The 57671-nt window shown below is 66.4% G+C and carries 54 protein-coding genes; 46 read left to right on the top strand and 8 right to left on the bottom strand.

The window, feature by feature from the left end; translation table 11 throughout:
• Positions 1 to 42: 42 nt before the first annotated feature.
• The 33 genes from hrcA (at position 43) to ybaK (ending at position 31808) form a co-directional block, all read left to right on the top strand.
• The gene (gene hrcA, locus HMPREF3167_RS03830) at positions 43 to 1059 is read left to right on the top strand and encodes a heat-inducible transcriptional repressor HrcA (protein ID WP_201783163.1); all 1017 of its coding nucleotides are present in this window, start codon (positions 43 to 45) and stop codon (positions 1057 to 1059) included.
• A gap of 12 nt (positions 1060 to 1071) precedes the next feature.
• The gene (dnaJ, locus tag HMPREF3167_RS03825) at positions 1072 to 2184 is read left to right on the top strand and encodes a molecular chaperone DnaJ (RefSeq protein WP_062613805.1); all 1113 of its coding nucleotides are present in this window, start codon (positions 1072 to 1074) and stop codon (positions 2182 to 2184) included.
• The gene (locus HMPREF3167_RS03820; protein ID WP_070445588.1) at positions 2181 to 2900 is read left to right on the top strand and encodes a 16S rRNA (uracil(1498)-N(3))-methyltransferase; all 720 of its coding nucleotides are present in this window, start codon (positions 2181 to 2183) and stop codon (positions 2898 to 2900) included. Before dnaJ ends, HMPREF3167_RS03820 begins: the two co-directional genes overlap by 4 nt.
• A gap of 10 nt (positions 2901 to 2910) precedes the next feature.
• Complete coding sequence (locus tag HMPREF3167_RS03815) at positions 2911 to 3864, top strand: PhoH family protein (RefSeq protein ID WP_083200608.1); 954 nt, start codon at positions 2911 to 2913, stop codon at positions 3862 to 3864.
• Between the two features lie 5 nt (positions 3865 to 3869).
• A complete protein-coding gene (ybeY, locus tag HMPREF3167_RS03810) occupies positions 3870 to 4382 on the top strand; it encodes an rRNA maturation RNase YbeY (protein WP_062613808.1) in 513 nt (170 codons plus the stop codon).
• Positions 4375 to 5628 carry a hemolysin family protein gene (locus HMPREF3167_RS03805; RefSeq protein ID WP_068538983.1) on the top strand — a complete coding sequence of 418 codons (1254 nt, stop codon included), beginning with the start codon at positions 4375 to 4377 and terminating at the stop codon, positions 5626 to 5628. Before ybeY ends, HMPREF3167_RS03805 begins: the two co-directional genes overlap by 8 nt.
• Positions 5615 to 6526 carry a GTPase Era gene (gene era / locus HMPREF3167_RS03800; RefSeq protein WP_236698681.1) on the top strand — a complete coding sequence of 304 codons (912 nt, stop codon included), beginning with the start codon at positions 5615 to 5617 and terminating at the stop codon, positions 6524 to 6526. The genes HMPREF3167_RS03805 and era overlap by 14 nt, the downstream gene beginning before the upstream one ends.
• Entirely contained in the window at positions 6523 to 8013 is a 1491-nt protein-coding gene (locus HMPREF3167_RS03795) for an alpha/beta hydrolase family protein (protein ID WP_148132382.1), read from the top strand. Before era ends, HMPREF3167_RS03795 begins: the two co-directional genes overlap by 4 nt.
• An 82-nt stretch (positions 8014 to 8095) precedes the next feature.
• Positions 8096 to 8815, top strand: coding sequence for a PP2C family protein-serine/threonine phosphatase (locus HMPREF3167_RS03790; RefSeq protein ID WP_062613811.1), 720 nt, complete (start codon positions 8096 to 8098; stop codon positions 8813 to 8815).
• A 158-nt stretch (positions 8816 to 8973) separates the two neighbouring features.
• On the top strand, positions 8974 to 10743 hold the full coding sequence (gene leuA / locus HMPREF3167_RS03785; protein WP_062613812.1) for a 2-isopropylmalate synthase: 1770 nt from the start codon (positions 8974 to 8976) through the stop codon (positions 10741 to 10743).
• 31 nt (positions 10744 to 10774) lie between these two features.
• On the top strand, positions 10775 to 11515 hold the full coding sequence (gene recO / locus HMPREF3167_RS03780; RefSeq protein ID WP_062613813.1) for a DNA repair protein RecO: 741 nt from the start codon (positions 10775 to 10777) through the stop codon (positions 11513 to 11515).
• The gene (gene uppS, locus HMPREF3167_RS03775; RefSeq protein WP_082661195.1) at positions 11508 to 12227 is read left to right on the top strand and encodes a polyprenyl diphosphate synthase; all 720 of its coding nucleotides are present in this window, start codon (positions 11508 to 11510) and stop codon (positions 12225 to 12227) included. The genes recO and uppS overlap by 8 nt, the downstream gene beginning before the upstream one ends.
• Positions 12228 to 12299: 72 nt before the next feature.
• A complete protein-coding gene (gene hisD, locus HMPREF3167_RS03770; RefSeq protein WP_062613858.1) occupies positions 12300 to 13625 on the top strand; it encodes a histidinol dehydrogenase in 1326 nt (441 codons plus the stop codon).
• Positions 13622 to 14719 (top strand): histidinol-phosphate transaminase, encoded by a 1098-nt coding sequence (locus HMPREF3167_RS03765; protein ID WP_062613815.1) that lies wholly within the window; start codon positions 13622 to 13624, stop codon positions 14717 to 14719. Before hisD ends, HMPREF3167_RS03765 begins: the two co-directional genes overlap by 4 nt.
• A complete protein-coding gene (hisB, locus tag HMPREF3167_RS03760; protein ID WP_070445585.1) occupies positions 14716 to 15315 on the top strand; it encodes an imidazoleglycerol-phosphate dehydratase HisB in 600 nt (199 codons plus the stop codon). The genes HMPREF3167_RS03765 and hisB overlap by 4 nt, the downstream gene beginning before the upstream one ends.
• Positions 15312 to 15866: a hypothetical protein gene (locus HMPREF3167_RS03755; protein ID WP_070445584.1), complete on the top strand. Its 555-nt coding sequence runs from the start codon at positions 15312 to 15314 to the stop codon at positions 15864 to 15866. Before hisB ends, HMPREF3167_RS03755 begins: the two co-directional genes overlap by 4 nt.
• The gene (gene hisH, locus HMPREF3167_RS03750; RefSeq protein ID WP_062613818.1) at positions 15863 to 16495 is read left to right on the top strand and encodes an imidazole glycerol phosphate synthase subunit HisH; all 633 of its coding nucleotides are present in this window, start codon (positions 15863 to 15865) and stop codon (positions 16493 to 16495) included. Before HMPREF3167_RS03755 ends, hisH begins: the two co-directional genes overlap by 4 nt.
• Positions 16488 to 17219: a bifunctional 1-(5-phosphoribosyl)-5-((5-phosphoribosylamino)methylideneamino)imidazole-4-carboxamide isomerase/phosphoribosylanthranilate isomerase PriA gene (gene priA, locus HMPREF3167_RS03745; RefSeq protein ID WP_062613819.1), complete on the top strand. Its 732-nt coding sequence runs from the start codon at positions 16488 to 16490 to the stop codon at positions 17217 to 17219. Before hisH ends, priA begins: the two co-directional genes overlap by 8 nt.
• Positions 17220 to 17945, top strand: coding sequence for an SseB family protein (locus HMPREF3167_RS03740; RefSeq protein ID WP_062613820.1), 726 nt, complete (start codon positions 17220 to 17222; stop codon positions 17943 to 17945).
• 193 nt (positions 17946 to 18138) lie between these two features.
• Positions 18139 to 18801, top strand: a complete 663-nt coding sequence (gene infC, locus HMPREF3167_RS03735) for a translation initiation factor IF-3 (protein WP_201783164.1) — start codon at positions 18139 to 18141, stop codon at positions 18799 to 18801.
• Between the two features lie 19 nt (positions 18802 to 18820).
• Entirely contained in the window at positions 18821 to 19015 is a 195-nt protein-coding gene (gene rpmI, locus HMPREF3167_RS03730; RefSeq protein WP_062613821.1) for a 50S ribosomal protein L35, read from the top strand.
• Between the two features lie 9 nt (positions 19016 to 19024).
• Entirely contained in the window at positions 19025 to 19408 is a 384-nt protein-coding gene (gene rplT / locus HMPREF3167_RS03725) for a 50S ribosomal protein L20 (RefSeq protein WP_062613822.1), read from the top strand.
• An 85-nt stretch (positions 19409 to 19493) separates the two neighbouring features.
• Positions 19494 to 20045 carry a dTDP-4-dehydrorhamnose 3,5-epimerase family protein gene (locus HMPREF3167_RS03720; protein WP_201783165.1) on the top strand — a complete coding sequence of 184 codons (552 nt, stop codon included), beginning with the start codon at positions 19494 to 19496 and terminating at the stop codon, positions 20043 to 20045.
• The gene (locus HMPREF3167_RS03715; RefSeq protein ID WP_068538987.1) at positions 20046 to 20897 is read left to right on the top strand and encodes a TrmH family RNA methyltransferase; all 852 of its coding nucleotides are present in this window, start codon (positions 20046 to 20048) and stop codon (positions 20895 to 20897) included.
• Positions 20898 to 21033: 136 nt separating this feature from the next.
• Positions 21034 to 21621 carry a 2-oxoacid:acceptor oxidoreductase family protein gene (locus HMPREF3167_RS03710; RefSeq protein ID WP_062613824.1) on the top strand — a complete coding sequence of 196 codons (588 nt, stop codon included), beginning with the start codon at positions 21034 to 21036 and terminating at the stop codon, positions 21619 to 21621.
• A complete protein-coding gene (locus HMPREF3167_RS03705; protein ID WP_070445583.1) occupies positions 21605 to 22873 on the top strand; it encodes a transketolase C-terminal domain-containing protein in 1269 nt (422 codons plus the stop codon). The genes HMPREF3167_RS03710 and HMPREF3167_RS03705 overlap by 17 nt, the downstream gene beginning before the upstream one ends.
• On the top strand, positions 22860 to 23942 hold the full coding sequence (locus HMPREF3167_RS03700; RefSeq protein ID WP_062613826.1) for a thiamine pyrophosphate-dependent enzyme: 1083 nt from the start codon (positions 22860 to 22862) through the stop codon (positions 23940 to 23942). The genes HMPREF3167_RS03705 and HMPREF3167_RS03700 overlap by 14 nt, the downstream gene beginning before the upstream one ends.
• Positions 23939 to 25597 carry an NAD(P)-binding protein gene (locus HMPREF3167_RS03695; protein ID WP_070445582.1) on the top strand — a complete coding sequence of 553 codons (1659 nt, stop codon included), beginning with the start codon at positions 23939 to 23941 and terminating at the stop codon, positions 25595 to 25597. The genes HMPREF3167_RS03700 and HMPREF3167_RS03695 overlap by 4 nt, the downstream gene beginning before the upstream one ends.
• On the top strand, positions 25597 to 26685 hold the full coding sequence (locus tag HMPREF3167_RS03690; protein ID WP_218837031.1) for an NADH:flavin oxidoreductase/NADH oxidase: 1089 nt from the start codon (positions 25597 to 25599) through the stop codon (positions 26683 to 26685). The genes HMPREF3167_RS03695 and HMPREF3167_RS03690 overlap by 1 nt, the downstream gene beginning before the upstream one ends.
• On the top strand, positions 26646 to 27482 hold the full coding sequence (locus tag HMPREF3167_RS03685; RefSeq protein ID WP_070445581.1) for an SGNH/GDSL hydrolase family protein: 837 nt from the start codon (positions 26646 to 26648) through the stop codon (positions 27480 to 27482). The genes HMPREF3167_RS03690 and HMPREF3167_RS03685 overlap by 40 nt, the downstream gene beginning before the upstream one ends.
• Before the next feature lie 113 nt (positions 27483 to 27595).
• Positions 27596 to 28684, top strand: coding sequence for a phenylalanine--tRNA ligase subunit alpha (pheS, locus tag HMPREF3167_RS03680; RefSeq protein WP_062613830.1), 1089 nt, complete (start codon positions 27596 to 27598; stop codon positions 28682 to 28684).
• The gene (gene pheT, locus HMPREF3167_RS03675; RefSeq protein ID WP_070445580.1) at positions 28684 to 31260 is read left to right on the top strand and encodes a phenylalanine--tRNA ligase subunit beta; all 2577 of its coding nucleotides are present in this window, start codon (positions 28684 to 28686) and stop codon (positions 31258 to 31260) included. Before pheS ends, pheT begins: the two co-directional genes overlap by 1 nt.
• Positions 31261 to 31322: 62 nt before the next feature.
• Positions 31323 to 31808, top strand: a complete 486-nt coding sequence (gene ybaK, locus HMPREF3167_RS03670; RefSeq protein WP_070445578.1) for a Cys-tRNA(Pro) deacylase — start codon at positions 31323 to 31325, stop codon at positions 31806 to 31808.
• Here ybaK and HMPREF3167_RS03665 read toward each other — a convergent pair whose 3' ends face one another.
• Both HMPREF3167_RS03665 and HMPREF3167_RS03660 read right to left on the bottom strand, forming a co-directional pair.
• Entirely contained in the window at positions 31809 to 32870 is a 1062-nt protein-coding gene (locus tag HMPREF3167_RS03665) for an NAD(P)H-dependent glycerol-3-phosphate dehydrogenase (protein ID WP_062613833.1), read from the bottom strand. It abuts the gene before it with no gap.
• A complete protein-coding gene (locus tag HMPREF3167_RS03660; protein ID WP_083200609.1) occupies positions 32871 to 33827 on the bottom strand; it encodes a sugar-binding transcriptional regulator in 957 nt (318 codons plus the stop codon). It abuts the gene before it with no gap.
• 134 nt (positions 33828 to 33961) lie between these two features.
• Here HMPREF3167_RS03660 and argC point away from each other — a divergent pair, with 134 nt between their 5' ends.
• From argC to HMPREF3167_RS03625, 7 genes are all read left to right on the top strand, one after another.
• The gene (gene argC / locus HMPREF3167_RS03655) at positions 33962 to 35005 is read left to right on the top strand and encodes an N-acetyl-gamma-glutamyl-phosphate reductase (RefSeq protein WP_070445576.1); all 1044 of its coding nucleotides are present in this window, start codon (positions 33962 to 33964) and stop codon (positions 35003 to 35005) included.
• The gene (gene argJ, locus HMPREF3167_RS03650; protein ID WP_070445573.1) at positions 35002 to 36189 is read left to right on the top strand and encodes a bifunctional glutamate N-acetyltransferase/amino-acid acetyltransferase ArgJ; all 1188 of its coding nucleotides are present in this window, start codon (positions 35002 to 35004) and stop codon (positions 36187 to 36189) included. The genes argC and argJ overlap by 4 nt, the downstream gene beginning before the upstream one ends.
• Positions 36186 to 37115 carry an acetylglutamate kinase gene (argB, locus tag HMPREF3167_RS03645; protein ID WP_201783166.1) on the top strand — a complete coding sequence of 310 codons (930 nt, stop codon included), beginning with the start codon at positions 36186 to 36188 and terminating at the stop codon, positions 37113 to 37115. The genes argJ and argB overlap by 4 nt, the downstream gene beginning before the upstream one ends.
• Entirely contained in the window at positions 37112 to 38251 is a 1140-nt protein-coding gene (locus HMPREF3167_RS03640) for an acetylornithine transaminase (protein WP_068538998.1), read from the top strand. Before argB ends, HMPREF3167_RS03640 begins: the two co-directional genes overlap by 4 nt.
• Positions 38248 to 38745, top strand: a complete 498-nt coding sequence (locus HMPREF3167_RS09920; protein WP_308802793.1) for an arginine repressor — start codon at positions 38248 to 38250, stop codon at positions 38743 to 38745. The genes HMPREF3167_RS03640 and HMPREF3167_RS09920 overlap by 4 nt, the downstream gene beginning before the upstream one ends.
• 11 nt (positions 38746 to 38756) lie before the next feature.
• Positions 38757 to 39992: an argininosuccinate synthase gene (locus tag HMPREF3167_RS03630; protein ID WP_068539000.1), complete on the top strand. Its 1236-nt coding sequence runs from the start codon at positions 38757 to 38759 to the stop codon at positions 39990 to 39992.
• A gap of 327 nt (positions 39993 to 40319) precedes the next feature.
• Positions 40320 to 45392, top strand: coding sequence for a S8 family serine peptidase (locus HMPREF3167_RS03625; RefSeq protein ID WP_070445569.1), 5073 nt, complete (start codon positions 40320 to 40322; stop codon positions 45390 to 45392).
• A gap of 163 nt (positions 45393 to 45555) precedes the next feature.
• Here HMPREF3167_RS03625 and HMPREF3167_RS03620 read toward each other — a convergent pair whose 3' ends face one another.
• From HMPREF3167_RS03620 to galE, 3 genes are all read right to left on the bottom strand, one after another.
• Positions 45556 to 46800 (bottom strand): MFS transporter, encoded by a 1245-nt coding sequence (locus HMPREF3167_RS03620; protein ID WP_070445566.1) that lies wholly within the window; start codon positions 46798 to 46800, stop codon positions 45556 to 45558.
• Positions 46793 to 47794, bottom strand: a complete 1002-nt coding sequence (argF, locus tag HMPREF3167_RS03615; protein ID WP_068539003.1) for an ornithine carbamoyltransferase — start codon at positions 47792 to 47794, stop codon at positions 46793 to 46795. Before argF ends, HMPREF3167_RS03620 begins: the two co-directional genes overlap by 8 nt.
• 71 nt (positions 47795 to 47865) lie before the next feature.
• Positions 47866 to 48909, bottom strand: a complete 1044-nt coding sequence (galE, locus tag HMPREF3167_RS03610; RefSeq protein WP_062613843.1) for a UDP-glucose 4-epimerase GalE — start codon at positions 48907 to 48909, stop codon at positions 47866 to 47868.
• Between the two features lie 87 nt (positions 48910 to 48996).
• On the opposite strand from galE, the gene argH reads away from it, so the two are divergent.
• Positions 48997 to 50418, top strand: coding sequence for an argininosuccinate lyase (gene argH / locus HMPREF3167_RS03605; protein ID WP_246825734.1), 1422 nt, complete (start codon positions 48997 to 48999; stop codon positions 50416 to 50418).
• 61 nt (positions 50419 to 50479) lie between these two features.
• Here argH and HMPREF3167_RS03600 read toward each other — a convergent pair whose 3' ends face one another.
• The 3 genes from HMPREF3167_RS03600 to HMPREF3167_RS03590 are packed head-to-tail and all read right to left on the bottom strand — an operon-like array spanning position 50480 to position 52345.
• Positions 50480 to 50704 (bottom strand): helix-turn-helix transcriptional regulator, encoded by a 225-nt coding sequence (locus HMPREF3167_RS03600; protein ID WP_068539005.1) that lies wholly within the window; start codon positions 50702 to 50704, stop codon positions 50480 to 50482.
• Positions 50704 to 51489, bottom strand: a complete 786-nt coding sequence (locus HMPREF3167_RS03595; protein ID WP_068539006.1) for an ABC transporter permease — start codon at positions 51487 to 51489, stop codon at positions 50704 to 50706. The genes HMPREF3167_RS03600 and HMPREF3167_RS03595 overlap by 1 nt, the downstream gene beginning before the upstream one ends.
• A gap of 34 nt (positions 51490 to 51523) precedes the next feature.
• Positions 51524 to 52345 (bottom strand): ABC transporter ATP-binding protein, encoded by an 822-nt coding sequence (locus HMPREF3167_RS03590; protein WP_070445556.1) that lies wholly within the window; start codon positions 52343 to 52345, stop codon positions 51524 to 51526.
• Positions 52346 to 52538: 193 nt separating this feature from the next.
• Here HMPREF3167_RS03590 and tyrS point away from each other — a divergent pair, with 193 nt between their 5' ends.
• The 5 genes from tyrS to HMPREF3167_RS03565 all read left to right on the top strand — a co-directional run bounded on the left by tyrS (position 52539) and on the right by HMPREF3167_RS03565 (position 57424).
• Complete coding sequence (gene tyrS / locus HMPREF3167_RS03585) at positions 52539 to 53798, top strand: tyrosine--tRNA ligase (protein WP_068539008.1); 1260 nt, start codon at positions 52539 to 52541, stop codon at positions 53796 to 53798.
• Positions 53799 to 53940: 142 nt separating this feature from the next.
• Positions 53941 to 54870 (top strand): metal ABC transporter substrate-binding protein, encoded by a 930-nt coding sequence (locus HMPREF3167_RS03580; protein WP_068539009.1) that lies wholly within the window; start codon positions 53941 to 53943, stop codon positions 54868 to 54870.
• A gap of 33 nt (positions 54871 to 54903) precedes the next feature.
• Positions 54904 to 55626, top strand: coding sequence for a metal ABC transporter ATP-binding protein (locus HMPREF3167_RS09805; protein WP_062613850.1), 723 nt, complete (start codon positions 54904 to 54906; stop codon positions 55624 to 55626).
• A complete protein-coding gene (locus tag HMPREF3167_RS09800) occupies positions 55623 to 56513 on the top strand; it encodes a metal ABC transporter permease (RefSeq protein WP_070445553.1) in 891 nt (296 codons plus the stop codon). Before HMPREF3167_RS09805 ends, HMPREF3167_RS09800 begins: the two co-directional genes overlap by 4 nt.
• Positions 56510 to 57424, top strand: a complete 915-nt coding sequence (locus HMPREF3167_RS03565; protein WP_068539011.1) for a metal ABC transporter permease — start codon at positions 56510 to 56512, stop codon at positions 57422 to 57424. Before HMPREF3167_RS09800 ends, HMPREF3167_RS03565 begins: the two co-directional genes overlap by 4 nt.
• Positions 57425 to 57671 lie beyond the last annotated feature (247 nt).

Genomic DNA, 57671 nt, shown 5'->3' with positions numbered 1-57671 from the left:
AATTGGCACTCGAGTTATGCGAGTGCTATGTGGGGAGGCGTGATGGCAACGGATCGGCAGGCCAAGGTGCTCAACGCCATCGTGCAAGATTACGTGCGTACGGGCGAGCCAGTGGGCTCGCGCGCCGTGGTCGAGCGCCACCACCTCGGCGTCTCGCCGGCAACCGTCCGTAGCGACATGGTGTCGCTTGAGGAGGCTGGCCTCATCCACCAACCCCACACCTCCGCAGGGCGCGTGCCCACTGACGCCGGCTACCGCCAGTTCGTGGACCAGATCGCCTCGCTCAAGCCGCTCTCGCGCGCCGAGCGCACCGCGATCAAGCGCATGCTGTTCGAGGCGGTGGACCTAGACGAGGTCATCACACGCGCCGCGGCCCTCCTGTCCTCCCTCACGAACCAGGTGGCGATGGTGCAATACCCCTCGCTTCGCCGCACGGCCCTGCGCCACATCGAGCTGGTGCCGCTCACCGACACCCGCGCGCTGGTCGTCATCATCACCAACGCTGGCCGCGTGGAGCAGCGCATGGTCTCCTTCCCCTCGGCGCTCACGGAGGAGGACCTGGTGGCGCTGCGGCGGGTGCTCAACACCGAACTCGAGGAGCTCCAGCTGGCCGGCCTGCCCGACGCGCTCGGCCGGGTGGAAGACGGCCTGCCAGAGGAACTCAAGCCGGCCGCCCGCCTCGTCGTGCAGGTGGTGGAAGAAACGCTACGCAACGAAGCCGAGGAACGGGTCGTCGTCGCCGGCACCGCCAACCTCACCCGCTACACGATTGACTTCGACAACTCGGTCTTCCCCATCCTCGACGCGATCGAGGAGCAGGTGGTACTGCTGCGCATCCTCGCCCACCAGGAGGACGGGCTGCACGTGGGGATCGGCCGGGAGAACTCGAGTGATGCCCTGAGCGAAACCTCTGTGGTGTCCACCAACTATGTGGGCGCGGACCAGCAAACACTGGCCCGGCTTGGCATCATTGGACCGACGCGCATGGACTACACGGCGAATATGTCCTCGGTCTATGCGGTGGCGAAGTATCTATCCGACATCTTGGCAGCGAATTAACAAAGGGAAACTGTGGCAGATTATTACGACGTCCTCGGGGTGGGCCGGAACGCGACCCAGGCCGAGATCAAGAAGGCCTACCGGAAGAAGTCCCGCGAACTGCACCCCGACAACCCCAACGGCGGGTCCACGGAGAAGTATCAGGAGGTCAACAACGCCTACGAGGTGCTCTCCAACCCGGACAAACGCAAGATGTACGACATGGGCGGGGAGGACGCGCTGCGCGGCGGGGCCACCTACAGCCCGGGCTTCGAGGGCTTCCAGGACATCTTCAATACCTTCTTCGGCGGGGGCAACACACGCCGCGGCCCGGCCTCGCGCGCCCGGCGCGGCCAGGACACGCTCGTGGCCGTCCACCTCAGCCTCGACGAGGTGGTGTTCGGCGCGGAGAAGACCATCAACCATGAGGCCGTGGTCGAGTGCCCGCACTGTCACGGGCAGATGGCCGAGCCGGGCACTGAGCCCGTACCGTGCACGAACTGCGACGGCACCGGCTCCGTCCAGCAGGTCACCCAGTCGCTGTTCGGCCAGGTCATGTCACAGACGGTGTGCGGGCGCTGCCAGGGATATGGCACGATCATCGTCACCCCGTGCGGGGAGTGCTCGGGCGAGGGCCGCATCCGCGCCAGCCAGCCCGTCACCATCAAGGTTCCCGCGGGCGTAGACGATGGGATGCGCATCCGCCTCCAGGGCCGCGGCGACGCCGGCCTGGCGGGCGGCCCGGCGGGTGACTTGTTCGCCCAGGTCCAGATCGAGCCCGACCCGGTCTTCACCCGTTCCGGGGATGACCTGCTATGTACGTTGCAGGTGCCGATGACGGCGGCCGCGCTCGGCACCACGCTCGAGATCGACACCTTCGATGGGGAGCAGACCATCTCCCTCGACCCGGGCACGCAGGCCGGCCACGTCGAAACCCTGCGCGGCCTGGGCGTGGGCCGCCTCCACCGTGGCGGGCGCGGCGACCTCAAGGTCCAGGTCCAGGTGGTCACCCCCACCAAGCTCGACGCCCGCCAGCGCGAGCTCCTCGAACAGTTCGCCCACGAGCGTGGGGAGGAGACCGGCGAGCTGGTCGACTCCAGCCAGTCGGTGTTCGGGCGCATCTGGGATCGGCTCTCGGGCCGATGACTTTACCGGTCTACATCGATCCTGACCTCGCCGATACCGAGCAGGTCATCCTCACCGGGCCCGAGGCCCACCACGCCGCCGTCGTACGGCGCACGAGCGTGGGCGATCGGATCGACGTCGTGAACGGGGACGGGCTGCGGGTGACGATCGAAGTCGACGTCGTCGGCAAGGCTGAGGTCTGCGGCCGCCGGCTCGCCTCCGCTCAAGAGGAGCTGGCGCGCCCGCGCATCACTCTCGTCCAGGCGCTCGCTAAGCGCGGACACGACGAGCAAGCGCTCGAAACCTGCACCGAGTACGGCGTGGACGCCTTCATCCCGTGGATGGCCGAGCGTTCGATCGTGCGCTGGAGCGGGGACAGGGCCGAGAAGGGCCGGGCGCGGCTTGCCGATGCCGTCTGGGCGGCCACGAAGCAATCCCGGCGTGCCTTCCTCCCGCAGATTCACCCCCTCCACACCTCCGGCCAGCTCGCCGCCGCGATCCGCGAATTCGACGGGCTCACGGTTGTCTGCCATGAGGAAGCAACCGCGCCGCTGGCCGACCTGCTGCCGATCGAGCGCGACGTCATGATCGTCGTCGGGCCCGAAGGCGGCATCACGCCCGCCGAACTCGAGATGTTCGCCGGCGCCGGTGCCACCCCCGTCCTGCTCGGCAACCACGTCATGCGCTCGGCGACGGCGGGGGCGTGGGCGGCCGCCGTCGTCACGGCATACCGCTAGAATGAAAACGATGGAAGTTACCAAAACTGTCACCGTCCCCGACCGCGTGCCGATGATCAACATCCTCGGCCACAGGGACGAGGTGTTGCGCGCACTCGAAAAGGGGCTGGCACCGGCCACCCTCCACGTCCTCGGGCAGGGCATCACGATCAACGGCGAGCAGGCCGACGTCGAGCTCGCGGCCGAGCTCATGAGCGAACTCATCTCCGTGGCCGCCACCGGCGAACACATGACCGTGGACGCGGTGGAACGCGCGCTCGCTATCATGCGATCGGGGCTGGCCAAGCCCACTGACCTGCTGAGCACCGACATCCTCACCAACCGGGGCAAGACGATCCGGCCCAAGACCCTCGGGCAGAAGGCCTACGTGGACGCGATCGACGAGGTCACGATCACGTTCGGTATTGGCCCGGCCGGAACGGGCAAGACCTACCTGGCGATGGCGAAGGCCGTGGTGGCCCTCCAACGCAAGGAGGTCTCGCGCATCATCCTCACCCGCCCGGTGGTGGAGGCCGGCGAGTCGCTGGGCTTCCTGCCCGGCTCGCTGAACGACAAGGTCGATCCGTACATGCGCCCGCTCTATGATGCGCTGTACGACATGATTGACCCGGACGCGATCCTCAAGCTGCTGGCGGCCGGCACGATCGAGGTGGCGCCGCTGGCCTACATGCGCGGGCGCACCCTGTCGAACGCGTTCGTCATCCTCGACGAGGCGCAAAACACAACGCCGGAGCAGATGAAGATGTTCCTCACGCGCCTCGGCTTCCACTCGAAGATGGTGGTAACGGGCGACCTGACCCAGGTGGACCTGCCGTCGAAGAAGACCTCGGGCTTGGCGCTCGTGCGCCGGATCCTGCGCGACGTGGACAAGATCAAGTTCATTGAGTTGGGATCGGCCGACGTGGTGCGCCACCGGCTGGTGGCCGACATCATCGACGCCTACGCACGATATGACGCCGAGTGAGGAAAATGATTGAGGTAAACGACGAATCGGGTTTCGAACCGGCGGTGGGCGTGACGGAGGTCAGCGAGCTGGCCTCCTACGTGCTCGAGCAGATGCGGGTGCACCCGCGCGCTGACCTGTCGGTGATCTTCGTAGACGAGGCAGCGATGGAGCAGCTACATCTGGAGTGGATGGACCTGCCCGGCCCCACCGACGTGCTGTCCTTCCCGATGGACGAGATCCGCCCTGCCCCGCTCGGCACCGAGCCCAAGCCCGGGATGCTGGGCGACATTGTGGTGTGCCCGGCGGTGGCGAAGCGGCAGGCCCTGAAATCGGGGCATGCCACGATGGAGGAGATCTTGCTCCTAGTCACCCACGGTATCTTGCACCTGCTCGGCTACGATCACGCCGAGCCGGAGGAGAAGGAGGAGATGTTCGACCTCCAGCGCCGCCTGCTGCTCACCTTCCTGGCGCGCAAGCCGCACGATTACGGCTCGGGGAACATCGACGACATCGCTCCGACGGTCGACGATGATTGAGTCCGAAGTCTCGCTCACCCTGGCCAGTGTGGTGGCGATTGTTGCCCTGCTCGGCACGATCCTCACCAACATCACGCTCCAGGCTCTGCACACAATCACGCACCCGCGCGTGCGCCAGGCGATCGAGGAGGGCAACGCGGGGGAGCACCTGGCCCGGATCTACGAGCGGCGCCCGGCCACATTGGCGGCGGTCACGGCCGTCCACAACGTATTCCTCATGCTGCTCGGGCTGGGCGTGTTCACCCTCATCACGGATTTCGTACATGCCGCTTGGCTCGTGTGGATCGTGACGCTCGTTGTCGCCGTGCTCGCGCTCATGGGCACGGGCCTACTCCTGCCCGCGCACCTCGGCGCCAAATACCCCGTCCAGGCGCTGCGGGTGGGCGACGCCGTGCTGTGGCCGCTCGCCCGGCTCGGCTCGGTGTTCGTCACCCGGCGCGAGACGGCGGAGGAGGACCGGGAGACGAGGTACGAGGACGAGCTGCAGGTGATGGTGGAGCGCGTTTCGGAGTCCGAGGTGCTGGAGGACGACGAGCGCTCGATGCTGCACTCGGTTTTCGAGCTGTCGCATACGATCGTGCGCGAGGTGATGGTGCCGCGCACCGACATGATCTCGATCGACGCGACGGAGGATCTGGACCACGCCATCTCGCTCTTCACCCGCTCGGGCTTTTCCCGCGTGCCCGTAATTGGCGAGTCCTCCGACGACCTGCTGGGGGTTGCCTACCTTAAGGACGTGGTGCGCCGCATCCACCGCCGCACCGACACCGAGGGCCTCCTGGTGAGCGACGTCATGCGCGAGGCCCAGTTCGTGCCCGAGTTCGTGCTGGCCGACGACCTGCTGGCCCACATGCAGGCCACCCAGAACCACATCGCCTTCGCGGTGGACGAGTGGGGCGGCATCGCCGGCCTCGTCACGATCGAGGACCTGCTCGAGGAGCTGGTGGGCGAGATGGTCGACGAACACGACCGGGCTCTGCCCGAGGTGGAGCAGATCGACGACGGCGTCTTCCGCGTCCCGGCCCGCATGCCGATCGACGAGGTGGCCGAGCTCTTTGGCATCGATGTTGACGACGACGACGTGGAGTCGATCGGCGGTCTTCTTGCGAAGGGTTTGGGTAAGATACCCATCTCAGGATCGGAGGCGACGATCGCCGGCTTGGTGCTAGCGGCGGACCGGTTCGAGGGTCGCCGCAAGCGGCTGGTGAGTGTCATTGTGAAAAGAGCGCAGGATGAAGATGAGTGAGTTTGAGGATTTCCGGGCCGGATTCGTCTCGGTGGTCGGCCGCCCGAACGCGGGTAAGTCGACGTTGCTGAACGCGATGGTGGGCACGAAGATCGCCATCACCGCCGATCAGCCCGAGACCACACGCCGGGTGATCCGGGGCATCGTCCAGCTGGAGGCGGGCCAGCTCATCGTGGTGGACACCCCCGGGCTGCACCGCCCCCGCACGCTCCTGGGCGAGAGGCTCAACGACATGGTGGGGGAGGCGCTATCCGATGTGGACGCCGTGGCCCTGTGCATGCCGGCCGACGAGCCGACCGGCCCGGGCGACCGCTTCCTGCTTGACCTGGTGAAAAAGACTGGCGCGCCGATCCTGGCCGTCATCACGAAGATGGACAAAGTGACGAAGGACGCGCTGGCCGAGCGCATCATCGAGATCTCCCAGATGCACGAGTTCGCTGAGATCGTGCCCGTGTCTGCCGTGGCCGGCGAGCAGGTGGGCCTGCTGGCCAGCCTTCTGCTCGAGCGCATGCCGCTCAGCCCACCCCTGTACCCGCGCGATTCTGTGACGGATGAAACAGAGGAGGATCGCATCGCCGAGCTCATCCGCGAGGCCGCGCTGGTGGGCGTGCGTGAGGAGCTGCCGCACTCGATCGCGGTCGTCGTCGACGAGATGGAGGAGCGGCCGCGGCGCGAGGGGGAGCCCGTGCTGGCGATCCACGCGAGCCTGTACGTAGAGCGTGAGTCTCAGAAGGGCATCATCATCGGCCGGGGCGGGGCGCGCCTGAAGCGGGTGGGGCGCTCCTCGCGCGAGTCGATTGAGGCGATGCTCGGCCGCCAGGTCTACCTGAACCTTTTCGTCAAGGTGGCCAAGGATTGGCAGCGCGACCCGAAGCTTTTGGGGCGGCTCGGCTTTTGATCAGTTTACGTGCGCGCAAGCCCCCACTCGTCCTGCTGTGGGTGCTCGCCGTTCTGGTTCTTGGCACGTGGGGTGCGTGGGCGGGGCCGAACTGGAACCCGCAGCCGATGACGAACCTCATCGCGCCCGAAACCGCGGACACGGCCATCGTCTCCTCCTCGCGTACCGCGCCGCTTGACACGTACGAGGTGGCGACGTCGGTGCACGATGTCGCCATGGAGGACGGCACCACGATCGAGTTGACACTGCGCGAGCCGGTGGGGGTGAAGGGACAGAGCCCTGGCGTCGTGTTCCTGCACGGCACGGGCACATCCTCGCACGAGGCCTTCGAGGAGCACGCCCAGTGGCTGGCCTCCGCCGGGATCGTGACGGCAGTCCCGGACAAGCTGCTCGAGCACTACACCACCTTCGAACGCGACTACCTGGGACTCGCCCGCGGGTATGAGACGGTGGCCGAGTGGCTGCGCGATCAGGACTCGGTCTACGCTCGTGACGTGGGCTACTACGGAGAGTCCGAGGGCGCGCTCGTTGCACCCGTGGCGGTTGCCGATGACGCCGAGGCGGCCTTCCTCATCCTCATCTCCGACCCGGCCATGCCGATCCGCGACCAGGGGGCGCTCGCCGCGGACGCCTACCTGCGCAACGTGGGCGTACCACCGGTCATCTACCAGGGCATCCCGCGCCTCATTACGGGCGCGATCGCAGCGGGCGACTTCCAGTACGCCACGTTTGACCCGCGCCCCTACCACAAGCAAATCACGGTGCCGGTGATGATGGCCTACGGCACCCACGACCTGTCGATGCCGATCGTGCAGGGCCCGATCGAGGTGGGGGAGAGCCTGCAGGAGGCGGGCAACAACGATCTGTTGGTGCGTTACTACGAGGGTGCCGACCACGGGCTGCGGATCGATGGCGAGCTGCAGGCCCGCCCCTTCCAGGACATCGCGAACTTCATCAACGGCCTGCCGTCTTCGGCCCGGCTCAGCCCGAAGGTGGCGGGTGCCCAGCCGCACCAGGCCTTCACGGCGCAGACGCTTGACACCCCGCGCTGGTTCGGTTCGGGGACCGCGATGTTCGCGATCCTCGCCTCGGGCCTCATGCTCACCGTGATCGGATCGCTACTCCTGCTGTCGGGCCACTTTGGGATCGGGGCGCGGCAGAACTATCAGCGCGTGGGACGCCCGATCCTCATCAGCGCCGTGCTGGTGACGCTCACGTGGGTGGCCTTTCTCGCCTACCTCGTGGCGATCGCGACCTTGGCGCTGAGCTACGAGACGAACCGGTGGGTGGTCCAGGGCGGAATCCTCACGGTGGAACTCTTGGGCCTTGCCGCGGTGTACTTCCTCGTGCGCGCGCTTGCCACGTGGCACGCCCACCCGATGCAGACCCGGCGGGCGGGGGCGGACTTGCGCGTGATCTTCACCGGGCAGATCCTCCTCCTGTTTGCTCTGGCCTACTGGGGCATCTACCCCTCGCCGTTCTTCTAGAGTGCCCGCGCTCGGCGTAGGATGAGGGCAGGAGGGCAGGAGGGCAGGCGTGAGCAGGAGATTGACCGCAAGAATGGTGTGCGTGAGCGACACCGGCGCCGTCCGTGCGCGCAACGAGGACCGTTATCTGGCTCGCCCCCGGCTGTTCGCGGTGGCCGACGGCATGGGCGGGCACGCACTGGGCGACGTCGCGGCGCAGTACGCCGTGGACATGCTGGCCGAGGTGGAGGGAGACCTCGAAAGTGAGGCGGCGGCTGTCATCTCGGAGGCGCTGGCCCGGGCTGCGGAGGCGATCACGGTGCACGTGGAGGGCGAGTTTTTCGACACCCAGACCTCGCTGCTTAACCTTGGCCCCACCGCCGGCACCACGGTGGCGGGCGTGTACCTGGGCGAGGTGCCGCTCGTGTTCCACGTGGGCGACTCGCGGGTGTACCGATACCGCGCCGGCGACCTGGAACGTCTCACGCACGACCATTCGATGGTCCAGGAGATGGTAGACGCCGGTCAGATCACCGACGACGAGGCGCACGTGCACCCCCAGAAGAACATCATCACCCGGGCTGTGGGCACCTACGGGCCGCCGGACGTGGAGTTTCGCCGCGTGGCGTTGCACGACGGCGACTTCGTGCTGTGCTGCACCGACGGGTTACACGATGAGCTAACCGACTATGAGATCGCGATGATCTTGGCCAAGGCGGTCAACATGGATGAGGCCGTCCACCTGTTGCGTGATGAGGCGCTGGCCGCGGGCGGGCACGACAACGTCACCATCGTGCTCGCGCAGGTGCGCGGAGAGGCCTAGCCGCCCACAACGTGGAATATCGCTTGCGCGCGGGTAGGGCGCCGGTAGGGTAGTGCCATGTTCACGCTCCTGCTTAGGTGCCGCGGCGAGGTCACTGGCTGACACCTCTCCGCGGGTTTTCGTGTTGGCTAACCGTTTACACAACTTTGGGAGAGACCATGAAAACAGCAGGCTTTGGAACGCAGCAGCAACCCACCCCGATGCCGATCGCGAAGTACCGTCATTTCCTTGACTCCAACCCGGTGAGCCTTCCGGATCGCACGTGGCCGAACAACCGAATCACGAAGGCCCCGCGTTGGCTGTCCACCGACCTTCGTGACGGCAACCAGGCGCTTATCGACCCGATGGACCCGGCGAAGAAGCGCAAGATGTTTGACCTGCTGGTGGCGATCGGGCTGAAAGAGATCGAGGTGGGCTTCCCGGCGGCGTCGAAGGCGGACTTCGATTTCGTGCGCTCGCTCGTGGAGGATGACGCGGTGCCCGAGGACGTGACGATCTCAGTGCTAACCCAGAGCCGGCCGGAGATTATCCACCGCACGGTGGACGCCCTGCAGGGCCTGCCGCGTGCTACCGTGCACCTCTACAACGCCACCGCCCCGGTGTTCCGCGATGTCGTGTTCAACATGAACCGCGAGCAGATCAAGCAGCTCGCCGTCGCCGGCTCTCAGGACCTCGTGTCCTACATGGAAAAGAGCTTCGACGACCACACGATTGTGGGCTTGGAGTATTCGCCAGAGATCTTCGTGGACACCGAGCTCGACTTCGCGCTCGAGGTGTGCGAGGCGGTCATGGACGTGTGGCAGCCTGGCCCGGACCGGGAGATCATCCTCAACCTGCCTACCACCGTGGAGCGCTCCACCCCGAACGTGTACGCCGATCAGATCGAGTGGATGAGTCGCAACCTCTCCCGGCGCGAGCACATCGCCCTGTCGGCCCACAATCACAACGACCGCGGCACGGGGGTGGCCACCACCGAGTTGGCCCTGCTCGCCGGCGTCGACAGGGTGGAGGGATGCCTGTTCGGCCAGGGCGAGCGCACCGGCAACGTGGACCTGGTGACCGTGGCCCTCAACCTCTTCTCCAACGGGATCGACCCCCAGCTCGACCTGTCGAACCTGGACGAGATCCGCCGCACTGTTGAACACTGCACCCAGATGGAGGTCCCGCCCCGCACCCCTTACGGCGGCGACCTCGTTTACACCAGCTTCTCCGGCTCCCACCAGGATGCCATCAAGAAGGGCTTCGCCTCCCGCGCCCGCAAGGTTATCGCCGCCGGCGGGGACGAGAACGCGGTGCTGTGGGAGATGCCCTACCTGCCGATAGATCCGAAGGACGTGGGCCGGTCCTACGAGGCCGTGGTCCGCGTCAACTCCCAGTCCGGCAAGGGCGGGGTGGCTTACCTCCTGTCCTCTACGCGAGACCTGGACCTGCCGCGCCGCCTCCAGGTGGAGGTGTCCAACCTTGTCCAGCACCGCACGGACGTGATCGGCGGGGAGGTCACGGCCGACGAGCTGTGGAAGATCTTCGTGGACGAGTACCTGCCCTACACCGCGGCCGAGGGCCTGCGCCCCTGGGGCCGCTACTCCCTGCGCGGCACTACGGTCACGACGGCGGACGAGGGCCACCAGACCGTCCTCACCGTCACGCTGTCCGAACGCGACGGCGATGAGGTGAGCGAGTCCACGGTGGCTGCCACCGGTAACGGCCCGATCGACGCCTTCACGGCCGCGCTCGCCAAGCTCGGCATCGACGTCGGGGTGCTTGACTACGCCGAGCACGCCCTGTCGTCGGGCGGGGACGCCACGGCCGCCTCGTACGTCGAGTGCGAGATCGGCGGCCAGGTGATGTGGGGCGTGGGCCTCGACCCGTCCACCGTCACCGCCGCCTTCAAGGCCATCGTGTCTGCCGTCAACCGCGCCCTGCGCTAGAGCGGCGGCCCGGGCCCCTATAATGGGGCGCATGAAGACCTACCGTGACGATGCGATCGTGCTTCGCTGCCATGACCTGGGCGAAGCCGATCGCATCATCACGATGCTCTCCCGCCACAACGGCAAGATCCGGGCGGTGGCCAAGGGCGTGCGGCGTACCAAGTCCCGCTTCGGGGCGCGCGTGGAGCCCTTCTCCATGATCGACGTCCAGCTCTACCGCGGCCGCACCCTCGATACGATCACCCAGGTCGAATCCCGCAACCAGTACGGGCGCACCCTCGTCGCAGAATACGACGCGTACACGTGTGCCTCCGCCATGCTTGAACTTGCCGACCGCCTGACCGACGACCACCCCGAACCCGCACAGTTCTCCCTCCTCCACGGGGCGCTCCACGCGCTAGCGACCGGCGCCCACGCGCCGACGCTCGTGCTGCACTCCTACATGCTGCGCGCGATGTCGCTGTCGGGCTGGGAGCTGGCGGTCTTCGAGTGCGCCAAGTGCGGCGCGCCCGGCCCGCACGAGGCCTTCCACGTCCACAGCGGCGGGGCGGTGTGCGACGACTGCCGGCCGCCGGGCGCCACGATCCCGTCGGTGGAGGCCTGGCAGCTCATCGGTGCGCTGAGCGTGGGGGACTGGTCGATCGCGGACGCCTCGGGGAGCGCCGCGCGTCGTCAAGCGGCAGCCCTCATCGGCGCGTTCGTGCAGTGGCAGCTGGAATCGAAGATGAAGTCGCTTGCGCTGGTGGGCGCGGAAGGGGGAGGCCATGGCTGAGGCGAGGCACGTGGCGATTGTCATGGACGGCAACGGGCGATGGGCGAACGCCCGGGGTCTGCCGCGCACGGAGGGCCACCGGGCGGGCGAGGACGCGCTCATGGACGTGATCTCCGGCGCGATTGAGGCCGGGGTCGAGGTGCTGTCCGTCTACGCCTTTTCCACGGAGAATTGGCGGCGCTCCCCTCGCGAGATCGCCTTCCTCATGAACTATTCGCGCGACGTCATTCGCCGCCGCCGCGAGGAGTTGCGCTCGTGGGGCGTGAAGGTGGTGTGGTCGGGGCGCCAGCCACGGCTGTGGCGCTCGGTCATCAACGAACTTCAGGCGGCCGAGCGCTACACGGCCGACTGCGACACGATGATCCTCAACTTCTGCTGTAACTACGGCGGGCGCAACGAGATCGCGGACGCCGCGATGGAGCTGGCCTACGACGTGCGGCGCGGGGTGGTCGAGCCCCACCAGGTCACCCCGGAGCTGCTCGGGCGCTACATGTACCAGCCCGACCTTCCCGACGTTGACCTCTTCATTCGCACCGGCGGTGAGCAACGCACGTCGAACTTCCTCCTCTGGGAGTCCCCGTACGCGGAGATGATGTTCGTGGACGAGCCGTGGCCGGACTTTGACCAGCATTCGTTGCGCGCCTGCCTCGATCGATTCGCCGGGCGCGAGCGGCGTTTCGGCGGCGCGGTCGACGCGGTGGCGGGGGAGTGACGCCCCCGGGGCCGGGCTCCCGATAGGTGGGCGGGCCAGGCGTTTGCGGTGCTCACGGCGTACACTGGCCGCATGCTACAACGACTTGATTTTCGTGGGCGCAACCTCACGCGGGCGGAGCTGGCCGCGAGCCTTCCGCGGGCGAGCGTGGACATCGACGCCGCGCTTGAGGCCGTGCGCCCGATCATCGAACGGGTGAGGCGCGAGGGCGCGGCCGCGTTACGCGACCTGGCCGAGCGTTTCGACGGCGTGCGCCCCGAGAGCCTGCGCGTGCCGCAGGAGACGATCGACGACGCCGAAGCCCGGCTCATGCCCGAACTGCGCCACGCTCTCGAGCTGTCGATCGAGCATAACCGGGCCGGCCACCGCGCTCAGCTACCCACCCCGGCGCAGACGGTGATTGTGCCGGGTGGCGTGGTCCGCCAGCGCTGGATCCCGGTGGAGCGCGTGGGCCTGTACGTGCCCGGCGGGCTGGCTGTCTACCCCTCCTCCGTCATCCACAACGCGGTGGCCGCGCAAGTGGCGGGCGTGTCGCAGATCGCGCTGGCCTCGCCGCCGCAGAAGGAGTACGGTGGCCTGCCCCACCCTACGATCCTCGCTGCGTGCAAGCTGCTCGGCATCACCGAGGTCTACGCCGTGGGCGGGGCCCAGGCGATCGCCATGTTCGCCTACGGCGCCGCCGGATCCGAGGAGGCCGACGGGCCGGTGCTGTGCGAGGCGGTCGACGTTGTGACGGGACCTGGCAACATCTTCGTGGCCGCCGCCAAGCGTGCCGTCCATGGGGTGGTGGGCATCGACGCCGAGGCCGGCACCACCGAGATCGCGATCATTGCTGACGCCGGTGCCAACCCGCGCTACGTGGCCGCAGACCTCCTGTCCCAGGCCGAGCACGACCCGGCCGCCGCCTCCGTGCTCATCACGGACTCCGAGGACTTCGCCGACGCCTGCGAGGCCGAGCTCGCGGCCCAGGCGGCTGCGACGAAGCACGCCGAGCGGGTGGACACCGCGCTGCGCGGCCCCCAGTCCGGGATCGTGTTGGTGGATGACATGGCGGCCGCCGTGCGGGTGGCCGACGCCTACGGGGCCGAGCACCTCGAGATCCAGACGGCGAACGCCCGGGAGGTGGCCGGCCGCATCCGCAACGCCGGGGCGATCTTCGTGGGCCCGTACTCGCCGGTGCCGCTTGGGGACTACATGGCCGGCTCCAACCACGTGCTGCCCACGGGCGGCACCGCCCGCTTCGCGGCGGGGCTCAACGTGTTCGCCTACATCAAGCCCGTCCAGGAGATCGAGTACGAGCGGGATGCGATGGCCTCCATGGCCGGGCCGCTCACGGCGCTCGCGCTGGACGAGGACCTGCCCGCCCACGCCGACGCTCTGAAGGTGAGGCTCTCATGAAGCTGCCGCTGCGCCCCGAGTTCGTGGGCGAGGTGCCCTACGGCGCTCCCCAGATGGAGTTGCCGGTGGTGCTCAACACGAACGAAAACCCTTACCCGCCGGCGCCCGAGGTGGTGGCGGAGATCGCCGTGCGCGTGGCCGAGGCCACCGCGTCTCTCAACCGCTACCCGGACCGCGAGGCCTTCGCCCTGCGAGCCGATCTCGCCGGCTACTTGGCTGCCGAATCGGGCGTGAGGCTCGCGCCGGAACAGGTGTGGGCGGCGAACGGCTCGAACGAGGTTATGGCTCAGTTGCTCACCGCGTTTGCCGGCCCGAGCCGCACGGTGCTGACCTTCACCCCGTCGTATTCCATGTACCCCGAGTACACCCGTAACGTCTACGGCCGCTTCGTCGCTGTGGAGCGGGGAGCGGACTTCGCGATCGACGTGGCCGCCGTGCCCGCGCAACTGCAGGTCTACCGCCCGGCCGTCGTGTTGCTGGCCTCGCCCAACAACCCTACGGGCACCGCGCTCGACCCTGCCGACCTCCGTGCCATCCTCGAGGCGAGCGCGCAATCGGGGCCGGAGGGCGCGGCGAGCGTCGTCGTCGTGGATGAAGCCTACGGGGAATTTCGGCGCGACGGCGTGCCGAGCGCCCTCGAGCTGCTGGGGCGCTACCCGAACCTGGTGGTGACGCGCACGATGTCGAAGGCTTTCGGGGCGGCCGGCCTGCGCCTCGGATACATGGCCGCCAGCCGCGAGATCGTGGACATGGTGCGGATCGTGCGCCTGCCCTACCACCTGTCAGCTGTGAGCCAGGCTGCCGCCCGCGCCGCGCTCGCCCACCGCGCCTTGCTCATGGAGCAGGTGGGCCAGATCCGCGCCGACCGCGACGCGCTGGCCGCCGAGCTTCGCCAGATGGGTTTGCAGGTGGCGGACTCGGATGCAAACTTCGTCATGTTTGGTACCTTTGAAGACCGGCACGCCGTGTGGCAGCGCCTTGTGGACCGGGGCGTCTTGATCCGCGAGGTCGGACCGGCCGGCTGGCTTCGCGTGACGGTGGGGCAGCCGAAGGAGAACGCTGCTTTTGTTGAGGCACTGAAGGAGGCACGATGACTCGCCAAGGAATGGTGGAGCGTACCACGTCCGAATCCTCGATCCGGGTGAAAATTGACCTGGACGGGACGGGCACGTCCCACATCGACACGGGCGTCCCGTTCTACGACCACATTCTCACCGCCCTGTCCAAGCACTCGCTCATCGACATCGACGTCGAGGCGCGCGGGGACGTGGAGGTCGACGTGCACCACACCGTGGAGGACACCGCGATCTGTCTCGGCCAGGCGCTGCGCCAGGCGCTGGGGGATAAGAGCGGGATCGGCCGTTTCGGCGACGCCGTGGTGCCGCTTGACGAGTCGCTCGCTCGGGCCGTGGTGGACGTGTCGGGCCGGCCGTACGTCGTGCACCGTGGCGAGCCCGCGGGCCAGGAGTACCACCTCATTGGAGGGCACTTCACGGGCGCGATGACGCGCCACGTGTTCGAGTCCTTCGCGATGAACGCCGGCATCTGCCTGCACGTGGAGCTGCTCTACGGGCGCGACCCGCACCACATCGTCGAGGCCCAGTTCAAGGCGCTGGCCCGGGCGCTGCGCGCCGCCGTGGAGCCCGATCCGCGCGTGAGCGGCGTGCCCTCCACCAAGGGGGCCCTGTGAGCTCGCGCCGATTCGTCGTCCTCACCCCCTTCGGCCAGCCCGACATCGTGGCCGGCATCCTGCGCCTGCGCGGGCTGGATGCCCGGGTGATCGCCACGAACTCAGGCGTGTGCGTGGTACATGACGTGGCCGTGCCCGCCTTCACCGACTGGGACATCGCCGAGCTCCTCGGCGGGGAGCCCGAGCCCGCGCAGGGCGAGCCCGCCAACGTCGCTGACGACCCGGATAACCTCGCCGGCCCGCTCTCGGCGCTATCCGAGTTCGGCGTGGTGCTGCTGACGGCCGAGCTGGGCGACGACGTCGGCTCCGAGGCCGGTCTGTCCGGCATGGTAACCGGCGTGCGCTACCTGGGCGGCCTACGCGGTGAGGAGGTCCAGGCCGGAATCTTGCTCAACACGCTCGACCCGAAGGTGCAGAGCCTGGTCATCAACGGCGCGGCGGGTGAGGGCATCTCCTCGATGGACCTGAGCCTGGCCGACGTCGAGCGCATCCTCGGTGGGGCGCCTAAGATCGATGCCGCCGACGACTCCGACGGCGAGGGCGTGCGATGATCGCGGTCCTCGACACGGGCGGCAACGTGCGCTCGGTGGTGCGCGCCCTGGAGAAGGTGGGCGCGCGCGTGGAGCTCACCACCGAGCCGGCCATCCTTGAGGACGCCGACGGCCTGGTGGTGCCGGGCGTGGGCGCGATGGCCGCCGTCATGGATAAGGTTCGCGCGGCGGGAGCTGACCGGATCATCGAGCGCAGGCTCGCCGGTGGGCGGCCCGTGCTCGGCATCTGCGTGGGCCTTCAGATCATGTTCGATCACTCCGCCGAGCACGGGGGAGCGCGCGGTCTCGCCCAGTGGCCGGGGAGCGTGGACTTGCTACCGGCTCCGATCGTGCCGCACATGGGCTGGTCCAAGGTGGAGGTGCCCGAGGGTTCGGCACTGTTTGACGGGATTGAGAACGAGCGCTTTTACTTCGTCCACTCCTACGCCGTCATGTCCGACCCGGCGGCCGAGCTGGCCGGCGGGCACTTCGCCCCGCCGCTGGTCACCTTCGCCGAGCACGGCGCGCGCTTCGTCGCCGCGGTCGAGAACGGCCCGCTGACCGCCACCCAGTTCCATCCCGAAAAGTCCGCCGACGCCGGGTTGCGCCTCCTGCGCAACTGGCTCGATATGAAAGGTAGCCATGTCTAAACTCGAACTTCTCCCCGCCGTCGACGTCGTCAACGGCAAGGCCGTGCGCCTCAACCAGGGCAAGGCTGGCACCGAGCAGGAGTACGGCGATCCGGCCGACGCCGTGGCCCTCTTCGTCGATCAGGGCGCGGAGTGGATCCACCTGGTGGACCTCGACGCGGCCTTCGGGCGCGGCTCCAACCACGAGCTGCTGTCCCGGATCGTGGGTGAGCAGAAGGACGTGAAGATTGAGCTGTCGGGCGGCATTCGCGACGACGCCTCGCTCGCCCGTGCCATCGAGGCCGGCGCCACCCGCGTCAACCTGGGCACGGCCGCGCTGGAGGACCCGGAGTGGACCAAGCGCGCGATCGCCGAGTACGGTGAGCGCGTGGCTGTGGGGTTGGACGTACGCGGGGACGTGCTCTCGGCCCGCGGCTGGACGCGCGACGGGGGCAACCTGTGGGAGGTGCTCGCCCGCCTCAACGACGACGGGTGCGCCCGCTACGTCGTCACCGACGTCACGCGCGACGGGATGCTCGAGGGCCCGAACCTCGAGCTGCTGCGCAAGGTGTGTGAGGCCACGGATCGCCCGGTGGTCGCCTCCGGCGGCGTGTCGAACCTGGATGACATCGCGGCGTTGCGCGAGCTGGTGGAGCTCGGCGTGGAGGGCGCGATCGTGGGCAAGGCGCTCTACGCCGGGGCGTTCACCCTGCCGCAGGCGCTGGAGATTGCGGGCGAGCGGTAGATGGCCGACCTACGCCGCATCCTTTCGCCCAACCCCTTTGCCGACGACGACGGCTCCATCACCCCCGAGCTCGCCGCGGCCTACGCCGAACCCGAGCACGCCCGCGTAGCGGCGATTGTGGCCGCGCTCGGCCGGGTGATCGTGCCCGTCCTCCCGCACGCGCACCCGGGCCGCGACGGCGCCGGGATCGCCGCCCACGCGCCGGCCCCCACCGATCCGCTCGAGTGCCCGGACGACGACCTGGTGCGCGTGGAGTTTCCGGGTGGGCGGCAGGCCCTGCCGATCTTCTCCTCGGCCTCAGCCTTGCGTGCGTGGAACGATGAGGCCCGTCCCGTGCCGGTTGAAGTGGCGAAGGTCGCCTCGGCGGCTCTGGAACGAGCCGACGGCGTGCTTGTGCTCGACCCGGGCAAGGACCAGACCTGGCTGGGGCGCAGCGCCACCGCCGCGCTCGCCAGCAATACCCCGTGGGTGGCGCCCTGGGACGACCCGGAGATCCCCCGCAGGATCACGCTTGGGATTGACGGCTATCTGCCGGGCCTGGAGAAGATCGGGGTCCAGCCGGGGCAGAACGGCTCGGCCGTCGTCGTGCTCTACCTTATCCCGCCCGTGGACCGGGATAAGGTCGTCAACATCGCCCACACCGTGGCCGCGGCGATGGGAAGCGACCCGTACGTCAAGTCGCGCCTGGACGTGGTGGAGATCCGGCCGTTCTTTGCGGGAGCTTAGGTGGGCAAGCTCACGGGGCGCGTAGCGTGAGCGGATATAGCGGCGCGTGGCGGCCCCTGATACACTACTAGGCGACCACCACCGGCGAATGCCGGGATGCAAGCGGAGAAATCCCACCTCGAGTTCCCACAGGGGGCCGGGTTTTTGGTGAAGGTGGGCGTATGCCCCTTTTCCTCGGGATACTCCGTGCGCATTGCACGTCGAAGTAAGAAGAGGAACCGTTATCAACGAGCCAAGAATCAACGATCGAATTACCGTTTCCGAGGTACGTCTAGTCGGGCCGGGCGGTGAACAGGTCGGCGTCGTTCGCGTTAAGGATGCCCTGCGCCTCGCCCAGGAAGCTAATCTCGATCTTGTTGAGGTGGCACCCAACGCCAATCCGCCAGTGGCCAAGCTGATGGACTACGGCAAGTTCAAGTACGAAGCCGCGCAGAAGAAGCGCGAAGCTCGCCGCAATCAGGCCAATACCCAACTCAAGGAGATTCGCCTGAGCCTGAAGATTGACAAGCACGATTACGACACGAAGGTCTCGGCCATCAAGAAATTCCTTGATGGGGGAGACAAGGTCAAGATCCAGCTTCGCTTCAAGGGCCGCGAGCAGCTGCGTCCGGAGATGGGTGTGCGCCTCATGGAGCGTATTGCGAACGACACTGAGGAAAACTCCACCGTGGAGTCTGCCCCTCGCGTCGATGGTCGCAACATGGTGATGGTGCTTGCTCCTATTCGTCGCAAGTCGCAGGCCAAGTCCGACCAGCGCCGCAGGCGTGAGGCAGAGCGCGCAGCTCACCGCGCCGATTCGCGCCGCGCCCGGCAGGATGCCGCCTCCGATGAGCAGGCTGAGACGGCAGCGAACTAGTCAAGAAAGAATACGAATAATGCCTAAGATGAAGACCCACTCGGGTGCTAAGAAGCGCTTCCGCGTCACCGGTAGCGGCAAGCTCATGCGCGAGCAGGCGGGCAAGCGCCACCTTCTCGAGCACAAGTCCTCGCGTCGTACCCGCCGCCTGTCCTCGGACCAGCCGGTGGCCCAGGCCGACGTCAAGCCCACCAAGCGCCTTCTTGGCATGTAAGGAGTAGAGATGGCTCGCGTAAAGAATGCACTGAACTCCAAGAAGTCCCGCCGTACCACGCTTGAGCGCGCCAAGGGCTACCGCGGCCAGCGCTCGCGCCTGTACCGCAAGGCCAAGGAGCAGGTTACCCACTCATTCGTCTACAACTACCGCGACCGCAAGGTGCGCAAGAATGAGTTCCGCAAGCTGTGGATCCAGCGCATCAACGCTGCGTGCCGCGCCGAGGGCATGGTCTACTCGCGCTTCATGCAGGGCCTGTCGCTGGCCGGCATTGAGGTTGATCGCCGCATGCTCGCCGAGCTCGCGGTGAATGACCCGGCCGCCTTCAAGGCGCTTGTCGACGCCGCCAAGGCCGCCCTTCCGGCGGACGTGAACGCTCCGGCGAACAAGTAACGCACTCATTGTGGCGGGCCCCGAGGTTTTCGGGGCCCGCTTCACTGATTTTGCGCTGGTACCATGAAGGAAAAACGGAGGAACCGTGGAAATTATTGAACCGGCCATGCAGGCCACGGCCATTGAGGGCCTTTACGTCATCACGCCGAAGCAGGTCACGGACGAACGCGGCACGATCCGTGAGCTAGTGCGCAGGTCCTGGCTGGAGGAGCGCGGGCTGGTGAGCTCGTTTGCCCAGGCGAACAACACGCTCACGCACAAGGGGGCCGTGCGCGGCCTTCACGCGGAGGCGATGACGAAGCTGGTCACGGTGGTCTTCGGGCGGGTCTTCGGCGCCTACGTGGACATCCGCGAGGGCTCGGCCACGCGGGGCCAGGTGGTGACCGTGGAGATCACCCCGGGCACGATGGTGCTGGTCCCGCAGGGCGTATGCAACGGCTTCCAGGCGCTGGAGGAGTCGGAGTACCTCTACTTCTTCGACCGGGAGTGGACGGCGGGGATGCCGGGCTCGGCGCTGGCCCCGCTTGATCCGGAGCTGGGCATCGAGTGGCCGATCCCGGTCGACGTCGATAACCGGGCGATGATCTCGGAAAAGGACTTGAACGCCCCGCGGTATTCCGCGGTGAGGGGAGCGTAGGTGCCGCGCCGCTTCGAGGGCCTAACGGGCCAGGCGAAGAAGGTTGCCGGCCTGCAGTCGCGCAGGAACCGGGAGCGCTACGGCCAGATCCTCGTGGAGGGCCCGCAGGCGGTGCGCGAGGTGCTTGCGCGCCCGGAGCTTCGCGACCTGTACGTCACGGAGGAGGGCCTCGCTCGTCACCCTGACCTCGACTCGCTCGCCCAACGGGTCGATCCGTACACGCACGTGCTGTCCGAGGCGGACTTCGCGCGCCTGTCGACGTCGGCCCAGGGCTGGCTCGCGGTGGCGGACGTGCCCGGCCAGCCGTCGTTGGCCGACGTGCTTGGGCGTGCGCCGCGGTTGCTGGTGTGCCTGGCGGAGTCGGCCGACCCGGGCAACCTCGGCACGGTCATCCGCACCGCCGACGCCGCGGGCGCTGACGCCGTGCTGCTCGGCCCGGGCTCAGTGGAGCTGTTCAACCCCAAGGTGATCCGCTCCTCAGCAGGGTCGGTTTTCCACCTGCCGATCCTCTCGGTGGCCGTGCAGGAGGCGGTCGGAGCGGCGCGCGCGGCCGGCATCCAGGTGCTGTGCGCGGACGGGAGTGGGGAGCGCGATTTGGCACAGGCCATGGTGTGCCCGGGCGATTTTTCACGGGTGGACGGCGCCGGGTCGCAGGTCCTAGATCTTGCGTCCCCCACGATGTGGCTGGTGGGTAACGAGGCCCACGGGTTCACGCCCGCCCAACTGGAGCTGGCTGACCATAGGGTGCGAATTCCCATGTGGGGCGCGGCGGAATCGCTGAACGCGGGCGTGGCGAGCTCGCTGTGCCTGTACGCCAGCGCACTGGCGCAGCGTGCGGCCGAGGCCCGCTGAGAAAGAACGCTTTAAGGGACGAAGGTCCCCGCGGCCGGGTGCGCCGTCCCTATTTCAGTGTCTGTAAAAATTAGCTAATTCAAGTCTTACCTAATGCCGGGCTCGTCCTTACCACGCCAGAACTATGATCGGTGTCATGGTAGAAATTCGCATCCATGGGCGAGGCGGCCAAGGCGTGGTGACCGCCTCTGACCTCGTTGCAATGGCCGCGTTCGCCGAGGGTCGTCACGCCCAGGCATTCCCTTCGTTTGGATCCGAGCGCACCGGCGCGCCCGTCGTCGCCTACTGCCGGGTCCGTGAGGAAGAGATCCGCACTCGCGAACCCGTGCTTCATCCGGATCTGCTCATCGTGCAAGATCCCACGCTGCTTGGCATTGTCGATGTGTTTTCGGGGCTGAACCCGCGTGGCTACGTGCTCATCAATTCCTCCAAGCGCAGCGCGGAGCTTGGGCTCACCGAGCGTCAGGCCGAGATGCCGCAGGGCCACTTCATGACGATCCCGGCCGCGGACATCGCGCGCAAACACACCGGGCGCACCGTCCCTAACGCCGTGCTCCTCGGCGCGGCCGCGGCGCTGACCGGCCTGTACAAGATGGAGTCGGTGGCCAAGGCGATCTCTGAGCGCTTCCCCGGGCGGGTAGGAGAGATGAACGTGGCCGCCGCCCAGGAGGCATATGACCTGGTGCTAGCTAAGAAGGAGGCGCTCAATGCTGAAGCAAATTGAGGGATCGCAGGCGATCGCCCAGACCGTGGCCGCGTGCCGGCCCAACGTCGTCGCCGCCTACCCCATCTCACCCCAGACCCACATCGTGGAGGGCCTGTCGGCGATGGTGAAGAAGGGCGAGCTTGAGAACTGTGAGTACATCAACGTCGAGTCGGAGTTCTCGGCCATGTCGGCCTCCATCGGAGCTTCGGCCGTGGGCGCCCGTGCCTACACCGCCACCGCCTCCCAGGGCCTGCTCTACATGGTCGAGGCGGTCTACAATGCCTCCGGACTGGGCCTGCCGATCGTTATGACAGTGGCCAACCGCGCAATCGGCTCGCCGATCAACATCTGGAACGACCACTCGGACGCGATGTCCCAGCGCGATTCTGGCTGGCTGCAGCTGTACGCGAAGGACAACCAGGAAGCGGCGGACCTGCACGTACAGGCCTTCCGGATCGCCGAGGAGCTCTCGCTGCCGGTGATGGTGTGTATGGACGGCTTCATTCTGACCCACGCCGTGGAGCAGGTGGACATCCCCGAGCTGGAACAGGTGGATCGCTTCCTGCCGCCCTACGAGCCGCGCCAGGTGCTCGACCCGGCCGATCCGATCTCGATCGGCGCGATGGTGGGTCCGGAGGCCTTCACCGAGGTGCGCTACCTCGCCCACCACAAGCAGCTTGACGCGCTCGAGCTCATGCCGCGCATCCAGGCCGAGTTCAAGGAGATCTTCGGCCGCGATTCGGGCGGGTTGCTGCACGAGTACAAGTGCGAGGACGCGGAAACGATCGTCGTCTGCCTCGGTTCGGTCACGGGCACGCTGCGCGACGTCGTCGACATGCGGCGCGAGGCGGGGGAGAAGATCGGCGTGCTCTCGCTCGTGTCCTTCCGTCCGTTCCCGTCGGCGGCGGTGCGCGAGGTGTTGAAGAACGCCAAGCGCTTCGTGGTGCTGGAGAAGGCGTTCTCGGTGGGCATCGGCGGCATCGTCTCCTCCCACTGCCGGGCGGCCATGCGCGGGCTGCACTTCACCTGCCACGAACTGATCGCGGGCCTGGGCGGGCGCGACATCACGATCGCTTCGCTCAACGCCTACCTGGACAAGGCGGTGCGTGACGAGGTGGAGCACCTGACGTTCCTCGACCTCGACACGGAGCTCGTGGAGCACGAACTGGAGCGCGAGGCGAAGATGCGCAGATCCGGCGCGATTCCGGAAAACATGATCCGCCACTACGCGGAGCGGGCACAGGAAGAAGGTCACGATGACATCCGTTGATTTGCCAAGCCCGGAGTACCGCCAGACGGCGATCCCCTCCCGCGAAGAGGTCAAGTTCTACCAGGTCGGATCCTTCGCGGTGGGCAACCGGTTGGTGGACGGGCAGTACCAGTCGGTCCAATCCGGACCGAACCGCTTCAACTCCCTGACCTCGGGTCACCGCGCCTGCCAGGGCTGCGGCGAAGCGCTCGGCGCCCGCTACGCCCTCGATGCGGCGATGGCGGCCACCGACAACCACGTGGTAGCCATCAACGCCACGGGCTGTCTTGAGGTCTTCTCCACCCCGTATCCCGAAACCTCGTGGAACCTGCCGTGGATGCACTCGCTGTTCGGCAACACGGCTGCCGTTGCCACCGGTGCGGCCGCCGGCCTGAAGGCGATGGGCAAGTCGGACGTGCGGGTGGTGGCCCAGGGCGGCGACGGCGGCACGGTGGACATCGGCTTCGGCCCCCTGTCGGGCATGTTCGAGCGTAACGACGACGTGCTCTACATTTGCTACGACAACGAGGCCTACATGAACACGGGCGTGCAGCGATCGGGCGCCACCCCGCCCACGGCCCGCACGTCCACCACCCAGCCCGTCGGCCCGGAGCCGGGCAATACCTGGGGCCAGGGCAAGGACTTGCCGCGCATTGCGATGGCGCACGAGATCCCCTACGTCGCCACCGCCACGGTGGCTGACCTGCGCGATCTCGAGTACAAGGTGACGAAGGCGATGGGTATGCACGGCGCGCGCTACATCCACATCTTCGTGCCGTGCCCGCTCGGCTGGGGCACCGCCTCCGGAGTTACGGTCAAGGTGGCGCGCCTGGCCACCCAGACTGGCCTGTTTCCGGTCTACGAGGCCGAGTATGGCGAGATCACGTCCGTGTCGAAGATCCGCCGCCCGGCGCCCGTGGAGGACTACCTGCGCCTCCAGCGCCGCTTCGCCCACCTATTCAAGAAGGGCGCGGACCCGGAGGTGATTCGTCGGATCCAGGAAATGGCGGACCGCAATATCAGGAGCTATGACCTGATCGATGACGAGTCGTTGGATGAGTTTGTCAAGTACGAGGGAGACGAATCATGACATCGCTGCGAGACGAGAAGGAAAACCTGCCGTTTGCGATCACCCTCGAGGTGGGCTCCTCGGCGGCGAATCGCACGGGCACGTGGCGTTCGGAGCGGCCGGTCTACGTCAACCTCCTGCCTCCGTGTAACAAGCAGTGCCCGGCGGGGGAGAACATCCAAAAGTGGCTCTACCACACCGAGGAAGGCGACTACGAGGCGGCCTGGCGCGAGATCATGGTCAACAACCCGCTTCCCGCCTGCATGGGCCGCGTGTGCTACCACTCTTGCCAGGTGGCGTGTAACCGCGCCCAGGTGGACGAGGCGGTGGGCATCAACTCGGTTGAGCGCTTCCTTGGTGACAAGGCGATCGAGGAGGGCTGGAAGGTTGAGGTTGCCGCCGCGCCGTCGGGAAAGAAGGTCCTGGTGGTCGGCTCGGGCCCGGCGGGGCTGTCGGCCGCCTACCACCTCGCCCTGCTCGGCCATGAGGTCACGGTGCGGGACTTGGGTGAGAAGCCGGGCGGCATGATGCGCTATGGCATCCCGTCCTACCGCCTCCCGCGCAATATCCTCGACGCGGAGATCCAGCGGATTGCCGACATGGGCGTCACCTTCGAGCAAAACACGCGGGTCGACGACGTCGAGGCCGCACTTGCCGACTTCGACGCGGTCTTCACTGCGGTGGGCGCCCAGATCGGGAAGAACATCAACGTGCCCGCCGGGTCGGCCTCGCACGTGATGGACGCGGTGGACGTGCTGCGCGACGTGGAGGAGGACGGCTTCGCGGCGAATGCTAGCCAGCCACTCCTCGGCCGCGTGGTGGTGGTCTACGGTGGCGGCAATACGGCTGTGGACGCCGCCCGTACGGCCAAGCGCCTGGGCGCCACCGAGTCGGTCATTCTCTACCGCCGCACGCGCGATCGGATGCCGGCCCATGATTCGGAGGTCCAGGAGGCCGAGGAGGAGGGCATCACGATGCGCTGGCTGTCCACAGTGGACCACGTGGATGCCGGCTCGATCAAGATCGAGAAGATGGCCCTGGACGAGAACGGCTTCCCCCAGCCCACCGGCGAGTACGAGGAGCTGGCCGCCGATTCGCTCATCATGGCGCTTGGCCAGCAGTCCGACCTCACGCTCCTCGAGGGAGTGGAGGGCGTGGAGATCAACGACGGCGTCGTCACGGTTTCTGGCCAGATGATGACGGGCCGCCCGGGTGTCTTCGCCGGTGGCGACATGATCAAGGCGGAGAAGAACGTGACCGTGGCGATCGGGCACGGCAAGAAGGCCGCCCGCTACATCGACTCCTGGCTGAGGGGTGGCACGTACGCCCCGGCGGACAAGCACGGGGACGCCACGCTCGATCGGATGGAGACCTGGTACTACTCTGACGCCCCGCACAAGATGCGCAAGCGCCTCGAGGGCGCCCGGCGCTCCTCCACCTTCGACGAGGTGGTGATCGGCCTGGACGAGGAGTCGGCGATCTACGAGGCGCGGCGTTGCATGAGTTGCGGCAACTGCTTCGGGTGTGACAACTGCTTCGGCGTGTGCCCGGATAACGCGGTCACGAAGATTGCCTCCGGCGTGTATGAGTTCAAGTACGATTACTGCAAGGGCTGCGGCGTGTGTGCCGAGGAATGCCCGTGTGGAGCGATCTCCATGGTGCCGGAGGAGATTTAGTGAGTCTTTTCGATCCCATCGAGTTACGCGGGTTGCAGGTCCGCAACCGGATCTGGCTGCCGCCGATGTGCCAATATTGCGCGGGGGAGTCGGGGGAGTGGCTGGGTCGGCCGAACGACTGGCACTACCAGCACTACGCCTCCCGCTCTGTGGGCGGCTTTGGCCTCATCACGGTGGAGGCAACGGCGGTCACCCCGGTGGGGCGCATCTCGAACAAGTGCCTGTGCCTGGATGATGAGGCGGATGTGCCGGCCTTCCGGCACATCGCCCGGGTCATCACCCAGCACGGCGGGGTGGCCGCGATCCAGCTCAACCACGCGGGCCGCAAGGCCTCCACGCGGGGTGGGCTCGGTGGTGGCGCGTTACCGCCCGAGGAGGCGTGGGAGACCGTGGGGCCCAGCGCGATTGCGTTCGAGGGCCTGCCCGCTCCGCGGGAGATGACGGAGGCCGAGATCCAGGCCGTTATTGCCCAGTTCGCCTGCTCGGCGAACCTGGCGGTGGAGTCCGGCTTCCAGGCGATCGAGATCCATGCCGCCCACGGCTACCTCATTCACCAGTTCCTCTCCCCGATATCGAATCATCGCGAGGACGCCTGGGGCGGAGACTTCGAGGGCCGCACGCGCCTCCTGCGCGAGGTTGTGCGCGCGGTGCGTGCGGTGATCGGCGACGTGCCGCTCTTCGTGCGGATCTCGGCCACCGACTGGCTGGCGGAGAACTTCGAGGAGGTGGACGGCAGCTACGGGTGGACGCTGCAGGATTCGATCCGGCTGGTGCGCGAGCTTCCCGACGTCGATTTCTGGTCCGTGAGCACGGGCGGTTGCTTCCCCGTTAAGATCCCCGCCGGCCCGGGATACCAGGTCCCTTTCGCCCGCCGGATCCGGGAGGAGACGGGCGCCGTGGTGGGCGCCGCCGGGCAGATCACGAACGCCACGCAGGCCGACGTCGTCGTCTATGAAGAAGAGGCGGACGTGGTCTACGTGGGACGCGTGGGGCTCCATGACCCGTACGTGCCGCGACACTGGGCGAAGGTGCTGGATGTGGAGATCCCATGGCCGGACCAGCTAGTGAGGGGAAGGTCGACGCGCTGAAGGGCAAGATTGCAGGAGTGGTCGCGCTGGGAGTGATGGCCGGGATGGTGCGCCGCCGGGGAGTGGCGAAGCAGAACTCGCCTTTCCGCCGGTATTGGGAGCGCCACCTCCAGGCTGAACTGGCCCGCCTTGACCAGATCGCGCAGGTGGGCGGCGAGATGCCACTCATCTACGTGGCGCTCGGGGATTCGGCGGCCCAGGGCCTGGGCGCCCGGGTGGTTCAGGAGGGCTACGTGCCCCGGTTCGCGCGGGCGCTGGAGGAGATGAGCGGGCGCGAGGTCGTGCTGCTTAACCTGTCGCTCTCGGGCGGCACGATCCAGTCGGTGCTCGGTACCCAGCTACCGCAGTTGCGCGGGCTCAAGGTGGCGGGCGAGCCGTTGCGCCCTGACGTCGTCAGCCTCGACATCGGCGGCAACGACGTGCTCCAGCCGTGGCTGAGCCAGGATGAGTTTGCCGCTTACGTCGAGCGTCTGGAGGGCGAGCTGCCCGCCGGCTCGTTCGTCATGAATATCCCCTCGTTCGGGGTGATGACGGCCGACGCGCGGGCGGAGGAGTTCTCGGCCAGCATCGATCGGCTCGAGTCTCACCGCGTCATCGACATCCGCAGTATCTCTCAGAGCCTGCCGATGGCCACCTACCTGTTTTCCTACCATGCGATCGACCTCTTCCACCCCAACAGCCCGTGGTATGCGGTGTGGGCGCAGGAGCTTGCCGACGCCGTGGCGCACGACCGGGGTTGGGAGCGCACCGAGGTGGCGGAGCTCGGGACCTGGAGCGGGCCGATCGCGCGGACGTGAGTTGGGCGACGGCGTCGTTGCGCGGGCCACAGTAGACCGAAATCGCCCCGGGCTGGCTCAATGATTAGACTTGGAGCGTAAACCCGCGCCTGCGGGGGCAAGGAAAGGTAGACATGACTCTCAGTCCACTCGACGAGGCCGGGATCGCGCAGGCGGTGGCCGATGCGCGAGACGCATTCGCACGTGCGTCGAGCCTCGATGAATTGAAGGCGGCGCGCCTGGCCCACAGCGGAGACAACGCGCCGATCACGCACGCGAATATGCAGATTCGCAACCTGGATAAGGCCGACAAGCCGGTGGCCGGCAAGCTCATGGGCGCGGCCCGCAAAGACATTCAGGCGGCGTTGGCCGTGGCGGCCGCGCGTCTGGAGGCGGCCGACCAGGAGCGCGTGCTGCGCGAGGAGCGTGTGGACGTCACGGTGCCGACCAGGCGCGCGCCGCTGGGTGCCCGCCACCCGCTGCCCGTGCTCATGGAGGACATCTGCGACCTCTTCGTGGCCATGGGCTGGGAGGTGGCCGAGGGCCCCGAGGTGGAAAACGAGTGGTTTAACTTCGACGCGCTGAACTTCGGCCCGGATCATCCGGCACGCCAGATGCAGGACACGTTCTATGTGCGCAGCGTGGAGCGCGTGGGAGCGGCCGGCGAGGAGAAGGTGGCGGATGCTACGGGTCTGGTGCTGCGCACGCACACCTCGCCGGTGCAGTCCCACGTTATGCTGGACCGCGGTGAGCCGCCGATCTACGTGGTGTGCCCGGGCAAGGTCTTCCGCACCGATGCCCTCGATGCCACCCACACCCCGGTCTTCCACCAGATCGAGGGCCTGGCGGTGGACAAGGGTCTGACGATGGAGCATCTCAAGGGCACGCTCGATCACTTCGCCAAGGGCATGTTCGGCCCGGAGGCGCGCACGCGCCTGCGCCCGTCGTTCTTCCCGTTCACCGAGCCGAGCGCGGAGATGGACCTGTGGTTCCCGCAGAAGAAGGGCGGCCCGGGCTGGATCGAGTGGGGTGGCTGCGGCATGGTCAACCCGGAGGTGCTGCGCAACGCGGGTATTGACCCGGACCTCTACACGGGCTTCGCCTTCGGCATGGGCATCGAGCGCACGCTCATGCTGCGCAACTCCATCGACGACATGCGCGACATGGTGGAGGGCGACGTGCGCTTCTCCGCCCAGTTCGCCGCGACCGGAAGGGGCAACTAATGCCGAGGATCGATATTGATTGGCTCTCCGACCACGTTGAGGTCCCGGCCGGCCTCACGGCCGAGCAGCTCGCAGCTGACCTGGTGCGTGTGGGCCTGGAGGAAGAGGAAATCCACCGCCCGGACGTGACCGGGCCGATCGTCGTCGGGCGCGTGCTGACGCTGGAGAAGAACGAGCAGAAGAACGGCAAGCTCATCAACTACTGCCGCGTGGACGTGGGCGCGCATAACGACGCCCCGGGCGAGGGCAAGGAGCCCTCGGAACTGGCCTCGCGCGGCATTATTTGCGGCGCTCACAACTTCGTCGAGGGCGATTACGTGGTGGTCTCGCTTCCGGGCGCCGTATTGCCGGGTGATTTCCGCATCGCGGCGCGTAAGACGTACGGGCACGTCTCGGACGGCATGATCTGCTCGAAGGCCGAGCTGGGCCTGGGCGAGGATCACGACGGCATTATCGTGCTCGCCTCCAGCCCGGAGGAGGCCGCCGAGCGCGGCATCCCGGCGGTGGGTGAGGACGTGCTCGACTACCTTGGCCTCGCCGGCGAGGTGCTGGAGATCAACGTGACCCCGGACCGCGGCTACTGCTTCGCCATGCGCGGCGTGGCCCGCGAGTTCGCCCACTCCACGGGTGCCCGCTTCACCGACCTGGGGCTCGAGGAAAACCTTTCCGCCCCGCTGCCGACACCCACGGAGGACGGCTTCCTGGTGGAGGTGGACGACGCGGCGCCGATCCACGGCGTTCCGGGCTGTGACCGCTTCGTTACGCGCATCGTGCGGGGGATCAAACCGCAGGCCGCCTCGCCGGCGTGGATGCAGGAGCGTCTGTTGGCTGCGGGCATGCGCTCGATCTCGCTGGCGGTGGACGTGACTAACTACGTCATGCTCGACCTCGGCCAGCCGCTACACGCCTACGACCTCGACACGCTCGTGGCCCCGATCGTGGTGCGGCGGGCCAACGACGGCGAAACCCTTGTCACGCTGGACGGCGTGGAGCGCGCGCTCGGCGGGGACGATCTGCTCATTACCGATTCCGAGGGCGGGCGCGGGGCGCGCGTGATCGGCCTGGCCGGCACGATGGGCGGCCTGGACACGGAGATCACGGATGCGACCACGAACGTCCTCATCGAGGCGGCCCACTTCGATCCCGTCTCCGTGGCGCGAATGGCCCGCAAGCATAAGTTGCCCTCGGAGGCCTCCAAGCGTTTCGAGCGTGGCGTGGACCCGCGTGTGGCCGGCGTTGCCGCCCAGCGCGTGGCCGAGCTCCTCGTGGAGTTCGGCGGCGGGAGGATCGATGAGGCGAACTCGGATTACGATCAGACTACTCTGCCCGAGCCGCTCACCTTCGACATCTTCGAGGTCGCCCGCCTCACGGGCCTCGACCTCGGCCGCGAGCGGATCGTGGAGATCCTCGAGCAGATCGGTTGCGCCGTGTCGGGCGACGACGCCCTGTTGGTCACCCCGCCCACGTGGCGACCGGATCTCACGGGCCCGGCGCACCTGGTCGAGGAAGTGGCCCGGCTGGTGGGCTATGACGAGATCCCGTCCTGGTTGCCGACCGCACCCGCAGGTGCGGGCCTGCGCCCGGCCCAGCGCCACCGCCGCGACATTAGCCGTGCGCTCGCCGAGGCCGGCTGGACCGAGGTGCTGTCCTACCCGTTCGTCTCCGCCGAGGCGTTTGCGAAGCAGGGCATTGCTGACGACGACGATCGCCGGCTCGCGATCCGGCTGGCCAACCCGCTGCAGGAGGAGGCTCCTTACATGCGCACCTCGCTCCTTGATTCGTTGTTGGAGACTGCGCGCATGAACGTGGCGCGCGGCAACCCGACCGTGGCGGTGTTCGAGGCCGGGGTTGTCACGCGGCCCACCGGCATTGCGCTGGCGGCGAATCCGGGCGTGGGCAAGCGGCCCGATCCCGAGGCGCTGGAGGCGCTCCTCGCCTCGATCCCGGCCCAGCCGCATCACGTGGCGGGCGTGGCAATCCCGGCGGTCACCCAGGCTGCGGCGGATCTGCCGGCCCAGACCTGGAACTGGCGCGACGCGGTGGAGGCGGTCAAGACCGCCGCCCGCACGATCGATCTCACGCTCGGGGTCGCGAATGCCGAGTACGCGCCATTCCACCCGGGCCGGTGTGCCGAGCTCGCCGTGGGCGGGGCCGTGATCGGGTATGCGGGCGAGCTGGACCCGCGCGTGTGCAAGGCCTTCGAGCTGCCCGCCCGCACGGTGGCCTTCGAATTCGACCTGGATGCGCTCATCGAGGCGCGTGGCGGTGATCCGATCACGGTGGGGCCCGTCTTCACCCATCCGGTGGCCAAGGAGGACTTCGCCCTCGTGGTCGATGAGCAGGTGACGGCCGCGGAGGTGGAAAAGGTGCTGGCTGAGGCGGCGGGGGAGATCCTTGAGGAGATCCGCCTCTTCGACGTTTACACCGGCGACCAGATCGACGAGGGTAAGAAGTCCCTCGCCTTCGCCCTCCGCTTCCGTGGGGATCACACCCTGCCTGCCGAGGAGATCGCCCAGGTGCGCAACCGGGTGATCAAGGCCGCGAAGAAGGCATTCGATGCGCAGCTACGGATGTGATTGCGGTTGACCGACACGCGGGCCCTGCCACTCGGCAGGGCCCGCGCCCATAGGATGGTGTTATGGCGAAGAACAAAGGTGCAACCCGGGCGCTCCAGGCCCTGAACTGGGCCGGCGTGGACTACGAGCTCATCGAGTACGAGCACTCGGAGCAGATGGACGGCGGTTACGCGCTCGACACCTCGCGCGTGCTCGGGATTGACCCGCACATGATCTTCAAGACGCTCATGGTGAGTGTGGATGGCCACCCCGTGGTCGCCGTCGTGCCCGCGTCGGGGCGGTTGAGCCTCAAGGCGCTGGCGAAGGCCGCGGGCGGCAAGTCCGCTGCGATGATTGCTCCGCACGACGCCGAAAAACTCACCGGGTACGTCACGGGCGGGATCTCGCCGCTCGGGCAGAACCGCCAGTTGCCCACGTGGATCGATTCCTCGGCGCAGACTTTGGATCGCTTCGTCGTCTCGGCGGGCAAGCGCACCCTGTCGGTAGCAATGAGCCCGGCCGATCTGGCCGGGCTCACGCGGGCGCAATTTGCGCCGATTGGCACCTGATTACTTCATACCGCCGAAGAACTTCTCCCACGGCATGTCGAGCGGGGCATCCTTCTCGATGATCTGGTAGAGGTAGCGGCATAGCGGGAAGTCCTCGGGCTTGATCACGCCGCGCTCGGTGAGCGGCTCAAGCGCGCCGCCGATCACGCGGATCGCCTGGACGCCCTCGAGAGTCACGCCCTTCATCAGTGAGTCGCGCACCTCGGAGAACGGGACGCCCTCACCCACGAACGTGCCCGCCTTGACGTTGCGTCCGCCGGCGGAGGTGACATACATGTCGCCCACGCCCGCCAGGCCGTCGGCCGTCTCGGGCTTGCCGCCAAGCAGGGTCATGAACTGGCGAAGCTCGGTCTGGCCCTGGCCGAACACGGCCGCGTTGTAGTTGAAGCGCACGTAGCGGTCATCCTGCTTGCCTTCCTTGCGCAGGAGCCCGGCGCCGAGGCCGGCGGCGAAGGCGTAGATGTTCTTCGTGGCGGCGCCGATCTCGCACCCGCGGAAGTCGGTGGAGGTCCACACGTGGTAGTAGTCCGTGCGGAACAGGTCGGCCAGGTAGTCGAGCGAGTCCTGGTCCTCGCCGGCGAAGATGACGCACGTGTCGTGGTGGACGGCCACCTCGCCCGCGATCGACGGGCCCACAATCGCGTTCCAGGTCACGGAGTTGGCCAGGTCCTCGTCGAAGTAGGAGCGCAGCACGTCCGGGAGTAGGTGGAGCGTGCCGTCGTCGTCGGCCTCCATGCCCTTGGTGACGTTGAGGACCTTCATGCCGGGCCTCACCAGCTTGGCCAGGCGCTCGCCCGCCCAGCGCACGCCGAAGGAGTTGACGCCGGACATCGCCACGTCGGCGCCCTCGAAGGCGGCCTCGGCGTCCTCGAGCTGGTAAGCCACCACCTTGTCGTTGACCTTGAGGTCGAGGTCGGGGTGGACGCCCGTGGTCTGGATCGACTCGATGATGTCACGATCGAGGTGGGTGCCAACGAGGTTGACCTTGTGGCCGTTCTCCGTGAGCGGGAAGGTGAGGGCGGTGGCCATGATGCCGGCGCCGAGAATTGCGATGGTTGCCATTTAGTTCTCCTTCGAGGTGTAGGCCAAGATTGCCTCGGCCGTGTAGGTGTCGATAATGAATATTTGGGCAAGCTTGGCGCGGGCGGCCGCCACCATGGCGGGCGCCTTCTCCACCTCGCCGGCCACCGCCACCGAGAGGTGGGCCTGGGCGAGGTTGCGTAGCGGGTAGGCGATCGTGCGCCGTTCGAGCTGGGCGGAGATGGGGTTCCCGTCGGCGTCGACGTAGTGGGAGAGGATGTCTCCCACCGAGCCCTTGCGCCGCAGCATGTCGATGGTCTCTTCCGGGATGAATCCCGATTCGACCAGCACGGACTCCTTGGAGACCGTGCCGGGGGAGTAGACGACGAGGTCCGCTCCGGCGGCGCCCTCGAAGATCCGGGTGATGGAGGGTTCGGCCATGAGCTGCGGGCCGAGGTCCGGGTTGCCGATGATCGTGGGGGCCGGGAGCGTGAACGCGGTGCCGGGGGCCTTGCGTGCCATGGCGGAGATGGAGGATGAGACCTCGTTGTCGCCGTGGTGGGTGGGCCCGCCGTTCGTTTGGTAGACGCGGATGCCGGGTGACCAGTGCTCGGGCAGCGCGGTGGCGAGCGCGGTCATCGTGCGCCCCCAGGCCACGGCGAGGGAGCGGATGGGCGCGCGGCTCATGAGGAACTGGGCGGTGGCGCGGGCCACCACCTGGCGCCCGTCGCCGTTCTTCGACGGCACGACGATCGCGCGCTTGAGTCCCAGCTGCTCGGCGATTTGCATCTCGAGGTGGTGGGTCTGGATGCGCGGGTGGTTGATCGTGATGGTGACGAGCCCGGTTTGGCGTGCCTCGTCGATGAGGCGGCCGATCGTCCAGCGGGTGTATCCCAGGCGTGTGCCGATGGCCTGTTGGGTGAGGCCCTCCATGTAGTAGAGGTAGGCGGCCTCGAACATGAGGTCATCGCGAGACGAATGCGGCATTGCTTTCTTCATGTCTTGAGTTTCTCAACAATCCACTCATATGGGTAGGGTTTTACATAAAGGGCTCTTAAGTGCACTGGGTTCGGTGTCTGTTCTCACAGTGGACGCCAGTGGGGAAAGATGCGCCGGAGCGTATAGTTATACGTATGACGTACTCTGTTGCTATCGCTGGCGTCACCGGATATGCAGGTGGCGAGGTCGCGCGCGTACTCGCCGCACACCCTGACATGAAGGTCGCCACCGTCGCCGCACACAGCTCGCGCGGCACGCTCGGTGAGCACCAGAGGCACCTGTGGCCATTGCGACACCTTGAGATCCAGTCGCTTGAGGCGGAGGTGCTCGCTGATCACGACGTCGTCGTCCTCGGCCTTCCCCACGGCGCGTCGGCTGCGATCACGGCACAGATCGAGCAGATCAATCCGGACGCCCTCATCATTGACCTCGGCGCCGACCACCGGCTGACCGACCCGGTGGCCTGGGAGCGCTACTACCACTCGGAGGCGGCCGAGCCGTGGACGTACGGCATGCCCGAGCTCATCCGCGCCACGGGGCTCACCCAGCGTGAGCTGCTCGCCGCGACGCGCCGCATCGCCGCCCCCGGCTGCAACGCCTCGGCCGTTACCTTCGCCGTCCAGCCGGCGATCGCCGCCGGGCTGGCAAGCGGGGAGGACATCGTGGCGATCCTCTCAGTGGGCTACTCGGGTGCGGGTAAGTCGCCCAAAACCCACCTGCTGGCCTCCGAGGCCATCGAGTCGGCCACGCCCTACGCCGTGGGCGGCACCCACCGCCACATCCCAGAGATCGCGCAGAACCTCATCACGGCCGGCGCGCCGACCGTGAGCCTGTCCTTCACCCCCGTCCTCGTGCCGATGTCGCGCGGCATCCTCGCCACGGTCTCGATCCCGGTGGAGGGCGTGAGCCCGGAGCGCGTGCTCGAGGCCTACCGGGGCGCCTACGCCGACGAGCCCTTCGTCGCGTGGTCGCCCGACTGGTCTTCCACGGGCATCGTGGCGGGCTCCAACCTCGCGCTCGTCCACGCCGAGCTCGACGCCGACGCGCGGCGCATCACCGCGATCTGCGCGATCGACAATCTGGTCAAGGGCACCGCCGGGGCGGCCACCCAGTCGATGAATCTGGCCCTCGGCCTTCCCGAAACAACCGGCCTGTCCCAGATTGGAGTAGCGCCATGATTCTCTTTACCGACACCGCCGCGGACGTCCAGCCCCTCGGCGTCACGGCCCCGCAGGGCTTCCGGGTGGCGGGCGTGCGCGCGGGGCTGAAGAGCGCCGGGCGCGACGTCGCGCTCGTCGTCAACGACGGCCCGCAGCCGACCTCGGCTATGGTCCTCACCTCCAACCGCGTCTACGCCGCGCCCGTGCGTTGGATGAAGCAGATCGCAGGCGGCACGCAGACCGCCGCCGTCATCAACTCGGGCGGTGCGAATGCAGCCACCGGCCAGCCCGGCTTCGAGGACACGGTGACCACCGCCCGCCATACCGCGGCCATGCTCGGGCGGGAGCCCGAGGAGGTGGCAGTGTGCTCCACCGGGCTCATCGGCGAGCGCTTGCCGATGAGCAAGCTGCTCGCGGGCATCGCCGACGCCGGGGCTCACCTCAGCGCTGACGCCGGAGCCGATGCCGCCGAGGCGATCTGCACCACCGACACGGTCAGCAAACAGGCCGGTATCGCCGGGCCGTACACGATTGGCGGGATGGCCAAGGGCGCGGGCATGCTCGCCCCGGGCATGGCCACGATGATCTGCGTCATGACTACCGACGCGGTGCTGACCAATGCGCAAGCCCAGGAGGCACTGGAGGCCGCGGTGGCGGCGTCGTTTAACCGGATCGACTCCGACGGGGCAATGTCCACGAACGACACGGTGCTCCTGCTCGCCAGCGGCGCCTCCGGCGTCGTGCCCGAGGACTTCACGGGGCAGCTTACGGCGGTGGCCCAGTCGCTGGCGCGCCAGCTCATCGCGGACGCCGAGGGCGCTTCGCACGACGTGCTCATCCGCGTGGTCGGTGCCAGCTCGCAGGAGGCCGGGCTCGCGGTGGCCCGCGCCGTGTCCCGCTCGAACCTGCTCAAGGCCGCGATTTTCGGCAACGACCCGAACTGGGGGGGCGTCATTGCCCAGGTGGGCACCGTCCCTGCGGACGTGGCGCCCTACGACGCCGACGCGCTGGACGTGTATTTCAATGGCGTGCAGGTGTGCCTGGCCGGGGGTGTGGGCGAGGACCGGACCCTGGTGGACCTGGCCTCGAACCGGGAGGTCGCGATCGAGATCGACCTGCATGCTGGAGAGGAGGTCGTTGAGCTGTGGACCAACGACCTCACGCACGACTACGTCCACGAGAATTCGGCATATTCGACATGAGCATCTTGAATCGCCTGGCCGGCGCCCAACAGAAGGCCGAAATCCTCATCGAGGCCCTGCCCTGGATCAACGAGTTCGCAGGGCACCGCGTGGTAGTCAAGTACGGCGGCAACGCCATGATCAACGACGAGCTCAAGCGGGCGTTCGCCAAGGACATCCTCTTCATGCACTCAGTTGGCCTGTACCCGATTGTGGTGCACGGCGGCGGGCCGCAGATCAACTCGATGCTCGAACGCGTGGGCATCCAATCCGAGTTCCGCGGCGGGCTGCGCGTGACCGACCGCGAGACGATGAATGTGGTGCGCATGGTTTTGACCGGCCAGGTCCAGCGCGAGCTGGTCTCCCTGCTCAACGTGGACGGGCCGCGCGCGATCGGCTTCTCGGGCGAGGACGCGGGCTTGCTGTCCGCGCGTCGGCGTAAGGCTGAGGTCGGGGGCAAGAAGATCGACATCGGGCACGTGGGCAACATCGTCTCCATCAACGTCGCCTCCCTCGACCACATGCTTGCCTCCGGACACATCCCCGTCATCTCGACCGTGGCCACCGACGTCGACAACCCCGAGGACGTGCTCAACGTCAACGCCGACACGGCCGCGGGAGCGATCGCCGACGCCGCCGGCGCGGATAAGCTCATCATCCTCACCGATGTGGAGGGCCTCTACCTCGACTGGCCGGACAAGTCCTCACTCGTGTCCGAGATCCACCCCGACGACCTGCGCGCCCTCCTGCCCTCCCTCGATTCGGGGATGAAGCCGAAGATGGAGGCAGCGCTGAAGGCGGTGGAGCGCGGCGTGCCCAAGGCGCATATCATTGACGGGCGGATGGCTCATTCCATCCTGCTCGAGATCTTTACCAACGCCGGCATCGGCACCCAGGTCACGGCCGCTGCCCCGCGCGGTGTGGTGGGCCAGAAGGAGGCCAAGTGAATCGCGACCTGTATCCCCAGCGGATGATGAACGCCTTCGGCGATCCGCAGCTGGTCATCGACCGTGGCGAGGGCGTCTACGTCTTTGACGAGGAGGGCAAGCGCTACCTCGACCTGCTCGCTGGTATCGCCGTCAACGCCCTCGGCTACGCTCACCCCGCCATCACCCGCGCGCTCACCGAGCAGGCGGGCAAGGCCACTCACGTGTCGAACTTCTTCGCCACGGCCCCGCAACTCGAGCTGGCCGGCGCTATCCAGCGCATGCTGTCCGACGACGGCTACGTGGGCGCCTCAGCCCGCGTCTTCTTCTGCAACTCGGGCGCCGAGGCGAACGAGGCCGCAATCAAGATGGCCCGCCTGCACAAGCCGCGCGGCACGATCATCGCGCTCAAGGGCGGCTTCCATGGCCGCACGCTCGGCGCCCTGTCGATCACGCACAAGCCCGCGATCCGTGAGCCCTTCGAGCCACTCGGAGGGAACGTCCTCTTCATCGATCCCACGATCGAGGCCCTCGAGGCCGCTTTCGACGACGACGTGGCCGCCATTTTCGTCGAGACCATCCAGGGCGAGGCCGGCGTGGTTCCCCTCGAGGGTGACTTCCTGCGCCGCGCCCGCGCGCTCGCCGAACGCTTCGGGGCCCTGCTCGTGGTGGACGAGGTCCAGACCGGCGTGGGCCGTACCGGGCGCTGGTTCGCTCATTCGGGCATCGTCAAGGCCGACGTCATCACGATGGCGAAGGGCCTGGGCGGGGGCGTGCCGATCGGTGCCGTCGTCGGAATTGAAAAGACCGGGCGCCTGCTTACCCCCGGTAGCCACGGCACCACGTTTGGCGGCAACCCGCTGGCGTGTGCGGCGGCGAACGCCGTGGTGGGCGAAGTGGCGGGGCTCTTCGAGCACGTACGGGCTACCGGGGAGTGGCTGCGCGGCCATCTCGAGGCGCGGGGCTTCGAGGTGCGCGGGGCGGGACTGCTGCTCGGCGTCGTCGTCGAAAACGCCCCGGCTCTCCAGACGGAACTGCTGGAGAAGGGCTTCATCGTCAACGCGCCGAACGCCACCACGATCCGGCTGGCGCCGCCGCTCATCATCACGCAAGATGAATTGGCACCTTTCATCGAAGAAATGGAGACACACTCGTGACAGGAACCATGGTGACCAAGGCGGCCCGGCTCGCCCGCATCATCACGATGGTCGAATCCCAGCCCATCGGCTCGCAGGCCGAGTTGCGGGCGCTGCTGGCCGACGAAGGCATCATCGTCACCCAGGCTACGCTCTCGCGAGACCTCGACGAGTTGCAGGCACGCAAGGTTCCCGACGGCGCCGGCGGGCGCTACTACAAGATCCCCAGCCCCGGGGTGGCCGGAGAGGCTGACGCACCCGCGGGCTTCCACCTGGAGCGCTGGGCGCGCGAGGTCATGGTGTCGGCCAAGTCGGCCGGTAACCAGATCGTCCTTCGCACCCCGCCCGGGGCGGCCCAACTACTGGCCTCGGCGCTGGATCGCGCTGTGCTCGACGGCGTGCTCGGCTGTATCGCGGGTGATGACACCGTGCTCATCATTACTGAATCCACCAAACGTGCCGACGAGCTGCTGAGCCACCTCATCGACATCGCCCACTCTTCCTCAAATAACTAGAAAGGTTCATCATGGCAAAGGAACGCGTAGTCCTCGCATACTCAGGCGGGCTCGACACCTCGGTGGCGATCGGCTGGATCGCCGAGCAGACCGGGGCGGAGGTCGTCACGGTGGCGGTCGACGTCGGGCAGGGCGGCGAGGATCTGGAGGTGGTCCGCCAGCGAGCCCTCGACTGCGGTGCCGTGGAGGCCTACGTGGCTGACGCCCGCGATGAGTTTGCCGAGGACTACTGCATGCTCGACCTGCAGGCCAACGGCCTGTACATGGAGGCCTACCCACTCGTGTCGGCGCTGTCCCGCCCGGTGATTGTTAAGCACCTGGTCACGGCGGCCCGCCAGTTCGGCGCGGAGACCGTGGCCCACGGCTGTACCGGCAAGGGCAATGACCAGGTGCGCTTCGAGAACGGCATCACTTCGCTCGCCCCGGACATGAAGTGTCTCTCGCCCGTACGCGACCTGGCGCTCACCCGCGAGTTCGCGATCAACTACGCCGAGAAGCACAACCTACCGATCGAGACCACGAAGTCCAACCCGTTCTCCATCGACCAGAACGTGTGGGGCCGCGCGATCGAGACCGGCTACCTCGAGGACCTGTGGAACGCGCCCACGAAGGACGTTTATAACTACACCGATGACCCGGCCTACCCGCCGCTTCCGGACGAGGTCGTGATTACCTTCGAGAAGGGCATCCCGGTGCAGATCGACGGCCGGGACGTCACCCCGCTGCAGGCGATCGAGGAGATGAACGCCCGCGCGGGCGCCCAGGGCATCGGCCGGATCGACATCGTTGAGGACCGCATGGTCGGCATCAAGTCGCGCGAGATCTACGAGGCGCCGGGTGCGGTGGCGCTCATCACGGCTCACCGCGAGCTCGAGCGCGTGACGATGGACCGCGAGCAGGCGCGCTTCAAGGAGCGCGTGGGCCTGCGCTGGTCGGAGCTCGTCTACGAGGGCCAGTGGTTCTCCCCGCTCAAGCGCTCGCTTGACGCGTTCATCAAGGACACCCAGGAGTATGTGTCGGGCGACATCCGGATGGTCCTACACGGCGGGCGCGCCGTGGTGACGGGCCGCCGCTCGGATACCTCGCTGTACGACTTCAACCTGGCCACCTACGACCAGGGCGACACGTTCAACCAGTCGCACGCCCGCGGCTTCATCGCGCTAACCGGCCTCACCACCCAGCTGGCCGCAGCGCGCGACGTGAAGTTCGGCAAGGGCGAGGCGATGCCGAAGCTCAACCTCTCCTAAGTGAAACGGGGGCGAAAGTGGCGCGGGAGACCGCGCCACTTTTGTTGCCCCCGCTACGGCGTGGCAGTGGGGTGGAGGATGGGCGCGCACGGACGTCACCAACGGCAAAAATAGGGAAAACCAACAGTCTGGCCCTTTTTCGTAGGTTAGGGTAGGCTACCCTTGGTTAACTCGCGGTTGATGTGCGCACACCACGCCGGCCGTTTTCACCGACCCGTTGGGTCCGAATTGATTGGAGATTACATGCGCGAACGTTTCGGACGCATAGTTGCCGCGCTATCATTTGGCGCGATCACAGCTACTGCGTTTTCGGCGATTCCGTCTGCGATGGCGGTATCACACCTCGACGAGGACATTGCACAATCGGCAGATGCATCGTGGCATTCCGTCATCGTCGTGATGGACGACCAGCAGGAGGCGGATGGTGCACCTGCGAGAACCACGCAGGAAAAGACTGACCACGTTGAGAATCTGGTCGATATGGCGGAAACCTCTCAGCAGGCCGTCCTTGTCGCGTTGGCCGAGGCGGAGAAGGCTGACAAAGCACAGAACATCGAGTCGCTGTTCGTGGTCAACGCAGTCACTGCCACAGTGACGAAGGAAGTCGCTATTGACCTGGCAAAGATGCCTGGCGTCAGCGAGGTCCTTGCTGATCAGAAGATCGAAGCCGATCCGGTGGTCGACGATTCCGGTGCTCGCATGTCGAGTGTCGATGGGTCTGCTCCCATGCACCTCCCGTGGAACCTTCGTCAGATTTCTGTCACCGAGGGCCTGCTCGGCGAGTATGCCGGCGAGGGCATCACGGTGGGAATCATCGACTCCGGTGTCGATATCACCCACCCGGCACTCAAGGATAAGTGGCGCGGAAACACTGGTGACAAAGCTGTGAGCTGGTTCGATACGGTCGGTTCGGAGACCGAGCCGGTCGATTCCACGGGCCACGGCACGCACGTTGCCGGTACGATCCTCGGCTCGGACCCGAGCGGGACCGGATTCCTTGGAGTGGCTCCCAAGGCAAACTTCATCGCTGCGCGAGTCTTTGACGAGAACGGCGATACGAGTGATTCGCAGCTGCTTAAGGCAATGGAGTGGATGCTCGCCCCGGTTGACAGCAACGGGGTCAAGCACCCGGAGCTCGCTCCGCGCGTCGTCAACAACTCGTGGGGGAGCTCGGCGGCCAACCACCTCATGCGCGATGCGCTCAAGGAATGGCGCAGTGCTGGTATTCTCCCGGTGTTCTCGGCCGGTAACCAGGACTTGAATAACTTTGGTGGCTCCGGCTCGATCAGCCAGCCTGGTTCCTTCCCGGAGGCGTTCGCCGTTGGTGCGCTGCGTTCCGACGACGTCGTGGCGAGGTTCTCGCTTCGCGGCCCGTCGCGGTACACCGATCAGGTCAAGCCCGATATTTCGGCACCCGGTGTCAACATCCGCTCGGGCTGGAATAAGCAGACGATGAAGATCTTGACGGGTACATCGATGGCTGCTCCGCATGTGACTGGTGTTGCCGCCCTCGTCTTGAGCGCCAACCCGAATCTCACGGTTGACAAGCTTGAAGAGATCCTGCGTCAGTCCGCTACGCCCCTAACCGATGCTCAGCACGTCGAGGCCCCCAACCACGCCTACGGCGCCGGTAAGGTCAACGCTGCCCTCGCGATTGATATGGCGAAGGTCGATTCCACCATCGGCACTGTCCAGGGCAAGGTCTACGTTCGCGGCGTCGATGCCGGTGCGCCGGTGATCACGCATAACCCCATCGGGGTTTTCTACCACGCCACCACAACTAACGTGACCGCACAGGTGGCTGACGACACCGGCATTGCTTCCGTTACTCTCAAGCTGGCTAACGCAACCGGGGAACGCACTGAGGCAATGACGCTTATCGAGGGCACGAAGGTTGACGGAACATATGGATTCGTCATTTCGCCGAACACGTTGAAGTCCGATGACGTTTCTTACCAGATCTGTGCCACCGACCGTACGGAGAAGGAAGCTTGCACGCTGGTGCACCGCTTCGAGCAGAAGGACGCCGTCACTGTCGGGTGGGCTGAGGACTTCGAATCTGGCGTGGCCGGCTTCGAGATGAGCGGCGAGACGCCGATGTGGGCGTGGGGAAGGCCCGCAGAGTCGCTGAAGAAGCCGACCTCGGGCGAAAAGCTCGTGGGCGTTGGCCTCGACGGCAAGGGATACCCGGGCCTGTCGGACGCTGTGCTGCTGACCCCGCCGATCGGCCTGAAGGACGGCCAGCCGGCAGCGTTGACCTTCAAGCACTGGTACGACCTCGATAACTATGCGTTTGCGGTGTACGACACCGCCGAGGTCTGGGTTGGCGAGGTCGGCTCCGATGGCGAAGTCACCTGGGAGACCAAGCCGCAGTTGCTGTTCAAGAACACGTCCGACTGGCAGCGCGGGTATGTTGACCTGACGAAGTATGCGGGCAAGACCGTCCGGGTCATGTTCGGCATGCGCGGCGCGTGGAAGTCCGAGCACGCCACCGCCGGCTGGTTCATCGATGACATGGCGCTCGAGGCGATCAAGACGACCACCGTTCCGAAGGTGGACAAGGAACTCGCGATCAACAAGTACGCCTCGGGCCGTACGGTGGTTGACTTTGCCCCGATTAAAGACGAGACGATCAGCGCCTACCGCCTATACCGCGCTCACGACGACGGCACTTTCACCCGCGTTCAGGAGCTCACCGGCTCGGATATCGGCAAGTACTCGGTCACTTTCGCTGACTATCCAACCCCACAGCAGGGCACGTACTCGTACTACGTGACTGCCGTGGCGGGCGAGGCTGAGTCGGAGCCGTCGGAGATTCTCCAGCGCACCTTCACGATGGGCAAGGAGATCAAGAAGTTCGACTTTGAATCGGATGCCCAGGGATGGACGTCCGAGTCGGATAAGGGCACGGTGTTCGAGCGCGGCGTCCCGGCGCTCGAAGATATCGATGCCTATGGCAAGGCTCCGACGAGCACGCAGATGCGTGGGAAGAACCCGGACAGCCCGAACGTCTTCGCGACCGTCCTCAATGACTATCGCAAGTCCAAGGCCACCTACACCCTGATCTCGCCGGCCCTGGATCTGTCCGCATACAGTGACGTCACCATGTACTGGCAACAGTGGTTCAACACCCGCGGTCGCGTCGGTCACGATGAGTGGAGCACCTATGATGACGACATCGCGCACATCTACGTGCGCCAGAGTGAGGGAGAGTGGAAGGAGATCTTCAAGCTCGACGAGGCGAAGGTCGACGAGAAGGATCCGGAGGACAAGAAGACTCAGCTCCGCACCGCGAACGCCTGGCATGTCGACGGCGTGAAGATCCCGGCAGAGTATCTTGGGGCAAAGACCCAGGTGAAGTTTGAGTTGGTATCCGGTAGTGAATTGACCGACTTCGCCGGCGGCTGGTTCCTTGATGACGTCATGTTCGCAGATACGGTGGACGCCACGGTTCCGCAACCGAAGCTGACGGCGTCGACCTCGCTTGCTCTTTACGACGGCGATGAGCTGACGCTACCGTCGCTGGCGCTCACGCAGGCAGTGACGGACGTTTCCGCTACCGCCACCGACTCGTGGGTGCCCGCGGTGGGGGCGACTGTTGAGTTCGCCGAGCGCGGTACGAAGGTGGCCACTGAGGCTGGCACCGGTGAATACTCGCTACGTAGCCATGCGGGTGAGGCCTCGCTCATTGCGAAGGCACCCGGTTACAAGTCAGCGGTCGAGACGCTGCAGCTGGTTGACGGCAAGGCGATTACCCAGGACTTCTACCTGGAGAAGGCAAACGCCCAGAACGTCACGTTCACCGTCAAGAACAAGTCCGGTGAGAGCGTTGCGGATGCGCGCCTGAGTGTGTACGCGAAGGGGAGCACGGCACCCGTGCTCGCGGAATCGGCGCCAGAGCCCGTGACGGCAGAGCTTTTGCCGGGCGATTACACTCTGCGCGCGGGCGCTCCTGGGTACGTGGAAGTTGACCTTCCCTTGACAGTGGAGGAAGTCCAGCCGGCTCATGTTGAGATCGAGCTTGCCCACGCGGTCGGCGGAGAGTCTTCCTGGACCTCCTACGACACTGGCAAGGCTGGCGCCGGACTCACTACACTCAATGAGGGCAAGACCGCCGCCGTGCGCTTCGACGCGGACGCCGACGCTCATGTCACAGCTGCCCGTTTCTTCATCTTCCGTTCCACCGTGGCACAGGAGTTCGAGTGGGCGCTGTGGGAGAACGATGACCGCGACGGCCTTCCAGGCCGCGTGCTTGTGGGCCCGATGAAGGCGAGAGTCGACGCCGGTGAAGGCGGGACCTGGGTGGAAGTCTCGACCCCGTACCCGATTCCGGTCCACGGTTCGTACTACATCTCTTACACACAGCTGGATGGCGGAAAGGACCGCATCAACCTGGGCGTGGATTCAAGCAGCGACGGCTCGGAGCACAATTTCAAACTGATCAATGATGCCTGGGTGAGCCCTGACGAAAACGGTCAGTTCATGATCAACGCTCAGGTGATGAGCGTGACACCCGACCAGCCGGGTGAGCCGGATAACCCTGGCACGACCGATCCGGGTGAGCCGGATAACCCTGGCACGACCGACACCGAGCCGCCGGTGTGTGCGGCAGTGGATCGTCCATCGATTCCGGCTAATGGCACGGGTCTGTTGGGCGAGTTCACTGGTGATCGTTTTGCTGACCTGTGGGCGGTTGATCGTGAGGGTAACCTGCGCCGGTACCAGGGTGGCGCAAGTGGCGCGTTCTCGGGTGGTGCGATCGTGGATTGCGATGCTGGCCACTTCACTTCGATTGTTGCTATTCCGGATAAGAATGGTGATGGTCGTGGGGATGCGCTGGTGGGTTATCCGGATGGGAAGATGTTCTTCTACTACTCTCAGGGTGATGGTTTCCTGACTCAGGGCTCGCAGGTGGGTCATGGCTGGACAAACATGGACAACATTGTCTATGCCGGCAAGATGGGCTCGACCCAGACGGAGTATGTGGTGGCTCGCCACGTGCCGAGCGGTGATCTGTACCGTTACGTGCTGACCTCGCGGGGGATGAAGTCGGGTGTGAAGATCGGTCACGGGTGGGGGGCGATGAACGTCATTCTTGGCCCTGGTGATATGAACGGGGATCGGAATGCTGACATCGTCGGTATTCGTTCTGATGGGAAGATGTTCTTCTACGCCGGTGATCGTGAGGGCCAGATCAAGCTCACGGGCCAGATTGGTCATGGGTGGCAGAACTTCGTCGATGCCGTGATTCCTGGTGATGTCAATGGTGATGGTCGTTTTGACCTGGTTGGTATTCGCGAGGATGGCAAGCTCTTTACCTACTTCAATATGGGTAAGGGGTATTGGAATGCCCCGGTTGAAGGAGGCCATGGGTGGCATAACATCGCGTTGATCGGCTAGCACGGTCAACACTAGGGCGGGGGCTCGCGGACGGAGCCCCCGCCCTCTTCTTTACCCGGGTTGGCCGACAGAAGTCGTGAATATACCGGCTGCCGATTTCTATATGGGCGCGATGAGCAGAAGACTCACAAGTTGTGTCGAAGAGCTGCGCATAATGGCAGTCTCAGAGCGGCATTCCGCGCAGGTCGGTGCCAAGGCGCCGGTAGGCCACCGGCACGAGCGCGGCGCACCAGATGAGGCCGAAGGCGCCGATGGCCACGGTGGCCCACAGGCCCGCGCGCAGGCTCACGGCGGCCGTCATGCCCGACACCACGAACGGGCCCGCCGCGGTGCCGATCGCCACGATCGACTGCCAGATCCCGAGGAAGGCAGCGCGGTTGGTGATGGGGGACAGGTCGGCGCCCATCGTCATGACGATCCCGGCGCCAAATCCGTTGCCAAAGCCGAGGATCGCGGCGCCCACCACGAAGCCGAGCGGTGTGGTCCATAGGATCATGACCACGATCCCGATCGGCATGAAGACGAGGGAGGGCAGGAGCGCCCAGTGCCGGCCGCGCCGATCCATGAGCGAGCCGGAGACGATGAACATCAGGGTATCGAGCAGGGCTGTCACGGCGAAGGTGGCGGTGACGAAGGTGGGCTGGAAGCCGAGGAAGGTCCCCCACAGTGGCACGATGACCGAGCGGTTGGCCCGTAGCACGTTGAGGCAGTTGATGCCGATCCCGAGGATGATCGTGGCCAGCTTCGAGCGGTGTTCGAGCCCGCGGCTTCCCTCCTCGCTCTGGCCGGCGGAGACGCGCTTGCGCTCGGCGGCCGGGTCGGGCACCACGTAGGCGACGATGAGGGCGAGAGCCAGGAAGATGAGCAGGATGTTGAAGATGAACACGGACTGCAGCGCCCACGCGGTCAGCAGGGCCGTGGCCACCAGCGGGCCGATGAGCTGGCCGATCCGGATCATTCCGCCGAGCGTGGACAGGCCGCGGGCCCGCCACATGGGTGGGATGGACTCGGCCAGGTAGGCCTGCCGCGCGAGCGACCACGAATTCGAGCCGACCGCCAACAGGACGATAGCGAGCACGAAAACAGCGCGGGACGGCGTCGTGCCCGGGTACGCCCACGTCCACAGCAACCCGCCAAGCGCCACGAGCGCGGCGCCCGAGCCGGCGATGAGCGCGGACTTGTCGCCGATCCGCGCGATCAGCTTGCCTAGCAGCGGGGAGATGACGATCGAGACGAAGCCGAGCACGCCCACGGCTGCCGAGGAGCCGGCCTCGTCGAAGCCGACGTCGAGCGCGGCGAGGGCCAGGACGGGCATGACCGTGCCCGAGCCGATCGCGAAGATGAGCGCCGGCAGGTAGATGGGCAGGATGAGGCGGGTGATCGGGTTGCGATCGAGGAACTTAGCCAAGGTCGTGGCCCAGGGTTGCCACCATGACTGCCTTGATCGTGTGCATGCGGTTCTCGGCCTGGTCGAAGACCACGGAGGCGGCCGAGGAGAAGACGTCGTCGGTGACTTCGAGCGCGTCCATTCCGGTGGCCTCGTAGACCGCACGGCCCACAGCCGTGTTGAGGTCGTGGAAGGCGGGCAGGCAGTGCATGAAGATCGCCTCCGGGCCGGCAGCCGCCATGAGCGCGGCGTTGACCTGGTAGTCGTGCAGCGCCTCGACGCGCTCGTTCCACACGTCTTTGGACTCGCCCATGGACACCCACACGTCCGTGGCGACCACGTCGGCGCGCTCGACCGCCCCCACCTCGTCAGTGATCGAGATCCGGGCACCCGTCTGCTCCGCGAACTCCGCCGCGATGCGCTGGGCCTCGGCGTCGGGCTGGAAGGCCTGCGGCGCCACAATCCGCACGTCCATCCCGAGCATCGCGGAGGACACGAGCAGGGACCGGCCCATGTTGAAGCGGGCGTCTCCCACGTACACGTACGTGACGTCCTCGAACGGCTTGTCGACATGTTCGGCGATGGTGAGCGCGTCGGCGAGCATCTGGGTGGGATGCCATTCGTCGGTGAGCCCGTTGTAGACCGGCACGCCGGACCAAGCGGCCAGCAGTTCGACGTCGGACTGGTGGGCGCCGCGGAACTCGATCGCGTCGTAGAAGCGCCCGAGCACGGCCGCGGTGTCCGCGTAGCTTTCCTTGTGGCCGATCTGGGACGTGGTGCCGTCCAGCATGGTGACGTGGGCGCCCTGGTGGTATGCCGCCACCTCGAAGGCAGTGCGCGTGCGGGTGGAGGTCTTTTCAAAAATGAGTGCGATCGTCTTGCCCACTAGGCGCTGGACCTCACGCCCCTCGTAGCGTTGCCGCTTGAGGTCGGCTGCCAGTTCGATCAGCGCGCGCCACTGCGCGGGGGTGAAATCGGCCTCTTTGAGGAAGGAACGTCCGTGAAGTTCATGCATGTGGCCAGTTTATCCGCACGCACGCCCACGGGCGCGAGATTTCACCCCCGCGCGGGGGCCAATCATTCTGGTCAGACGGTTCCGGGCTGGGACTTCGCCGGGCCGTCTGGGTAGCCGTCCGGGTTATTGGACTGCCAGCGCCACGTGTCCTCGCACATGTCCTCGATCGTGAGCTCGGTCTTCCAGCCCAGCTCCTCGAGCGCGCGCGTGGGCTCGGCGAAGACCTCGTCGCGGTCCCCGGCGCGCCGCGGTGCGACCTCCTTGGCCAGCTCGTGCCCGCACGCCTTCTCGAAGGCGCTCACCAGCTCGAAGACGGAGGTGCCGCGCCCGGTGCCGAGGTTCCAGATTCGCACGTCCCACGGGCCGTCCATCATCTTTTCCAGGGCCACCACGTGGGCCTTGGCCAGGTCCACCACGTGCAGGTAGTCGCGAATGCACGAGCCGTCGCGCGTGGGGTAGTCGTCACCAAAGATGAGCAGCTTCTCCTGGCGGCCCGCGGCGACCTTCGCCACGGCCGGCATGAGGTTGTTCGGGATCCCGAGCGGGTTTTCGCCGATGCGGCCGGACTTGTGGGCGCCCACGGGGTTGAAGTAGCGCAGCAGGCCGAGTTTGAAGCCGTGGGCGTGGGCGATGTCGGTGAGGATGCGCTCGCCCGCCACCTTCGTGTAGCCGTAGGGGGAGAGGGAATCGAGGTGCTTCTCATCCTCCAGGAGCGGGAGCGGCACGTCGCCATAGACCGTGGCCGAGGAGGAGAAGACGATCTCCTTCGTGCCGGCGGCGATCATGGCCCGGGTGATGGAGAAGGTGGTGTTGAAGTTGTTCTCGTAGTAGTCGAGCGGCTTTTCCACCGATTCGCCCACGGCCTTGTAGCCGGCGAAGTGGATGACGGCGTCCGGGCGGGTCTTGAGGAAGATCTGGCGCGTGAGCTCGGGGTCGGCCAGGTCCGTCTTATACCATTCGAGGGAGCGCCCGGTGAGTTCCTCGAGGCGGTCGATCACGGTTTCTTTGGAGTTGGAAAAGTTATCGACGATCACGGGTTCGTGGCCCGCGGCGACCAGTTCCACGACAGTGTGCGAACCGATGTATCCGGCTCCACCTGCGACCAACACCTTCATTGCTCTTCCCTTCTCTCGGTGTGTCTTCTATCCTACTCCCGGCGAAGAATGCCCGCACTGGCCTGGCTTCTTTGGCATGATAAATGCATGGAACATCTGGCTTTATGGGGCGGCCGTTTTAGTGGCGCGCCCGCGGACGCACTGACCGAGCTTTCCCGCTCCACTCACTTTGACTGGCGCCTGGCACGCTACGATATCGCTGGCTCGCGCGCGCACGCTCGCGCCCTGCATAAGGCCGGCCTCCTGTCCGACTCCGAGTTGTCCGGGATGCTTTCCGCCCTCACGCTTCTCGACGACGACGTCGCCTCTGGTGCGTTCGGCCCTCGGCCCGACGACGAGGACGTCCACACGTGCCTCGAGCGCGGCCTCATCGAACGCGCCGGTGCGGAGCTCGGCGGGAAGTTGCGTGCCGGGCGTTCGCGCAACGACCAGATTGCCACCCTCATCCGGATGTACTTGCGCGACCAGGCCCGCCACATCGGCGGCCGGCTGCTCGACGTCGTCGACGCCCTCATAGCCCAGGCCGAGCGCGCGGGGGAGGCGATCATGCCCGGGCGCACGCACATGCAGCACGCCCAGCCGGTGCTCGTGGCCCACCAGCTGCTCGCGCACGTGTGGCCGATGCTTCGCGACGTCGGCCGGCTGGTTGATCTTGACATGCGGCTGTCCGAGAGCCCGTACGGTTCGGGGGCGCTGGCCGGCAACACGCTCGGCATGGACCCGCAGGCCGTGGCGGCGGACTTGGGCTTTGCCACGAGCTCGCCGAACTCGATCGACGGCACGTCCGCGCGCGACCTCGCCTCTGAATTCGCTTTCGTCATGGCGCAGATCGGCATCGACCTGTCTCGTATCAGCGAGGAGATCATCATCTGGAACACGAAGGAGTTCTCCTTCGTCACCCTCGACGACGCGTTCTCCACCGGATCGTCGATCATGCCGCAGAAGAAGAACCCGGACGTGGCCGAGCTCGCCCGTGGCAAGGCCGGCCGCCTCATCGGCGACCTCACTGGTCTGCTCGCGATGCTCAAGGGCCTGCCGTTGGCCTACGACCGCGACCTGCAAGAGGACAAGGAGCCCGTGTTCGATCAGGTGGACACCCTCGACGTGCTGCTGCCCGCCGTGGCCGGCATGATCGCCACGATGGAGCTCAACTATGAGCGGATGGCCGAGCTCGCCCCTCAGGGCTTCTCGCTCGCCACCGACATCGCCGAGTGGCTCGTGCGCCAGGGCGTGCCGTTCCGCGAGGCCCACGAGATCTCGGGCGCGTGTGTGGCCACGTGCGAGAAGCGCGGCATCGAGCTGTGGGACCTCACAGATGACGACTTTGCCCGGATCGACTCGCGCCTCACGCCCGCTGTGCGCGAGGTGCTGAGCGTCGAAGGATCCGTGGCCGCGCGTCGTGGGCGAGGAGGAACCGCGCCCGAGCGCGTGGCCGAACAGCGCCAGGAGGCCGCACGCCGCGTGTTCGAGCTACGCGAATTCACCAACTCCCGCGTTCACGCCCGCTAAACGCCGCTAACCACGACGGTCGCCCGCCTGAAGCGCCAGGCGGGCGACCGTCGTCGTTGGCTCAATTGAGCGGCGGGAATTCCTCGAGGGAGAACACGCGCTCGAGGGGGAGGTCGAAGAATGCGGCGATGCGCAGGGCCAGGTGGAGGGAGGGGGCGTACTCGCCGCGCTCGAGGTAGCCGATGGTCTGGTAGTGGACGCCCATCGCTTCGGCGAGCTCGCGCCGGGACACGCCGCGGTCCGTGCGCAGCAGCGCGATCCGGTTGTATACGACGTCGTCCTTCATCAGATTCCCATGGTGTTCTTCAGGTTTTGCTGGGCGCGGGCCACCGTGCCCAGGCTGACCTTGCTAAAACTCAAGACTATCGCCTTGCGCGCCACGATCATGCCAAGGAAGAACCACGCGGCGAGCACACCGCTGGAGAGAGCCACGTTCTCGGCCCCGCCGAGGAAGACCCAGCGTGAGACCACGCCGCCGTGGTAGATCGGCAGCACCTTTGAGACAGCCTGGAGCCAGCCGGGCAGGGGGTCGAGGGGGAAGAAGATCCCCGAGATCGCCATGAAGCCCATGAAGAGGAGCATCCCGATGATGAGCGCCGTGGCGGTCCGCGTCAACGCGCCGATGATGAAGCCCAGCGGGGCCGTGGCGGCGAGCGTGAGGATGAGGAAGGGGATGGCGAGCGCTACCTTGTCCCACGTCAGGGCGAAGCCGGGGATAAAGAAGAGGGTGGCGAGGAGGAGCAGCACCTGGGAGACGAGGATGACGCCGGCCGAGGTGATCAGCTTTGCCGTGGACCAGATCTTCACGCCCTGGGGGAGCGTGCGCACCCGCAACAGCGTGCCGGCCATGTACTCGTTATATATCTCCGTCGCGATCTGGTAGGCCACCATCGCCGAGAATCCGACGAGTGAACCGGCGATGAGGTAGTGGCCCACGCTCACGTCCATGCCCTCGACCAAACCCGTCAGCCGCCTGCCGAGGAACGTCCACAGCGCCGGGATGATGAGGATGTTGAGAGCGGACAGGCCCAGGAGCTGCGGACGCAGATCCGCCAGAGCCTGAATCCTCACTGCCTTACCAAAGTGTGACATCGTCGCTATCCTTTCAGTTGCGTTTGTGGCCGACCAGATCGAGGTAGGCGTCTTCGAGGGTGGGCCGGGTGATGGTCAGGCCGGTGATGGCCGACAGGTCGAGCGTTGCCACGAACTCTTCCACGTGCTCGGTGGGGTGGACGTGGCGCGTGTCACCCTCCACCCACTTCACCTCCGCCGGGCGCACGAACTTCTCGCGCAACTCGGTGGCGGTACCCTGAGCTGCGACTACGCCGTCGTTGATGATGGCGATCTTGGTGGAGAGCTTTTCGGCCTCCGGCAGGTCGTGGGTGGTCATGAGGACGCCGGTGCCGCGGTCGGCGGCGTCGGCGATGAGGTCGTGGATTTCGAGCTTGCCGGCCGGGTCAAGCCCGGTGGTCGGCTCGTCGAGGATGAGCAGGTCCGGTGATCCGATGAGCGCCGCGGCGAAGTCCGCCCGCCGGCGCTGGCCACCCGAGAGCTGCCCGAGGCGCTCGTTCTTTTTCCCGGTCAGCCCCACGCGCGTTAGCAGATCGTCGATGTCGCGGGTGGGCCGGCCCGCCGACTTGAAGGCATGCTCCATCCAGCCCAGCTGGTCGCTCACGCGCCACTTGGCGTGGTCGGTCCAGTGCTGCTGGACCAGCCCGATCCGGGTCCAGGTGGGCCCGTCCGTGAACACGGATACGGTTCCCGATACCGGGGCGTAGGTGCCGAGGATCACCTCGATGAGCGTGGTCTTGCCGGCGCCGTTGGGGCCGAGCACGGCGAGGAGTTCGCCGGCGTCGAGGCTGAGCGAGACGCCCTTCAACACCTCGTTCTTGCCGTAGGCGAAGTGTAGGTCGGTCACTGTCAGCATGAAACCTCCTTGTTGTCCTAACAGCTCTAACCGTAGTAGGAATACTACATCACGTCAACGACGTGCGCCGGACTGTCCGGACGCAGCGGCGGCGACGGCGTCGTGAACGCGGGTAGAATTGAGGCAAGAGAAGCAGTTGAGGCAAGATTGATGTGGTTCGCCGCCGCGGCGAGCGCAAAGGAAAGGGAATGAAGTGACGGACGTCCTCGAAGAACTGCAATGGCGTGGGCTCATCGCCCAAACCTCCGATATTGACGAGTTGCGCAAGGCGCTCTCGGAGGGGCCCGTGACGTTCTATTGTGGCTTCGACCCGACCGCGGCCTCTCTCCACCACGGCCACCTCGTGGCGGTCAAGGTCATGCGCCACCTGCAGATGGCCGGCCACAACCCGCTCGTGCTCGTGGGCGGCGCCACCGGCCTCATCGGCGACCCGCGCGCCAAGGGTGAGCGCCAGCTCAACACGAAGGACGTGGTGGCCGGGTGGGCCGAGGCGCTGCGCGGCCAGCTGGAGACCCTGCTCGACTTCGAGGGCTCGCACGCGGCCCGCACGGTAAACAACCTTGACTGGACCAACGAGCTGTCCGCGATCGACTTCCTGCGCGATCTTGGCAAGTACTTCCGCATGGGCACCATGCTGAACAAGGACATCGTGAGGCGCCGTCTCGAGTCGGAGGAGGGGCTGTCATACACCGAGTTCTCCTACCAGATCCTCCAGGCGAATGACTACCTCCAGCTCTACCGCCGCTACGGCTGTACGCTCGAGGTGGGCGGGGATGATCAGTGGGGCAACCTCGTGGGCGGGCTCGATCTCATCCGCAAGACCGAGGGGGAGTCGGTGCACGTGCTCACCAACCCGCTCATCACCAAGGCCGATGGCACGAAGTTCGGCAAGACCGAGGGTGGGGCCGTGTGGCTCAACCCCGACATGCTTAGCCCGTACAAGTTCTACCAGTTCTGGCTGAATACGGCCGACGAGGACGTGGTGCGCATGCTCAAGGTCTTCACGTTCCTCGATCGGGATCGGATCGAAGAGCTGGAGGCCGCAGTGGCGGAGCGCCCACAGGCCCGCGAGGCGCAGCGCGTGCTGGCCGAGGAGGTTGCCACGTGGGTGCACGGCGCCGAGGCCACCGAGCGGGCCAAGCAGGCCTCGCTCGTGCTGTTTGGCAAGGCTGAGCCGGCGGGTTTGGATGAGCGCACGCTACTCGACGCCACGGCCGAGCTGCCTTCTGCCGAGGCGCGCGTGGGCGACGCCGTGGTGGACGTGCTCGTTTCGCTCGGGCTGGAGAAGGGCGCGGGCGCGGCGCGGCGCACGATCGCCGGCGGTGGCGTCTACATCAACAACGTCAAGGTTGAGGACGCCGAGCGCGTGATTGACGCGGGCGACGTGTTGCCGGGTTCGCTCGTGCTTCTGCGCAAGGGGAAGAAGAACCTGACGGCGATCCGCGTGCTGTAGGACACTGTTAGGAAAGGCGCCGGGGGAGTCCCCGGCGCTTTTTCGTGCCTTGACCAGGTCAAAAGCCCTAAATTGCGGCACGGCGAAAACGATAATTTGATAATATCGAATCTAATAAGGGTTCCCTAAGAGAGAGTTGGCCATGACTATTAAACGACTCCTTGCCCTCGCGTCGGCTTCGGTCCTTGCACTGACCATGTCGGCATGCTCGCAGGAAGACACTGGTTCGGATTCCGACGGCAAGCTCACCATCGTCGCCTCCACCGGCTACCTCGGGGACGCGGTCAGGAACATCGCTCCCGACGCCGACCTCACCGTGCTCGTCGGCCCCGGCGGAGACCCCCACACCCAGGAACTCACCACCTCTGACACCGCGAAGATCGGAAAGGCGGACCTGGTGGTGTGGACCAGCCACGACATGGAGCACAAGATGATGGCCCAGTTCGACAAGCTGGGCGACCGCCAGATCCCCGCGGGCGAGGCGATCCCCGAAGCAGACCTCCTTCCCTGGGAAGAGGACGGCCAGATCGAGGGCCACGATCCGCACATCTGGAACGACCCGGTGGCCTGGCAGCTCGTGGTGACCGCCACGGCTGAGAAGATCGCAAAGATCGACCCCGACAACGCCCAGACCTACCGCGACAACGCCGCCGAGTACAACGGCAAGATTCAGGCCATGCACGAGGCCGCCAAAGCCGAGTTCGACAAGATCCCCGCCGAGCGCCGCACACTCGTCACCGGCCACGACGCCTTCAACTACCTCGGACGCACCTACGGCCTCGAGATCCACGCCACCGACTTCGTCTCGTCTGAGTCGGAGATGTCGGCCGTGCAGATCAACGAGCTGGCCACCCTCATCGCCGAGAAGAAGCTCCCCGTCATCTTCGCCGACAACCTCAAGAACCCCGAAGTCATCAAGCACCTGCAGGACGCCGTCAAGTCCGCCGGTTGGGACGTGAAGATCGCCGACGAGGAGCTCTTCGCTGACACGCTCGGCGTGGAGGCCCCGGTCGACACCTACCTGGGCGCGTTCCAGCACAACGTCGACGCCATCGTCGCTGGCCTCAAGTAGTCCGCGACACCTTGATCGCCGGAAGGAGAAACAGTGCACTTAGAGATCTCATCCTTGACTGCGGGTTACCGCGACCGCGTGGTACTCCACGCCGCCAGCATGTCAATCGATACGGGCCAGATCATGGCCATCCTTGGACCGAACGGTGCGGGAAAATCCACGCTCATCAAGGCGGCTCTAGGTCTCGTTCCGCCTCTGGCGGGCTCCGCCTCCTTCTTTGGCGAGCCCCTTTCCACCGTGCGGCATCGCGTGGGGTATATGCCGCAGGTGGCTGCGGTGGACTGGGATTTCCCGGCCACCGTGGGCGACGTGGTGCTCATGGGCACCTACGGCAGGCTCGGGTGGCTTCGCCGCCCGAGCCGCGCCCAATACGTGCTGGCGGATGAGGCGATGGATCGACTCTCAATCACTGACCTCGCCGACCGCCACATTTCCGAGCTCTCCGGCGGGCAGAAGCAGCGAACCTTCCTTGCGCGCACGCTCGCCGGAGAGCCCGACCTCCTTCTGCTCGATGAGCCTTTCGCCGGCGTCGATATCGCCTCCGCGCTCGCCATCACCGACGTGCTCCGCGGGCTTGCGGCCGAGGGCCGAGCGATCGGCGTCGTGCATCACGACCTGGGAACGGTCAAGGACTTCTGCACCCACGCCACCCTCCTGCGCGAGGGCCGGGTGGAGGCGACCGGGCCGCTCGACCAGGCCTTCACGCCCGCGACCATCCACCGCGCCTACGGGCTGGCGGAGGTGATCCCGGAGTGAGCCTCGCTGAATTTCTTGGCACCTACGCCTTCCGCACCACCGCGATCGGCACGACCCTCATCGGCGCCCTCGCCGGCGCGCTGGGGGCAATCCTTTATCTGCGCCGGCAGTCGCTGGCCTCGGACGTCGTCGGGCATTCCTCGCTCGCCGGCGTCATCAGCGCCTTCGTGATTGCCACGTTGCTCGGCTTCGACGGGCGTTCCATCCTCGTATTGACCGTGGGTGGGACGATCGCCTCCGTCCTCGCACTCCTTTTGACGAACGCGATCGCGCACCAGCGGGTGGGGATCGACGCCGCCATGGCAATCTCGATGGCCATCTTCTACGGCGGGGGCATGATCGGCCTCTACCTCGTCAACCATTCCACCCTCCCGAACCGCGGCGGCATCGACAGCTACCTTTTCGGGAACGCCGCCACCATGCGCCAGGTTGACATCATCACCGTGGCCTTCCTCGGCGGGATCGCTATCCTCGCCCTCCTGGCCTTTTGGAAGGAAATCAAGCTCTACTGCTTCGATGAGGTGGCCGCCCAGGTCCAGGGCTTCGCGCCGCGGAAGATGGAGGCGCTCGTCATCATCACCACCACCGTGGCGATCGTGGTGGGAATCAAGGCCGTGGGCATGATCCTCGTGGTCGCGTTCGCGATCATGCCGCCGGCGGCCGCCCGCCAATTCACCACCTCGATGTCCGGGCTCGTGGCCGGCTCGGCGCTGATCGGGGGAGTCTCCGGACTCGTCGGGGCCTACTTCTCCGTGACCGCCGGGCGCGTTCCTACCGGCCCCGTCGTCGTTCTCATTCTCTTCGCCGTCTTCATCCTCGCCCTGGTCTTCTCCCCGCGGCGGATGTCGCGCCGACGCGCTGCGCGGGTTCGGAGGGCCGTCGCATGACATTCATTCTTTCTGTTCTCTTGCTCTCACTCACGACTGCGATCACGTGCGCCTTGCCGGGCACCTTCCTGGTGCTTCGCGGGCAGTCGATGTTGGTGGACGCGCTCTCGCACGCCGTCCTTCCCGGGATCGTGATCGGCGCGATCGTGTCTGGCAGCACGCATTCCCCGCTCATGACCTTAATTGCCACGGCGTGCGGGCTCATCGTCGTCGTCGGCGCGGACAAGCTCAAGGGCTCGGGGCTGCTTGCGGGAGATGCCAACCAAGGAGCGATCTTCCCCGCGCTCTTCGCGCTCGGAGTGCTGTTGCTATCCACGCGCCTATCCAACGTCCACATCTGCACCGACACCGTGCTCGTAGGCGACCTCAACCTCATGGCCCTACCCTCCGAGCACCTTTTGGTGGGCCGCCTCGACCTCGGTCCGAACATGATGTGGCTACTTTTGGGGGTGGCCGCGGTGAACGTGGCTTTCATGGTGGTGACTTACCGCGTGCTCCAGGCATCCACCTTCGACCGTGACTTCGCTGTCGTGTCAGGCATGCCTGTCAAGATCGTTGACACCGTTTTTATGATCCTGGTTGCCCTCACCGTGGTGGCGGCCTTTAACGTGGCGGGCGCGATCCTCGTTATTGCGCTCATGGTGGTGCCGGCTGCGACAGCGCTGCTGTTTTCGCGCAGCCTCAAGACTATGCTCGCGGCTTCCCTGGGGGTTGCGGCGGCTTCTGCAGTGGCTGGCTTCCTTATCGCCTGGCTCGCCGACGTTCCCACGACGCCGACCATGGCCTTCGTCGACGGCGTCATTTTCGTCGTCCTCATGTACCTCAAAGCGGCGCGCGAGAACCGTGCGCGCAAGGTGGCCGAGGGTGGTGTCTTCGAAGAACTGGCGGAATCTCGCGGTTTGAGGCTGTGACCAGTGACACCGTTCGTGAAATTGACGTCCGCGTCGTTCATGCGTAAAGTATCTATTCGTTGCCACGGAGAGCGACACAAACCCAAAGACGCAAATTCTTGAGGTGAGTCGCGCTCGACGGAGTCAAGACCTCGAACGATTTTGACACTGAGCAACGGGAATGCTAAGCTAGCGTTCCTCCCTTCGGAAGTTACCGCTCAAACGGTGGTTTTCGGATGTGGGTGTGTTGTTTGATATCTCAATAGTG

Origin of the sequence: Trueperella sp. HMSC08B05, assembly GCF_001808405.1 — a bacterium.
GTDB lineage: Bacteria > Actinomycetota > Actinomycetes > Actinomycetales > Actinomycetaceae > Trueperella > Trueperella bernardiae.
The sequence above is the reverse complement of the archived record's forward strand: the minus strand, read 5'-3'. Positions and strand labels throughout refer to the sequence as shown.

Coding starts and splice junctions, on each gene's coding strand:
- hrcA (WP_201783163.1), top strand. CDS start 43: ATGGCAACGGATCGGCAGGCCAAGGTGCTCAACGCCATCGTGCAAGAT.
- HMPREF3167_RS03820 (WP_070445588.1), top strand. CDS start 2,181: ATGACTTTACCGGTCTACATCGATCCTGACCTCGCCGATACCGAGCAG.
- HMPREF3167_RS03815 (WP_083200608.1), top strand. CDS start 2,911: ATGGAAGTTACCAAAACTGTCACCGTCCCCGACCGCGTGCCGATGATC.
- ybeY (WP_062613808.1), top strand. CDS start 3,870: ATGATTGAGGTAAACGACGAATCGGGTTTCGAACCGGCGGTGGGCGTG.
- HMPREF3167_RS03805 (WP_068538983.1), top strand. CDS start 4,375: ATGATTGAGTCCGAAGTCTCGCTCACCCTGGCCAGTGTGGTGGCGATT.
- era (WP_236698681.1), top strand. CDS start 5,615: ATGAAGATGAGTGAGTTTGAGGATTTCCGGGCCGGATTCGTCTCGGTG.
- leuA (WP_062613812.1), top strand. CDS start 8,974: ATGAAAACAGCAGGCTTTGGAACGCAGCAGCAACCCACCCCGATGCCG.
- recO (WP_062613813.1), top strand. CDS start 10,775: ATGAAGACCTACCGTGACGATGCGATCGTGCTTCGCTGCCATGACCTG.
- uppS (WP_082661195.1), top strand. CDS start 11,508: ATGGCTGAGGCGAGGCACGTGGCGATTGTCATGGACGGCAACGGGCGA.
- hisD (WP_062613858.1), top strand. CDS start 12,300: ATGCTACAACGACTTGATTTTCGTGGGCGCAACCTCACGCGGGCGGAG.
- HMPREF3167_RS03765 (WP_062613815.1), top strand. CDS start 13,622: ATGAAGCTGCCGCTGCGCCCCGAGTTCGTGGGCGAGGTGCCCTACGGC.
- hisB (WP_070445585.1), top strand. CDS start 14,716: ATGACTCGCCAAGGAATGGTGGAGCGTACCACGTCCGAATCCTCGATC.
- hisH (WP_062613818.1), top strand. CDS start 15,863: ATGATCGCGGTCCTCGACACGGGCGGCAACGTGCGCTCGGTGGTGCGC.
- priA (WP_062613819.1), top strand. CDS start 16,488: ATGTCTAAACTCGAACTTCTCCCCGCCGTCGACGTCGTCAACGGCAAG.
- HMPREF3167_RS03740 (WP_062613820.1), top strand. CDS start 17,220: ATGGCCGACCTACGCCGCATCCTTTCGCCCAACCCCTTTGCCGACGAC.
- rpmI (WP_062613821.1), top strand. CDS start 18,821: ATGCCTAAGATGAAGACCCACTCGGGTGCTAAGAAGCGCTTCCGCGTC.
- rplT (WP_062613822.1), top strand. CDS start 19,025: ATGGCTCGCGTAAAGAATGCACTGAACTCCAAGAAGTCCCGCCGTACC.
- HMPREF3167_RS03710 (WP_062613824.1), top strand. CDS start 21,034: ATGGTAGAAATTCGCATCCATGGGCGAGGCGGCCAAGGCGTGGTGACC.
- HMPREF3167_RS03705 (WP_070445583.1), top strand. CDS start 21,605: ATGCTGAAGCAAATTGAGGGATCGCAGGCGATCGCCCAGACCGTGGCC.
- HMPREF3167_RS03700 (WP_062613826.1), top strand. CDS start 22,860: ATGACATCCGTTGATTTGCCAAGCCCGGAGTACCGCCAGACGGCGATC.
- HMPREF3167_RS03695 (WP_070445582.1), top strand. CDS start 23,939: ATGACATCGCTGCGAGACGAGAAGGAAAACCTGCCGTTTGCGATCACC.
- HMPREF3167_RS03685 (WP_070445581.1), top strand. CDS start 26,646: ATGGCCGGACCAGCTAGTGAGGGGAAGGTCGACGCGCTGAAGGGCAAG.
- pheS (WP_062613830.1), top strand. CDS start 27,596: ATGACTCTCAGTCCACTCGACGAGGCCGGGATCGCGCAGGCGGTGGCC.
- pheT (WP_070445580.1), top strand. CDS start 28,684: ATGCCGAGGATCGATATTGATTGGCTCTCCGACCACGTTGAGGTCCCG.
- ybaK (WP_070445578.1), top strand. CDS start 31,323: ATGGCGAAGAACAAAGGTGCAACCCGGGCGCTCCAGGCCCTGAACTGG.
- HMPREF3167_RS03665 (WP_062613833.1), bottom strand. CDS start 32,870: ATGGCAACCATCGCAATTCTCGGCGCCGGCATCATGGCCACCGCCCTC.
- HMPREF3167_RS03660 (WP_083200609.1), bottom strand. CDS start 33,827: ATGAAGAAAGCAATGCCGCATTCGTCTCGCGATGACCTCATGTTCGAG.
- argC (WP_070445576.1), top strand. CDS start 33,962: ATGACGTACTCTGTTGCTATCGCTGGCGTCACCGGATATGCAGGTGGC.
- argJ (WP_070445573.1), top strand. CDS start 35,002: ATGATTCTCTTTACCGACACCGCCGCGGACGTCCAGCCCCTCGGCGTC.
- argB (WP_201783166.1), top strand. CDS start 36,186: ATGAGCATCTTGAATCGCCTGGCCGGCGCCCAACAGAAGGCCGAAATC.
- HMPREF3167_RS03630 (WP_068539000.1), top strand. CDS start 38,757: ATGGCAAAGGAACGCGTAGTCCTCGCATACTCAGGCGGGCTCGACACC.
- HMPREF3167_RS03625 (WP_070445569.1), top strand. CDS start 40,320: ATGGCGGTATCACACCTCGACGAGGACATTGCACAATCGGCAGATGCA.
- argF (WP_068539003.1), bottom strand. CDS start 47,794: ATGCATGAACTTCACGGACGTTCCTTCCTCAAAGAGGCCGATTTCACC.
- galE (WP_062613843.1), bottom strand. CDS start 48,909: ATGAAGGTGTTGGTCGCAGGTGGAGCCGGATACATCGGTTCGCACACT.
- argH (WP_246825734.1), top strand. CDS start 48,997: ATGGAACATCTGGCTTTATGGGGCGGCCGTTTTAGTGGCGCGCCCGCG.
- HMPREF3167_RS03600 (WP_068539005.1), bottom strand. CDS start 50,704: ATGAAGGACGACGTCGTATACAACCGGATCGCGCTGCTGCGCACGGAC.
- HMPREF3167_RS03590 (WP_070445556.1), bottom strand. CDS start 52,345: ATGCTGACAGTGACCGACCTACACTTCGCCTACGGCAAGAACGAGGTG.
- HMPREF3167_RS03580 (WP_068539009.1), top strand. CDS start 53,941: ATGACTATTAAACGACTCCTTGCCCTCGCGTCGGCTTCGGTCCTTGCA.
- HMPREF3167_RS03565 (WP_068539011.1), top strand. CDS start 56,510: ATGACATTCATTCTTTCTGTTCTCTTGCTCTCACTCACGACTGCGATC.